The sequence below is a fragment of the Solibacillus sp. FSL W7-1324 genome (assembly GCF_038008025.1).
Taxonomy (GTDB): Bacteria; Bacillota; Bacilli; order Bacillales_A; family Planococcaceae; genus Solibacillus.
The window spans coordinates 172,672-217,500 of record NZ_JBBOYH010000001.1 but is presented as its reverse complement, the minus strand read 5'-3'; the positions used below and the strand labels follow the sequence as shown (position 1 = coordinate 217,500).

At 38.1% G+C, this 44,829-nt stretch carries 44 protein-coding genes and 1 riboswitch (2 of these 45 cut by a window edge); of the genes, 14 read left to right on the top strand and 30 right to left on the bottom strand.

All coding sequences use genetic code 11. The features are described from left to right. On the top strand, positions 1-1,226 hold the 3' portion of the coding sequence (locus tag MKY71_RS01060) for a carboxypeptidase M32 (protein ID WP_340731288.1). It extends 262 nt beyond the left edge of the window; the window shows 1,226 of its 1,488 coding nt (coding positions 263-1,488); its start codon lies beyond the left edge, outside the window; the stop codon is at positions 1,224-1,226. Between the two features lie 418 nt (positions 1,227-1,644). On the opposite strand, the gene MKY71_RS01055 is transcribed toward MKY71_RS01060, so the two are convergent. After that, positions 1,645-2,259 carry an NUDIX hydrolase gene (locus tag MKY71_RS01055; RefSeq protein ID WP_340731287.1) on the bottom strand — a complete coding sequence of 205 codons (615 nt, stop codon included), beginning with the start codon at positions 2,257-2,259 and terminating at the stop codon, positions 1,645-1,647. Positions 2,260-2,398: 139 nt separating this feature from the next. Between MKY71_RS01055 and MKY71_RS01050 the strand changes: the two genes are divergently transcribed. From MKY71_RS01050 to MKY71_RS01040, 3 genes are read left to right on the top strand one after another with little or no spacing between them, the layout of a single operon-like run. Continuing rightward, positions 2,399-3,376, top strand: coding sequence for an ABC transporter substrate-binding protein (locus MKY71_RS01050; RefSeq protein ID WP_340731285.1), 978 nt, complete (start codon positions 2,399-2,401; stop codon positions 3,374-3,376). Then, complete coding sequence (locus tag MKY71_RS01045; protein ID WP_340731284.1) at positions 3,377-4,120, top strand: ABC transporter ATP-binding protein; 744 nt, start codon at positions 3,377-3,379, stop codon at positions 4,118-4,120. It abuts the gene before it with no gap. After that, positions 4,110-4,904: an ABC transporter permease gene (locus tag MKY71_RS01040; protein ID WP_008407537.1), complete on the top strand. Its 795-nt coding sequence runs from the start codon at positions 4,110-4,112 to the stop codon at positions 4,902-4,904. Before MKY71_RS01045 ends, MKY71_RS01040 begins: the two co-directional genes overlap by 11 nt. A gap of 149 nt (positions 4,905-5,053) precedes the next feature. Here MKY71_RS01040 and MKY71_RS01035 read toward each other — a convergent pair whose 3' ends face one another. Continuing rightward, positions 5,054-6,184, bottom strand: coding sequence for a DUF418 domain-containing protein (locus MKY71_RS01035; RefSeq protein ID WP_340731283.1), 1,131 nt, complete (start codon positions 6,182-6,184; stop codon positions 5,054-5,056). A gap of 312 nt (positions 6,185-6,496) precedes the next feature. On the opposite strand from MKY71_RS01035, the gene MKY71_RS01030 reads away from it, so the two are divergent. After that, entirely contained in the window at positions 6,497-7,081 is a 585-nt protein-coding gene (locus MKY71_RS01030; RefSeq protein WP_340731282.1) for a helix-turn-helix domain-containing protein, read from the top strand. A gap of 70 nt (positions 7,082-7,151) precedes the next feature. Here MKY71_RS01030 and dacB read toward each other — a convergent pair whose 3' ends face one another. Both dacB and MKY71_RS01020 read right to left on the bottom strand, forming a co-directional pair. Beyond that, positions 7,152-8,546, bottom strand: a complete 1,395-nt coding sequence (dacB, locus tag MKY71_RS01025) for a D-alanyl-D-alanine carboxypeptidase/D-alanyl-D-alanine endopeptidase (RefSeq protein WP_340731281.1) — start codon at positions 8,544-8,546, stop codon at positions 7,152-7,154. Positions 8,547-8,866: 320 nt separating this feature from the next. Continuing rightward, entirely contained in the window at positions 8,867-9,604 is a 738-nt protein-coding gene (locus tag MKY71_RS01020) for an SDR family NAD(P)-dependent oxidoreductase (RefSeq protein WP_340731280.1), read from the bottom strand. Positions 9,605-9,803: 199 nt separating this feature from the next. Between MKY71_RS01020 and MKY71_RS01015 the strand changes: the two genes are divergently transcribed. Beyond that, positions 9,804-10,406, top strand: a complete 603-nt coding sequence (locus MKY71_RS01015; RefSeq protein ID WP_340731279.1) for a TetR/AcrR family transcriptional regulator — start codon at positions 9,804-9,806, stop codon at positions 10,404-10,406. Between the two features lie 192 nt (positions 10,407-10,598). Here MKY71_RS01015 and MKY71_RS01010 read toward each other — a convergent pair whose 3' ends face one another. The 8 genes from MKY71_RS01010 to MKY71_RS00975 form a co-directional block, all read right to left on the bottom strand. Next, a complete protein-coding gene (locus tag MKY71_RS01010) occupies positions 10,599-11,360 on the bottom strand; it encodes an amino acid ABC transporter ATP-binding protein (protein ID WP_340731278.1) in 762 nt (253 codons plus the stop codon). After that, positions 11,357-12,040: an amino acid ABC transporter permease gene (locus MKY71_RS01005; RefSeq protein WP_079523279.1), complete on the bottom strand. Its 684-nt coding sequence runs from the start codon at positions 12,038-12,040 to the stop codon at positions 11,357-11,359. Before MKY71_RS01005 ends, MKY71_RS01010 begins: the two co-directional genes overlap by 4 nt. A 76-nt stretch (positions 12,041-12,116) precedes the next feature. Further along, positions 12,117-12,953: a transporter substrate-binding domain-containing protein gene (locus MKY71_RS01000; RefSeq protein WP_340731277.1), complete on the bottom strand. Its 837-nt coding sequence runs from the start codon at positions 12,951-12,953 to the stop codon at positions 12,117-12,119. Then, a complete protein-coding gene (locus MKY71_RS00995) occupies positions 12,954-13,478 on the bottom strand; it encodes a thioredoxin domain-containing protein (protein ID WP_340731276.1) in 525 nt (174 codons plus the stop codon). Between the two features lie 234 nt (positions 13,479-13,712). Continuing rightward, on the bottom strand, positions 13,713-14,663 hold the full coding sequence (locus MKY71_RS00990; RefSeq protein ID WP_340731275.1) for a sensor domain-containing diguanylate cyclase: 951 nt from the start codon (positions 14,661-14,663) through the stop codon (positions 13,713-13,715). 211 nt (positions 14,664-14,874) lie between these two features. Next, a complete protein-coding gene (locus tag MKY71_RS00985; RefSeq protein WP_340731274.1) occupies positions 14,875-16,290 on the bottom strand; it encodes a purine-cytosine permease family protein in 1,416 nt (471 codons plus the stop codon). 351 nt (positions 16,291-16,641) lie between these two features. Beyond that, positions 16,642-17,244, bottom strand: coding sequence for a hypothetical protein (locus MKY71_RS00980; RefSeq protein WP_340731273.1), 603 nt, complete (start codon positions 17,242-17,244; stop codon positions 16,642-16,644). A gap of 189 nt (positions 17,245-17,433) precedes the next feature. Beyond that, positions 17,434-18,057: a LysE/ArgO family amino acid transporter gene (locus MKY71_RS00975; RefSeq protein WP_339174773.1), complete on the bottom strand. Its 624-nt coding sequence runs from the start codon at positions 18,055-18,057 to the stop codon at positions 17,434-17,436. A 266-nt stretch (positions 18,058-18,323) separates the two neighbouring features. Between MKY71_RS00975 and crcB (MKY71_RS00970) the strand changes: the two genes are divergently transcribed. From crcB (MKY71_RS00970) to MKY71_RS00945, 6 genes are all read left to right on the top strand, one after another. After that, positions 18,324-18,716, top strand: a complete 393-nt coding sequence (gene crcB / locus MKY71_RS00970) for a fluoride efflux transporter CrcB (RefSeq protein WP_340731272.1) — start codon at positions 18,324-18,326, stop codon at positions 18,714-18,716. Further along, positions 18,713-19,075 (top strand): fluoride efflux transporter CrcB, encoded by a 363-nt coding sequence (gene crcB / locus MKY71_RS00965; RefSeq protein ID WP_340731271.1) that lies wholly within the window; start codon positions 18,713-18,715, stop codon positions 19,073-19,075. Before crcB (MKY71_RS00970) ends, crcB (MKY71_RS00965) begins: the two co-directional genes overlap by 4 nt. Positions 19,076-19,184: 109 nt before the next feature. After that, positions 19,185-19,649: a general stress protein gene (locus tag MKY71_RS00960; protein ID WP_339174769.1), complete on the top strand. Its 465-nt coding sequence runs from the start codon at positions 19,185-19,187 to the stop codon at positions 19,647-19,649. 156 nt (positions 19,650-19,805) lie between these two features. After that, the gene (locus MKY71_RS00955; protein WP_339174767.1) at positions 19,806-20,261 is read left to right on the top strand and encodes a general stress protein; all 456 of its coding nucleotides are present in this window, start codon (positions 19,806-19,808) and stop codon (positions 20,259-20,261) included. Between the two features lie 164 nt (positions 20,262-20,425). Then, positions 20,426-21,268: an aldo/keto reductase gene (locus MKY71_RS00950; RefSeq protein ID WP_340731270.1), complete on the top strand. Its 843-nt coding sequence runs from the start codon at positions 20,426-20,428 to the stop codon at positions 21,266-21,268. 110 nt (positions 21,269-21,378) lie between these two features. Beyond that, positions 21,379-21,478: riboswitch (purine riboswitch) on the top strand. 53 nt (positions 21,479-21,531) lie between these two features. Beyond that, positions 21,532-22,725 (top strand): MFS transporter, encoded by a 1,194-nt coding sequence (locus tag MKY71_RS00945; RefSeq protein ID WP_340731269.1) that lies wholly within the window; start codon positions 21,532-21,534, stop codon positions 22,723-22,725. Positions 22,726-22,780: 55 nt separating this feature from the next. On the opposite strand, the gene MKY71_RS00940 is transcribed toward MKY71_RS00945, so the two are convergent. The 7 genes from MKY71_RS00940 to xylF form a co-directional block, all read right to left on the bottom strand. Then, complete coding sequence (locus MKY71_RS00940; protein WP_340731268.1) at positions 22,781-23,809, bottom strand: aldose epimerase family protein; 1,029 nt, start codon at positions 23,807-23,809, stop codon at positions 22,781-22,783. Continuing rightward, complete coding sequence (locus tag MKY71_RS00935; protein WP_340731267.1) at positions 23,802-24,812, bottom strand: Gfo/Idh/MocA family protein; 1,011 nt, start codon at positions 24,810-24,812, stop codon at positions 23,802-23,804. The genes MKY71_RS00940 and MKY71_RS00935 overlap by 8 nt, the downstream gene beginning before the upstream one ends. Before the next feature lie 13 nt (positions 24,813-24,825). Continuing rightward, positions 24,826-26,322 carry a xylulokinase gene (xylB, locus tag MKY71_RS00930; protein ID WP_340731266.1) on the bottom strand — a complete coding sequence of 499 codons (1,497 nt, stop codon included), beginning with the start codon at positions 26,320-26,322 and terminating at the stop codon, positions 24,826-24,828. Positions 26,323-26,411: 89 nt separating this feature from the next. Beyond that, the gene (gene xylA / locus MKY71_RS00925) at positions 26,412-27,734 is read right to left on the bottom strand and encodes a xylose isomerase (RefSeq protein WP_340731265.1); all 1,323 of its coding nucleotides are present in this window, start codon (positions 27,732-27,734) and stop codon (positions 26,412-26,414) included. Positions 27,735-27,750: 16 nt separating this feature from the next. Further along, positions 27,751-28,905 carry a sugar ABC transporter permease gene (locus MKY71_RS00920; protein ID WP_340731264.1) on the bottom strand — a complete coding sequence of 385 codons (1,155 nt, stop codon included), beginning with the start codon at positions 28,903-28,905 and terminating at the stop codon, positions 27,751-27,753. Then, positions 28,898-30,421: a xylose ABC transporter ATP-binding protein gene (locus MKY71_RS00915; protein WP_340731263.1), complete on the bottom strand. Its 1,524-nt coding sequence runs from the start codon at positions 30,419-30,421 to the stop codon at positions 28,898-28,900. Before MKY71_RS00915 ends, MKY71_RS00920 begins: the two co-directional genes overlap by 8 nt. Positions 30,422-30,491: 70 nt before the next feature. Beyond that, a complete protein-coding gene (gene xylF / locus MKY71_RS00910; RefSeq protein WP_340731262.1) occupies positions 30,492-31,568 on the bottom strand; it encodes a D-xylose ABC transporter substrate-binding protein in 1,077 nt (358 codons plus the stop codon). 143 nt (positions 31,569-31,711) lie between these two features. Between xylF and MKY71_RS00905 the strand changes: the two genes are divergently transcribed. Next, entirely contained in the window at positions 31,712-32,869 is a 1,158-nt protein-coding gene (locus tag MKY71_RS00905) for an ROK family protein (protein WP_340731261.1), read from the top strand. A gap of 113 nt (positions 32,870-32,982) precedes the next feature. Next, a complete protein-coding gene (locus MKY71_RS00900; protein ID WP_339174764.1) occupies positions 32,983-33,537 on the top strand; it encodes a GNAT family N-acetyltransferase in 555 nt (184 codons plus the stop codon). Positions 33,538-33,624: 87 nt separating this feature from the next. On the opposite strand, the gene MKY71_RS00895 is transcribed toward MKY71_RS00900, so the two are convergent. From MKY71_RS00895 to MKY71_RS00845, 11 genes are all read right to left on the bottom strand, one after another. After that, on the bottom strand, positions 33,625-34,350 hold the full coding sequence (locus MKY71_RS00895; protein ID WP_340731260.1) for a 3-ketoacyl-ACP reductase: 726 nt from the start codon (positions 34,348-34,350) through the stop codon (positions 33,625-33,627). Between the two features lie 98 nt (positions 34,351-34,448). Further along, on the bottom strand, positions 34,449-34,934 hold the full coding sequence (locus MKY71_RS00890; protein WP_340731259.1) for a glycosyl-4,4'-diaponeurosporenoate acyltransferase CrtO family protein: 486 nt from the start codon (positions 34,932-34,934) through the stop codon (positions 34,449-34,451). Positions 34,935-34,946: 12 nt separating this feature from the next. Then, entirely contained in the window at positions 34,947-36,065 is a 1,119-nt protein-coding gene (locus tag MKY71_RS00885; protein WP_340731258.1) for a glycosyltransferase, read from the bottom strand. Positions 36,066-36,110: 45 nt separating this feature from the next. After that, positions 36,111-37,604 (bottom strand): phytoene desaturase family protein, encoded by a 1,494-nt coding sequence (locus MKY71_RS00880; protein WP_339174759.1) that lies wholly within the window; start codon positions 37,602-37,604, stop codon positions 36,111-36,113. Positions 37,605-37,632: 28 nt separating this feature from the next. After that, entirely contained in the window at positions 37,633-38,475 is an 843-nt protein-coding gene (locus MKY71_RS00875) for a phytoene/squalene synthase family protein (protein WP_340731257.1), read from the bottom strand. Between the two features lie 26 nt (positions 38,476-38,501). Then, on the bottom strand, positions 38,502-40,019 hold the full coding sequence (locus MKY71_RS00870; protein ID WP_340731256.1) for a phytoene desaturase family protein: 1,518 nt from the start codon (positions 40,017-40,019) through the stop codon (positions 38,502-38,504). Positions 40,020-40,440: 421 nt separating this feature from the next. Next, positions 40,441-41,115: a hypothetical protein gene (locus tag MKY71_RS00865; protein ID WP_340731255.1), complete on the bottom strand. Its 675-nt coding sequence runs from the start codon at positions 41,113-41,115 to the stop codon at positions 40,441-40,443. 15 nt (positions 41,116-41,130) lie between these two features. Next, positions 41,131-42,486, bottom strand: coding sequence for an arsenic transporter (locus tag MKY71_RS00860; protein WP_340731254.1), 1,356 nt, complete (start codon positions 42,484-42,486; stop codon positions 41,131-41,133). Further along, positions 42,476-42,676: a hypothetical protein gene (locus MKY71_RS00855; RefSeq protein ID WP_340731253.1), complete on the bottom strand. Its 201-nt coding sequence runs from the start codon at positions 42,674-42,676 to the stop codon at positions 42,476-42,478. The genes MKY71_RS00860 and MKY71_RS00855 overlap by 11 nt, the downstream gene beginning before the upstream one ends. Before the next feature lie 73 nt (positions 42,677-42,749). Then, positions 42,750-43,259, bottom strand: coding sequence for a hypothetical protein (locus tag MKY71_RS00850; RefSeq protein WP_339196907.1), 510 nt, complete (start codon positions 43,257-43,259; stop codon positions 42,750-42,752). A 569-nt stretch (positions 43,260-43,828) separates the two neighbouring features. Beyond that, positions 43,829-44,829: the final stretch of an S-layer homology domain-containing protein gene (locus MKY71_RS00845; RefSeq protein WP_340731252.1), read on the bottom strand. The gene runs 3,406 nt beyond the window's last position; the window shows 1,001 of its 4,407 coding nt (coding positions 3,407-4,407); its start codon lies beyond the right edge, outside the window; the stop codon is at positions 43,829-43,831.

Sequence of the window (44,829 nt, the reverse complement as noted above, 5' to 3'; positions counted from 1 at the left end):
CTAAAAAGATACCAGCTGAAGAATTTAAAGCTTATACGATTTTAAAAGCAAAATCGGAAGCAGCTTGGGAAGAGGCAAAAGAAAAGTCGGATTTTCAGATTTTCCTGCCGTACTTAAAAGAAGTAATCGATTATCAGAAGCGGTTTGTTCAGTACTGGGGTATTAAAAATGGTTCTGCCTATAATACATTATTGGATAAATATGAACCGAATATGACGACGGATACGCTTGACGAGTTATTCGGTGAGCTGAAGGCAACAATCGTTCCTTTAGTAAAGGCTATTGGTGAATCAAAAAACAAACCGGATACTTCTCTATTATTTAAACACTTCCCGAAAAGCGGACAACATGCTGCCTCACTGGAATTATTGAAACAGCTTGGCTACGACTTTGAAGCTGGCCGTTTAGATGAAACGGTCCATCCGTTCATGATCGGTTTAAACAGCGGAGATATTCGGATTACGACAAAGTATGATGAAAATGATTTCCGTTCTGCTGTTTTTGGCACAATTCATGAATGCGGACATGCTTTATATGAACAAAATATTGATGCTTCATTAAACGGCCTGCCATTATCTACAGGTGCTTCAATGGGAATTCATGAATCTCAATCACTGTTTTATGAAAATATTATCGGACGGAACGAAAGCTTCTGGAAACATCATTACGCTATTTTACAAAAGCATTCTCCGGAACAATTTGGGGACGTACCGGCTGATGAATTTTTAAAAGCGATCAATTTCTCAGAGCCTTCGTTAATACGGATTGAGGCAGACGAGCTTACTTACCCGCTTCATATTATGATTCGCTATGAAATTGAGCGAGAGATTTTCAATGGGGACTTACAGGCGGAAGACTTACCGCGCGTTTGGAATGAAAAATACGAAGAATATTTAGGGATACGTCCACAAAATGATGCAGAAGGTGTACTGCAAGATATGCACTGGAGTGACGGCAGCTTTGGCTACTTCCCAAGCTACGCGCTAGGCTTCATGTATGCGGCGCAATGGAAACATGCAATGGATCAGGACATTCCAAACTTCGATGAGCTTTGCGAACGCGGAGAATTAGCTCCTATTAAAGATTGGCTAACGAATAAAGTCCATCAGTTCGGTGCATTGAAAAAGCCGAATGAGTTAATTATGGAAGGTACCGGTGAACCGCTTTCCGCAAAATACTTGGCCGACTACTTACAGAATAAATATACAAAGCTTTATAATCTGTAGTTTTATAAGCGAACCTTTTCTTATAAAGGTTTGCTTTTTTCATTAAAAAAACCCGCTACATTTAATATGCGGCGGGTGATTACGGACTTATGAAAATATTTTTTGCAGCAGTTGATATCCTAAACCTTTAAATGCGATATCTAAAGCTGAAGCTATCACAATCACTACAACTACTCCTATATAAAGCATCTTTTTCCCTTTCATAAATGCCTCCTGATTCTCTGATTGATAAGATTCCCTGTTCTCTGTACTGCTTTGTTTAAGCTATATACAATTCTTTGTTTCTTCGCGTCTCTCTTAGGACAATACACTGATTTTACCATAGCATTTGCATATTTTCCCTCTTCATTAAATTTATTCGTCATTAATAGAAAGCATAGTAAAAGGCGTCTCCCCGGTAATGAGAAGGCGCCTAATCTTATTTTAACTTTTCAATAAAGTGCTTTAATAATCGTGCAGTTAAACCCCAGATTGTGTACTTTCCATATTCATAAAACCATTCTTCCATTCGGCTTGCACGCCACTCGTAATTTTCGCCATTTGCAATTTTATCATACGGAAAATCAATCGGTGGCTTCGGTTCAACCGGGACATAATGTACATACGGTTCATGTGTAAGCAACCAGTTTAACGGAACAGTAAACAGTTCCTCGACTTCATCCTTATTAAATGTGTTCAGTTCCGACTGCTCGATGATCCCGATAAATGGATAAACAACAAAAGCCGGTGATATAACAAACGGACTGAGATGGCCTATTAATTCAATTGACTGTTGATCGATTCCGAGCTCTTCATGTGTTTCCCGAAGTGCTGCAGCGAGCGGCGATTCATCTGTCTCATCAATCTTCCCGCCCGGAAAACTAATATCGCCAGGCTGTTTGCGCATTGTTAACGCACGCACCTCAAACAAAATATGCCACTCACCCTGTTTTTTTACAAGCGGAATAAGCACGGCCGACCGAAAAGCAGTGTCTTCCCCTAAAAACAGAGGCTGCGGTTTTGCAAGCTGTCCTTTCAGATGATTTAAATCCATATCCTTCTCCACCTTACTAAATAATTATCTTTATCGTACCATGACCGCCTCACATGGTGAAACGGAAATGTCGAAGTAACACCTCTCACCGCTTAACTGCATACGATACAACAACACTATTAGAGAAAAGGATGACCAAATGAAATGGCTTAGAACTGCCCTTTTCGTTGGGCTTTTACTGTTGTTGGTCGGCTGTGGACAGAAGGATTTACAGGAAGTAAAAGTAGGAGAAGTAACGCGTTCTATTTTCTATGCTCCTCTTTATGCAGCGATTGAAGAAGGTTTTTTTGAAGAAGAAGGATTATCGATTGAACTGTCAACGATTCCCGGCGGTGACAAAACAATGACCGCGCTTTTATCGGACGGCATTGATATTGCCTTAATTGGAGCTGAAACTTCGGTTTATGTATCAGGGCAAAATCCGAATGATAAAGTCATTAACTTTGCACAGCTAACGCAAACAGACGGAACATTTTTAGTGGCGCGTGATCAGAATGTCGACTTCAGCTGGGACGGTTTAAAAGGCAGCACGTTTTTAGGTCAGCGTGTTGGTGGGATGCCGCAAATGGCCGGTGAATTTGTACTGAAAAAACAAGGGATTGACCCGCACAACGATTTAACATTGATTCAAAATATCGATTTTGCCAATATTGCAAACGCCTTTGCTTCAGGTACAGGTGACTATGTACAACTTTTCGAACCGACTGCAAGCATTTTTGAACAGCAAGGCATCGGAAAAATCGTCGCTTCATTCGGCGAAGAGCTTGGCGCCATTCCATATACGGTATTTATGGCGAAAGAAAGTACATTCTCGGAAAAAGAAATGATGGATAGCTTTACGAAAGCCCTTTATAAAGCACAAAAGTGGGTGTACGAAGCATCGAGTGCTGACGTGGCAAAAGCGATTGCCCCTTACTTTGAAGATACAGACCAAAAAATTATTGAGCAGGTTGTGACGCGTTACCGTGATCAGGAATCTTATGCAAAAGATCCGATTATCGATGAAGACGAATTCCAAAATCTACTTGATGTAATGACCGAAGCAGGCGTACTGGAGTTTGAGCCAGCTTACAAAGATTTAGTAAACCGGTCATTTGCCGATGCGGTTGTGAAGTAAATGACTTATTTGGAAGTAAAACATGTTACCCATCATTTCTTCAAAGAACAGCAAGTGGCAACAGCTCTTGAAGATGTGAATTTCACAGTTGCTTCAGGAGAATTCGTTTCCTTTTTAGGCCCGAGCGGCTGCGGGAAATCCACATTGCTTTCTTTGCTGGCAGGCTTATTGAAACCGACGACCGGTTCGATTAATTTTGCTGAGCCCGATGTTGAAATCGGCTATATGCTTCAACAGGATTTCTTGTTCCCATGGAAAACAATTGAGGATAATGTCGCACTCGGTCTGACACTGCAAAAAAGGAAAAACCGTGAAATCATTGACGAACTGCTCGAACAATTTGAATTGGCCCATACGAAAAAACTTTACCCAACGCAGCTTTCCGGGGGGATGCGCCAACGTATCGCCCTTGCCCGAACACTTGCCGTAAAACCAACATTACTTTTACTTGATGAACCGTTTTCTGCGCTCGATTTTCGTTCCAAATTGTCACTTGAAAACTTTGTATCGAATACATTGAAGCAATTTTCAACGACGACCATTTTGGTGACGCATGATATTAGCGAAGCCATTGCGATGAGTGATAAGGTATTTATCTTTAGCCCTCGTCCGGGATCGATTGTAAAAAGCTTTATCATCCCACAGGAAATTCGCGAACTGACACCATTCGAAGCAAGAAATGCCCCTGCTTTCCAAGTACTATTCCAGGAAATATGGAAGGAGCTTGATTCGGATGAATATTGAACAGTTGCAGCAGCAATATAACGAAAAGCGGCGACGTGAAAAACGAAAAATTTTCTCTTTCCAACTAATGCTCCTTGTCGGTCTTCTTCTATTTTGGGAAATTACGACCCATTTCCGTATATTGGACCCGCTGATTTTCAGCAGCCCACGCGCAGTGGGAAGCCTGTTTATTACAAAAATAACGGATGGCAGTTTATTTCCTCATATTGCGATTACGATGTTTGAAACCGTTGTCGGCTTTATATTAGGAACCCTTTTTGGAACATTGCTTGCAATCTCGCTATGGTCCTCCAAAACATTTGCCAATGTGATGGACCCCTATCTTGTCGTATTGAATGCAATGCCTAAAGTCGCAATTGGACCGATGATTCTCGTGGTTTTCGGACCGAATATGCTCGCAGTTCTCGTAATGGGTGTGCTCATTTCGGTTATTATTTCGACCATCGTTATTTTTTCCGCATTTCAGCAAGTAAACGAAAACTATATTAAAGTCATGCAGCTTTTCAGGGCATCCAAATATGAAACATTTCGGCATGTTATTCTTCCTGCCTCTACCCCGACGATTATTTCTACTTTAAAGGTAAACGTCGGCTTATCATGGGTTGGGGTTATTGTCGGGGAATTTTTAGTATCATCAAGCGGCCTCGGTTATCTGATTATTTCCGGGTTCCAAGTATTTAACTTTACGTTAGTATTCTTGGCGCTTCTCATCATTATTGTATTGGCAACGATTATGTATAAAGGCGTTGAACTGATTGAACGAAAGGTATTGGAAAAGCAGTGATTAGTGAGTTGAAAAAGTCGCCAGGGCAAATTGAAAAACATCCATTTTCCTCTGGGGGGAGAAAAGTGGATGTTTTTGTACTTTTTAGAGAGGTTGCGGGCTAAAAGAAAAAAAGTTCTTCTTGTGGGCCTGGCGTGCTCCTGCTTCTATTAACTACGACCATACCTCAAATAAACAAATTTACGCAGTAACCATTCGACCGGTCCAATTGAAAAGCGTTTTGTATAAATTCCTGAAATATAAAGCTGCAAGATGTACACTACGATTGCCAACAGTAATCCAACCGCTACACCTAGCTTTCCAAAGAGGCCAAATCCATATCCGTAGAAAATTGATGTAAATATAATAGATTGCATTAAATAATTGGTTAGTGATAAACGTCCCATACTGACAAATGCTTGTGCAAGCTTCGTTTCATGCTTCGCTAAATAAATTAGTGTAAATAAAGCAATATAGCCAATCGCCAGTAAATATGTTCCCGTACCATAAATCAATTTTCCTGCAAAATGATTCCAATATAAGAATGACTTACACACCAAGCCTAGTGGAACAAGCAACGCTAAACGTTTTAAAAGCTTTGTTCTTAACCTAATATGTGTAAAGAAATCCTTCTTCGCTGCTGCCATCCCCAACAACACAAAAGGACCAATTGTGAAAAAGGCCAACAACACAATAAAACCAAGTGCAATTGGTAATCCGATTAAGAAGAAGATTAATGGAACCTCTTCTGTTAAACCGATCCGTTGTTGCACAACTTCCCAATAGGTTCCATTCGCTAAAACGGCCGTTGATTCTTCTAATCCAGCAAGCAACAACACATCCGTTTTCAATATTAAAAGCGGGATCATCAGCACTGCTAATACAGACGCCCAAATAAGCAAAGTTTTCACCTTACGCTTAATGAACGATATGATAATGATAAGACCTGCACCATATGTCAATAGAATATCGCCGTCCCATACAAATGTAATATGTAAGCTTCCTAAAATTATTAACCCTATCACCCTGCGCCATAAAGGACCGAGCGTCTTCAAGTCTCGATTTTCCAACGCACGCACAAATAAAATAATTCCGTATCCAAATAAAAATCCAAAAATCGGATAAAACGATGCCTCTATAAATATTTTTGTGAAATAAAATGCCGCATTATCCCACCATGTTGTAGGCTCAATTGTATTTATCGTTATATCTCCATATTGGAAATACAGCATATTAGCAATCAAGATACCCAGTAAAGAAAATCCTCTTAATGCATCCAATGCTTCAATTCTGTTCTTCATCTTACACCTCCTAATAATTTCTACGGATTGAGGTCAAGGAAGTTTCAAAATTACTTGCTTAGTATAGTAATAAATTTGTATTGCCCTTTAGCTCCGCTTATTTCCAATTAATTTTCTGCTGTAAAAGCTATTTGGCACTCCATCATGAATAAGAGATTTTTAATAATCACTACGAAAATAAGGTTCCTTTATTATTTATTTTACATTCGGTATTAAGAATTCAGCTGTTGGTCGTTCACATCCCAACTCTACGCTCCGTTTGTTGCGAATCAGCTTCATTCCTTTTATGCTAAAACAGTAGGAGGGAAACGAATGGATAATGAAAAAATTGGCCAATTAATTTATACATTGCGCAAGGGAAAAGGGATGACGCAAAAGCAAGTAGCAGATGCACTGTTTTTATCGGACCGCACCATTTCAAAATGGGAAAGAGGGATCGGCTGTCCTGATATAACACTTCTCCCTCAGCTTGCTGCCCTCTTCGATATTCCAATAGAAAATTTACTGACAGGTGAAATAAATCAAAATGATTTGGTAGGAGGCAATATGAAAAATTCAAGCTATTATGTATGCCCAAGCTGCTCGAATATCGGGTTAGCAACTGGGAATTTTACCGTTTCGTGCTGCGGACGGAAATTGGAGCCGTTAGCAGCTGTAAAAGCAACGGACGAACAAAAATTAAAAGTAGAGGAAATCGATATGCAATGGTCCATTTCAGCAGACCACCCCATGACGAAAGACCATTACGTATCATTTATCGCACTGGCAACAGGGGATCAGATTCAATTGTACAAGCAGTTCCCTGAATGGGCTTTGCAGGCAACAGTCCCGCGTAAAAAACACGGGAAACTAATTTGGTTCGATACACGTGACGGATTATTTTACCAGTATATTTAATTCTTAATAAACAGTCTCCAACTATTAGTCAGCAGCTAATAGTTGGAGACTGTTTCTTTGCGCTCAATGGTTACACTATTTCAATAATTACCTTCAACCCTTCATCCAAAAACGGAATTCCCTCTTCCCTACCTTCAAGCATAATCGAGAAAATATAATCTCTCCCGCTTTTTCCCGTCACATAGCCTGACAATGTATTCACTTCATGGATATAGCCTGTTTTGGCGAAAATTTGCTGTTGCAGTTGCGGCTCTAAAAAGCGGTCTTTTAACGTCCCGCCAACCAGTCTGTTTGTATTTCCTCCAACAGGCAAGGATTCGAAAAAGTTCTCGAAATACGGTTCTTTTTGCAGCTTATACAATAGCTCGGATATACCATTTGAGTGCAGACGGTTATGATGTGACAGGCCAGAACCATCAGCGAATTGCCATGTCGCAAAATCGATATGCAGCTTTTCCAAATAAGCTCGCACTACTTTTAGGCCATGCACGTAATCGCCTATTCCATGCTTTTGTTTCCCCATCGTTTTCAGGAAAATATCGGCGATGCTGTTATTGCTTAGTTTCATAAATATAGAAAACATCTCTGCAATTGGACGAGACTCGTGCGTGTGGATTAGCTTGGCATGCTTTGGCGTCGTGCCGCTTGCAATGGCATCTTCCTGTTCAAAGCGGATGCCTGCATCTTTGCATAGTTCTTTGAAAAACAGCAATGTGTTTTTTGTAGGATCCTGGTGGGACACCCATACTTTCGCCGTTTCTCCTTCTGGTAGTTCACCGGTAATCACGATATGATTTGTATTATTAATTCGGCGGATTTCTAATGTATTTTCAGCATTTTTATCTACTGTTTTCCCTTCATTAGAAATTTGCAGACCACTTAAATGCGGGATGACATTAAACATCGGCTTTTCCCCGATATTTCCCGAAGCTGCCTCGACGATAATTGTGCTCGCATCAAAATCATCATTCGGTGACATCGTAATAGGCGAAATACGTGCACCGTAATAATGCGTTTCCCCTTCATCATCAACACCAGGAGGCAATGTTTCACCCGAAAAATATGTATCATCCCCGATTAACTTACCTTTCACATGTCGGATGCCGTATTCCCGCAAAACTTTTACAAAATGCTTAAGTGTCGCTTCATTTATTGTCGGATCACCGTAACCCTTCACGTAAATATCCCCGTTTAACGTGTGGTCCTCAACATTTCCGTCGATAAAAATTTCTGTTTTAAATCGGTAGTCCAGTCCAAGCTCCGAAATTGCAGCTGCCCCTGTAAGAATTTTCATGTTGGATGCAGGACGCATTAAATGCTCCCCTCGATATGTATACAGAATCTCTCCAGAAGTTTTGTCCCGTAGCGTAAAAGTTGCCTTGTCCTTCCCTAAAATTGTCTCCACTACCTGTTCCAATTTCGTGATTGTATCGCTATTTAAGTTCTTCTCTTGAATCTCCTCCATACTTTGCCCCCTAAATTGTTAGAATTTACTGTAAATTTATTCTAACAGAAATATTTATTTACGGTTAGCACGAATTAAAGTAGGCGAGATTTTCTAATATAAATGAAAATGTTCTAATATATTTTTATTTGTTCTAATAAAACTGTGATGTTCTAAAAAATCATTCCAATGTTCTAAAAAGTGTTCGCTTTGTTCTAATATTCCTTTAGCATTTGCTAATATCGACAACACTTTTTCTAATATCCCGCTTAACTTTTCTAATAAAAACAGCCCACACAAAAAGCGCACTTCCAAATTGAAAGTGCGCTTTGAATCAAAAATTATTGGGCTGTATATCCACCATCAACTGTTAAGCTGTTGCCAGTCATGAATGAAGAATCGTCACTTGCCATAAATAATACAGCTTTTGCCATTTCTTCTGCTTGTCCAAGACGTTTCATTGGTGTCATTGAAGCTAATGCCTGTTTGCTTTCTTCCGGAATAATCGGTGTGTCAATGAAGCCTGGGCATAGTGAGTTCACACGAATATTCTGCTCTGCATATTCAAGTGCAAGTGAGCGTGTTAAGTTAATAACCCCACCTTTCGCTGCATTGTATGCTGCCGACCCCGGTGAACCAACCCAGCCATACATAGAAGCGGTATTGATGATTGACCCCCCGCCAAATTTCAGCATTTCACGGATCGCTTCACGCGCTACCAAGAATACACCATCCAAGTCTACATTAACTGTGTTGCGCCATTCAGCATATTCCAGTTCATGTGAGGGGAAAACACGGCCGATGCCGGCATTGTTAAATACGACATCCACTTTTCCAAATGCTTCAATTGTTTGTTTGAATATATTTGCTACTTCTTCTTCACTTGTAATATTTGCTTTAACAAATAATGCGTCCGCGTTAAGCTCTTTTAATTCTGCTTCGAAAGCTGTACCTTTTTCTTCATTTAAATCAACTAATACGACTTTAGCACCTTCAGAGACAAATAATTTTGCTGTAGCTGCACCAATACCTGACGCACCACCAGTGATGACTGCTACTTTACCTTGTAATTTTCCCATCTTTTATTCCTCCTATATAATGAGTCATCGAAAACATACACATTTAAGTTAAATTGAACAGAAATAGCAGAAATATGTGCATTTTCTTTATATTTCAATTTTAACAATTTCAATAAATACATCAATCATTAGAATAATGTAAAATGTATAATAAGTAGACACTTACTATTATTTTGTCTTTTTACATGGAGGGAATATCGTGGAAAATGGTACATCCAAAAGAAAAAACCGAACAAAAGAACATTTAAAGTTGGCGTTAATTGACCTTATCAAAAAGAAAGGCTACCATGCGATTACCGTAAAGGATATTGTCGATCATGCTTCTTACAATCGCAGTACATTTTATGTACATTATCAGGATAAAATTCAATTGGCAGAGGATCTACTTGAAACAATGTTTGCGGGATTGGAAGAATCTGTTGGGAAACCGTATTCTCCTGGCCAAAAAGTATATACGACAAAACTAAGTGAACCCTCTTTTAATATTATTTCTTACATTTATGATAATCGAAATTTCTTTGAACTGATTAAATACGATGATACATTAACAGGCTTACATACAAAATTTCCTCAAACGATATTAAAAATATACGAGGAGCAGTTTATATTTCAAACAATCAATAATATCCCGGTAAATATGGATTACTTTAAACGTTATACTGCATACGGATTTTACGGACTTATTCAAAATTGGATTAACAGCAATTTTAAAGAATCCAAAGTAGAGTTTATAGAAGAAGTCATTGCTTTATCCCAAACACATATTTATTCACTGGAGTTTGTGGGAAAACAAAAACGTTAACCGGTTTGAGGTAAAACAGGTAATAGGATAATTAGCGAAACGGGATCATTACCGTGGATAACATTCAGTTGCTTTAGAAAAATTATTGTTCAATTAAAGCCATTAACCTCTCAAAAAACCGATATGTAAATCCGTTTTTCAATTTATCATATCGGTTTTCATTTTATTACGTCATTACATAGGATACTGAATTTAAATGCCATCTCCATCAAAATTATGAAGCGTTAAGTAATTTTTTAAAAAGCGTTTTGTTCGTTCGTTTTGCGGGTTCTCGAAAATCTCTTCCGGAGTTCCCTCCTCAATAATATGTCCATCTGCCATGAAAATCACGCGATCTGCTACCTCTTTTGCAAACTCCATTTCGTGAGTTACAACAATCATAGTTCGACCTTGTTTAATAACTGCCTTCATTACGTTTAATACTTCTTCTACAAGCTCTGGATCTAGTGATGAAGTCGGCTCATCAAATAAGATTACATATGGATCAAGTGCAAGTGCTCTGGCTATGCCAACTCGCTGCTGTTGCCCCCCTGAAAGTGCTACAGGATAATTAAGTTCTTTCCCTTTCAGTCCAACCTCTGCTAGTATTTCATATGCTATTTGTTCAGCCTGGTTTTTGGGGATTTTCTTAGTTAGACGCAATGGCTCAGATACATTATGTAAAGCCGTTTTATTTTTGAATAAATTATAGTTTTGAAATACCATTCCCGTTTTTCCACGTAACTTCACTACTTGGGATTTTTGATATTTCTCTAAATTCACTTCTTCGCTATCAATCTGAATAATACCCCTTTCTGGCTTTTCCAAAAAATTTAAGCACCGTAAAAACGTAGATTTTCCTGACCCCGAAGGACCGATAATAGCTAGTACCTCACCATCTTTTAACTCTACGTCAATTCCTTTTAATATCTCAGTGCTTCCATAGCTTTTATGCAAATTTTGAATTTTAATCATTTCGTTGCCTCCTTTCTATAGGGACGCTCTACATAATTTTCAAGTTTTGATTGTAAGTATGCTAATATTACGGTGATAGCCCAATAAATTAAACCAACTGTTAAATAGGCTTCTAGAAATTTATAAGTAACAGCTGATTCTAATTTTGCCCGAGCAAGCATATCTATAACACCAATCGTAAAAGCTAATGAAGTTTCTTTAATCATCATAATGTAATAATTTCCGGATGACGGAATTGCTACACGTAATACTTGTGGCAAAATAACCGTACGTAATCCTTGCCACTTTGTCATGTTTACAGCATCACATGCTTCAAATTGGCCTTTATCGACTGCTAAAAATGCCGAACGAAATACTTCAGATAAATATGCTGCATTTTTAACACTTAACGCAAAAATAACAGCTGTAATAGCATCTAATGAGTTAAAGCTAGGGAATAATTGTGGCATTCCAAAATAGAAAATAAAAATTTGAATAAGCGTTGGAACCCCTCGGAAGTATGAAATAATAACAACTAAAATCTGATAAATAACCGGAACTTTAAAATTAATAATTACTGCAAATATTAGACCAATAATAACCGCTAATATAAATGAAAGAGTTCCCATGTACAAAACAATTGGTAAATACTCAATGATCCTAGGAAAAATATCAATCATATAGCCAAAATCAAAATTCACAAAACCCCTCTTTTCTATTAAAATAAAAATCACAGAAGGCTGTTCAGAGATTACTCTGGACAGCCTACATTAAAAATTATTTATGTGGAATTGTAACGTCAATTGCACTCCACTTATCTGATAACTCTTTTAATGTGCCATTCTCTTGAAGCTTTTGAATTTCTGCACTAAACGCCTCTAAAAACTCTTTGTTTTCTTCAGAGCGTACAAATGGGAAGCCATAATCAAAGTTAACTAAATATTCTTCACCATAAATTTTTAATGGTAAACCTTCATCACGAATACGAGATGCTGCAGTAATTTTCACATCAATAAATGCATCTAATCGACCTAAAGCCACTTCATTATATGTTCCGCTAACATCTTGATATGGTGTAATAATAATCTCACCACCATTTTCTTCATTCCATTTCTCTAAAAATTGATGCAAGTTATTTCCTAATAAAACACCAACTTTTTTACCCTTTAAGTCTTCAATACTGTTAATACTATTATTATCTTCATGAACTACTAGAGTAGCACCTGAATAAGCGTAAGGAGTTGAAAAATCATATTTTGCACGCCGTTCTTCTGTCATTGCAATTAAATTGGATACCGTATCAATTTTTCCAGCATCAAGCATACCAAAGATACCCGAAAACTCAGCAAACTCCCATTTTATTTCATACCCTAAAGCTTCGCCAACTTTTTCTAATACTTCCACGTCATAACCTTGCGCTTTGCCGTCTTCATCCACAGAAATAAAAGGAGGATAGATTCCTGATGAACCAACAACTAAGACGTCTTTTTTCCCGCTATCAGTATTTGTTTCTTTTGCCGTTGAATCCGTTCCATCCTCATCACTACAAGCAGCTAAAAGTAATATGAAAGTACTTAATAAAAATAGAAATGATAATTTCTTTATACTCTGCATTTAAACTTCCGCCTTTTCTAGTTCTTTATCTATAATTTCCACTAACTCTTCTGCAAAAATCTCACGTGGATATTGGAATTCCAATTCATTGATGAATACAGTTGGCACCATTTTCACATTACGTTCAATTGCCTCAGCAGTAATTAGTAAGCTACGGTCAATATTTGAAAATTCTTCTTTTAAGTTATATTTTTCTTCAATGTATTTCTTTATTTCAAAACTTGAATACTTATCCCATGTTGCCTGATTCTTAAATAGCTCACTAATAATTTCTAATGTTCTTTCTGGATTAGAATAATCTAAATTTGCATTGATTAGCGTTCCAGGCAATAGCATTTCACGTGGCTTATCATAATGCTTTACTACTAATGCTACCTTCTTTTCTGTGAAATACTTTGGTAGCGTATTATCAACTAAATCATAAAACGTAGCACAGTACGGACAAGCGTAATTTAAAAACACTTCAATTTTTACAGGTGCGTCCACATCACCAAGTACTAAATAATCATTTTTAATTTTTGTCATTTTACCCACCCTTATACTTTCTATGAATATTCTAAAAATTCAACATCCTTATTGTATACTATCTTTATTGGAATTGTAAATGATGTTGTGGAAAAGTTAGGAAAGTTTATAAGCTATAAAGATGATAAATAATAATTACTAGTACAGGTTATTTTTTTCGGATAGCCCTTCCAATAAAAAAACTAACCCCATCACAAGGTTAGTTTTAAAATATATTATATATATGCAGAAAGTTTATCTGCTTCCAATTACCGTCTTTTTCATCTTTTTGTTTTTATACATCTTCTGATCGGCTGTATTCATCAGTTGTCTCATTACGCCATATGATGAAGGTGAATATTCGTAGCCGACCGAAATATGAATAGGCGAAAATGGCAGGGTGTTTGAAAATTCTTTCATTTCAGCGCAGACGTTCTTTATATATTGTTCAACTTCTACATTATCTTTATGGGGCATCATAATTATGAATTCATCTCCGCCAATTCTTGCAACAATCATTTCATCGTCTGCAAATTTCTTTAGACAATCTGCGGCTGCAGTAATTAACCGGTCCCCCATTTGATGGCCATATTCATCATTAATTTCTTTCAGGTCATCTAAGTCTGCGACAATTACAGATATAGGGATTGCCATTTCATTAAACTCTTGCTTTTTCAATTGGAAGTACTCTCTATTATACAAACCTGTTAATCCATCATGAGTCGATTTATACTCCAGCTGTTCCTGTAAAATATAATGACTATGCACGTTTCTGTAAACACCTTGCACTGCAATGAGTTTCCCGTCTTTGTAAACAGGTGTGGCATATTCTTCAAACCAGATGTATTCTCCCAAATGGTTTTGAAACCTTACTGTAATCGGTTTTTCAAAATTAAGTGTTCCCGATTGCTTCTCCCTTAAAATATCGAGGTCATCAGGATGAACAATGTCAAAGATTATATTCGGATTTTTCAAATGTTTTTCCAGCGAATTAGGCCCTAAATTACTATCTAAGCTTGGGCTTAAATAAAGGTATTTTAGCTTCGGGTAAACTTCACAATAATATAAAATATCCCGGATGCCTGCAGTCGTTTCAATCATCGGTTTAAATAATTCTAATTTTTGTTGTAACTTCATCTTTTCAGTGTACAGACGTAGACATAATACGATGAGGCAAATTAATATACCTCCTACAACAATCCCCATAAAAATGACCCGCTTTCAATTTAACTCTGCTATAGCTGATATAGTATTATTTTACTATAATTATAAATTGATTGTATCTATTAAACTCCCTAATAACAAGTTCTTTTTAGTATTTATCTATAGAGAAAATTTATTATAATTCAACGTTAAATATAGCCTTCAAAAATTAAAGCCACACTTCCCTTATAACGGTAAGTGCGGCTCTAATTATTTAAGCAATCCAATCCTCTTTCGGAATATCATTTGCTTCTTTCTTGCTATAGTATCGCCCTTTCGTCGCCAACCCTAAAATGACAGTCAGAATTGCTGCCATAAGCGCTGCAAAAAAGGCGGCAGTATTTTGCAGGAAAGTGCCCATATATCCGAGCGCCGCGATTGTACCGATTACAGTTGGGACAATCAAAGCAATGACACCAACCGGATTCCATTTAAACAGATTTTCCTGTCTGGATTCATAATAGCGCGGGCCGATTTTCAGCAATTTTTTGAGAACGAGTGCTTCCGTGACGAGAACGGCTGCCCAGCTCATCAGTGCTACACCTTGGAATGTCATCGCAATTTGAAGATGATCGACAATACCCCCAAGCATTAAGATCATCGCAACAACACCGCCCACTACGACCCAAAAACGGCGGCCGGGTGTAAAGCCAAACATGTTTTCAAAAAAGTTTGAGAGCGAAAGTGAGCTACTGTAAATATTCGTTATGTTAATACGGACCTGCGTCAGTACTGTGAACACGACCCCACCGAGCCCTAATAATGTCACGATATAAACGCCGGGATTAGCTTCAGCAAATTTTACACCGAACCAAATGCCAAGCCCGCCCATTACGCCAAAACAGAAGATTTGCGGAATAAAACCGATGGCAATAGAACCGATTTTCAAGTCTTTCGGTTTCAGGAAACGTGCATAATCCGAAGCAATCAAAGCCGTAAGCCCCATGATGCCGTGTTGCATTCCGATACATAACAATAATGCCGTACCGCCTATTTGAACACCTTCAGGTAGATAGGTCCAGAAATTTCCGGGGTTTAGTGATGGGGTATTAAAGGCAATAACAATGGCCGTAATGAGGAATATCCCAAAAATAGGCAATGACCATTTTTGAAGTTTGTCCAATTGTTTAATGCCAAACCAGTTTAACGGAATTACTAAGGAACCAAAGATGACAATTAAAAGCCAGACCGGAATCGCCGGAAAATATGCATGTACCGCAGCGACTAAAATCATGCCTTCAAATGCACAATACATAATAAAATTTGATGCGTATATTAATGAGGTTAATGAGGCTCCGATATAACCGAATCCTCCGCGGGATAATAAGTTGACGTTCATGCCGGACTTAGCCGATAAATAAACAATGATGCTTCCGAGAATACCTGCGACAATAATCGCATAACCGGCCGATATAAGAGCATTGACCGCTCCGAACTGTAGGGCCATGACGCTTCCCATCTGGAAATAGAAAATGGCAGTTGCAATGCCAAACGTAATATTAGTGATACTTAACCAGCCCATTTTGCGTTCTTCACGCGGAACTCGGTCAAACGTGTAGTCACTCGTTGCTTCTTCTTGATATAAGTCTTGTTCTCTTAAATTCTGATCTGCAATAATCTCAGATCTCATTCAATCAAATCCTTTCTGTACTTATACTTCTTTTGTTTCAAAGGAATGTTTATTAGAGGTGGATGGATCTTTTAAGGGAAGGGCGGTACGGGTAATCATCTGCAATTGATCCCTTTAATTCAGAAACAAAAAAAGAAATGATTTTTTACCGCGCAGATAGTTGTCGAGAGCGTAAGTTAAATAGCTCCATTAAATATTCTAACATAATTTGACGCAATCTTTTGCGACATTCATCCAAGTCGTTCTTTAGATCTACAGGAAACCCACTCTTTCCCATGCAATAAAAAAGCTCGAAAAACATAAAATCCCATTGTTTTCCGAGTTAATTAACAGGTGGCTACGGCCGGCTGCCTATTCTACATATTCTTTTACACTTACCGCAAAATGACTGTTTGGCAGATAGATAATTTCGAGCGGTTTCCCTTTCCAATTTGTTTCGTAATCCCTCCGGAAAATTTCCAAATTATACACATCGATTGTTAGCTCCTCAAATTCAAGCTTCATCAGTTTCGGAAGGCCATAATCGGGCGGTTCGTATTCCACACCGATCGGTACGGCTACCATCTCTTCAAATTCATTATTTTCATAAGCCACTTTATCTTTATAGAGTAGTGACGATGTTTCTGCAAAGGAGTAACCGATTCCGAGCATGATGACTGAAATGACTACGCAAATCATTTTTCCGAACCAGTTCTTTATTCCAAAAACCATCCCAGTGAACCCTATTCCAAAACAGATACTTACCCCCGCCGCCGCAAGGGCATTCATCATCTCATGAACAATAAAATGCTCTTCAATAAAAAAGGATACTCCCCACATAATGAAAGATGGCAATAAAATAATTAGGGCAATCAGCATAAAGACTGCCATTACGCCATCTCCTTTTTGATAACCAGGCCAAAGTGAGCGGCGTTTCTTTTTCTTATTCGTTTTATACGCTTGTTTAAAAACCAAATTCACTTCCTCCAAATTCTAAAGGTGAAACTATCATAAGATCAATTAGTTTCGTTAAGCTTTCTACGTTTTTAAGGATTCCTTAGTTTCTAAGTTTATAGATATATTTATAACATCATGAAAGAGTATAATTTTCCTAGCAAAACATTCTTCAGTATTGTTCAACCGGTAATGGTTCGGCCGTCTTTCCTACTCACCTAGCAATGCATAAAACTGATAGCCCATATACAGCGCCATAATCCAAATGATGACTGCCGATATTTTATTAAGGAAATTGAGGAATTTCCCGTTCCCGTCAATTTGTCCAATCTTTCTCCCGACAATGGCAAGCGACAGAAACCAAATCCATGATACAGCTATACAGGCCAAAGTAAACATCCATTTCTCATACCCTGTATAAGCTAATGAACTTGTTCCGATTACCCCAATTGTATCCAAAATAGCATGAGGGTTAAGTAGCGACACGGATGCAGCGAATGTTATTTGGCGTCTAGCAGAAAATCCTTTTTCTTCCCGCTTTGCATTTATCGCAGTATCGTCTTTCCAGATTACCCACCCCATATAGGCCAAGAAAAAGAACCCTACTAAAAACAGAGATATTTTTAACCATCCAAAACTAAAAACAATTACCGATACTCCCGCTACCGCTAAATAAATTAAAATCGTATCACAGATGCCTGCTGTTACAATGGCAGGCAGTGCTTTTGTAAATTTCCGTTGTGTAGCGCCTTGATTAAAAATAAACACATTTTGAACACCTAATGGCAAAATTAAGCCAAATGCCAATAGGATGCCATGAATTAATGGTTGCACGTTCATTCCTCCTATTTCCATTATTTAAGAATAACGTTGAAGGAATGATTTGTCTCCATCTATTGAAAAGGTTCGGGGGGATACTCCGTGAAGAAATTGCCTGGCGTTTTTATGAGTATCTTGACTTACCATTAATCGATAAATTAATGTAGTAAATAGAACATGATAGGCGATAAAGTTCGCCCTTAACCGCCTATAGACGAATGACTCCTGTCAGTTTAGTAAACTGGCGGGAGTCTGTTTTTATTTAAAGGAGGTTACTGAAATTGCAATTTTTTTTAATAGGAATCGGCGGTGCAGTTGGAGCTGCATTACGATATAGCGTATCCCTGCTTTTTTTAACAAATGAGACAACTGCCTTCCCTTTTGCAACAGTTGCAGTGAATTTGGCAGGCTGCTTTCTTCTAGGGGCGCTCTCTTCCGGTCTTGAACTAAAAATATTTATAAACCCTGACTATTTATCAGTACTTAAAACCGGGTTAATTGGTTCATTTACAACTTTCTCTACATTCAGTGTCGAAGTTATCCAGCTGCTGCAACATCACTTTTATTTTTCAGCTATTCTTTATATTTTCATTAGCGCCATCTTCGGTTTGATTTTCGCTGCGCTTGGCATGAAGATCGGAAAAAGCATTTCGGAAAGGGTGGAACCGGTATGATAAATTTCTTATTAGTGGCCGTTGGTGGATTTTTCGGAGCCATTTTCCGCGCTGTTATTTCTAAGCGGCTCAATCATACAAGCCAATTTGTTCATTTAGGAACTTTTACGGTAAATATGCTCGGCTCGTTTGCGTTGGGATTTTTGGTTAATATTCATCTTTATACAAATGCAAATCTAATTTTGGGAATCGGATTTTTAGGTGCGTTTACTACTTTCTCAACTTTTAAATTGGAAAGTGTGACACTCATCGGTTCAAAACAATGGAAGCAGTTTGTACTCTATTCTATCCTCACCTATACGGTCGGACTGTCCATTGCTTTTGCCGGCTTTTGGATGGCAAAAATGTATGTATCATAGTGTTTTATCCCACCTCTAATCATGATCGATTGTCAACCCGTTATGTTTATAAACAAATGACACGGGTAAATTTACATTGTGCAACATTCAGATGAGGAGGATGATAGAAATGGTAAAACATATTGTGGGGTATTATGATACAGAAGCAGAAGCGATTGATGCAATTGAGGATTTAAAACGACAAGGTTACCGTACTGAAGATATTTCAGTTATCAGTAAAAGCCAATCGGATGTTGATACAATTTCCGATGAAACAGGTGCAAACGTTGCAGAAGGTGCAGCTACAGGCGCTGCTGCGGGCGGGGCATTAGGCGGAATTGGTGGCGTGCTTGCAGGTCTTGGCGCATTGGTGATTCCAGGAATTGGCCCTATTGTCGGTGCGGGTCCAATCGTTGCAGGTATTACAGGCGCGGCTGCTGGTGCAGGTGTCGGCGGTTTGACTGGCGCTCTTATCGGAATGGGGATTCCAGAAGATGAGGCGACACGCTACAACGAACAATTTGAGTCTGGTAAAATTTTAATTATGGTAGATGAAGACACACGAGGTCCACTACGTGATTCAACACTTTTATAATACAACTACAGAAAGTCATTCCTGACGCGTCAGGATGGCTTTCTTTTTTTGTTCCTGCAGGAAGTAGATTTGCCCCTCCCCTGTTTCCTCATGTTTACAAATATCCCTCCAGGGTAAATTTCAATATACGAAAAGAGTTTTGAGAGGATGAGGGAAATGGCAAAACATGTTGTAGGATATTATGATACAGAAGCAGAGGCAATTGAAGCAATCGAGGATTTACAGCGACAAGGATACAGTTCTCAGGATATTTCAATCATCAGTAAAAACGTATCGGATGTAGATGCAATCTCCAATGAAACCGGTGCAAATGCTATGGAAGGTGCCGTTACCGGTGTTGCTGCCGGAGGAACATTAGGCGGTCTTGGCGGTGTTATTGTCGGACTTGGTGCACTTGCGATTCCAGGTATCGGCCCTATCGTTGCTGCCGGACCAATCGCTGCAGGGTTAACTGGAGTAGCAACCGGAGTAATGGTCGGTGGAATCGTCGGGGCATTAATCGGAATGGGGATTCCGGAAGACGAGGCAGAGCGCTACAACGAACAATTCGAAGCCGGCAAGATTCTAATCATGGTGGCAGAAGATAAACGCGGTTCAGGCACCATTTCATAAATATAATAAATTTGGCCATCCTATAAATCGGGATGGCTTTCCTGCTTTTATACAGTATTAAGGAAGAATTTTCACTGTACCCTATCAGTAGGTGAGCGCAAAAATTCATGGTATATTATTGAAGTTGCACTATTAAGTGTTATTTTACAAATGGAGGTTTTACGATGCTCAAAAATTTGCAAGATACAACAACATTAAATAACGGTGTTAAAATGCCTTGGTTAGGACTCGGTACATATTTAGTCGAGGAAGGACCTGAACTGCTTAATGCAGTGAAATTTGCCATTAAACACGGTTACCGCAGTATCGATACAGCTGCCGTTTATCAAAATGAAGAGGGCGTCGGCGAAGCGATTCGTGAGGCAATGAAAGAAACAGGTATTTCAAGAGAAGAACTATTCATCACTTCTAAAGTATGGAATACAGATTTAGGTTATGAAGAAACACTTGCTGCCTATGAAACAAGCTTAAAGAAATTAGGTCTTGAATACTTGGACTTATACCTTATTCACTGGGCAGTTGTAGATAAATATAAAGACGCATGGCGCGCGATGGAAACACTTTATAAAGAAGGTAAAGTGAAAGCGATCGGCGTTTGTAATTTCCAGGTTCATCATTTAGAAGACTTGATGAAAGATGCGGAAATCAAGCCGATGATCAATCAGGTGGAATACCACCCTCGCTTAGCTCAATCAGAAGTAAAAGCTTTCTGTGAAAACAATGATATTCAGTTTGAGGCATGGTCTCCGTTAATGCAGGCAAAATTATTGGACAATCCTCTATTAAACGAGTTGGCTACTAAATATAATAAAACCGTTTCCCAAGTCATTTTAAGATGGGATCTGCAAAATGGGGTTGTAACGATTCCAAAATCTACGAAAGAACATCGCATTGTAGAAAATGCCGATATTTTTGATTTTGAACTGACTCCTGAAGATATGGAACAGATTAATGGTCTTAATCAAGATTTACGTATTGGGCCGGATCCTGATCACTTCAGTTTTTAATTTAACTTCATTCAAAAAGCTGCCCTCGTCTTATTCCGAGGACAGCTTTTTTACTGAATAACATATACTTGATATTTTTTTCGAAAACAAGTAAACTATCAAAGTGCTCATTTATCCAAGTTAATAGTAACTGTATAACCTCAAGGATATGGCTTGAGGGTCTCTACCAGGAACCATAAAATCCTGATTACAGAAAATGATTTTTTTCATTTTTTGTAATCAGGATTTTTTTATTTTTCTCAAGAAAGGAAGTTAGACATACTATGAATTTCAAAGTTTTAATACTCGCATTATCCACGGTTGCGGTTGGATTGGTGGAATTAATCGTTGGAGGTATTCTCCCGATTATCGCAACTGATATGGATATTTCAATAAGCACTGCCGGACAGCTAATTACCGTATTTGCTCTTATTTATGCAATCGCTGGTCCAGTGTTACTCGTTTTAACGAGCAAAGTTGAACGGAAAAAGTTATATCTTATTTCGTTGTTTATTTTCTTCATCAGTAACATCATGATGTATTTCAGTGTGTCATTCACATTTATGATGGCAGCACGTATTTTAAGTGCGATGAGTACATCACTGATTACCGTGCTTTCTTTAATCATCGCTGCAAAAGTTGTTTCACCCGCGCATCGTGCGAAGGCACTTGGTTTCATTTATATGGGGATTAGTTCTTCGCTCGTACTAGGTGTACCGCTTGGCATTTTAATTTCCGATTATTTCGGATGGCGTGTAATTTTCCTAGGCATTGCGATTTTATCGGTAGGCTCATTTATCCTTATTTCAATCTTCTTAGAGAAGGTTCCAGGGGAAATGTCAATTCCACTTTCACAACAATTAAAGGCGGTTGCAAGCTCTAAAATCGGAAGTGCCCATCTTGCAACAATGTTTATGCTGGCAGGACACTATACGATGTATGCGTACTTCACACCGTTTCTGGAAACTGAATTAAGTCTGAATTCCAGCTGGATCAGTCTTTGCTACCTATTATTCGGGATTGCTGCAGTAAGTGGCGGGGCATTTGGCGGAACGCTTTCGGATAAAATCGGCGCACCGAAAAGTATTATTTTCGTTATTGTTTCATTTGCAGTCGTGCTATTCATCCTGCCATTCACGACTTTCTCGCTTATCATCTTCATACCAATTATGATGATTTGGGCAGCGCTAAGCTGGAGTTTATCACCACCACAGCAAAGCTACTTGATTCAGACAGATCCTGCTACATCCGATATTCAGCAAAGCTTTAATAACTCAGCTTTACAGATCGGAATTTCAATGGGGTCAGCCTTTGGTGGTATTGTCATCAATCAAACTTCTACAATCTCACACGCAGCTTGGTACGGGGGCGCACTTGTACTCATTGCGTTGGCATGCGCAGTCTTTTCTTTAACGAGAAAAACAACTGGAAGAGAAGAAAAAATTTCTACTTCGACTGTCCATCATTCGAATATTTAAAGTTAAAAGCACCAATCGTTTTATGAGCGAATGGTGCTTTTTCTTGTACTATTTATCATACATTTGTAAACCTGTAGATTGTTTCGTGCTTATAGGGAATTCCTTTTTTTAGAATAGAACTTGGCAAATGTTTATATTTTATGCTATTTGGTACGTTTTGTACTTCTAAACAAATACCTAAATAATTTTGTGCGGGCGCTTCCTTAAAAGAGTAGCCATTGCCGATTTTGCTGCCCGTATATACAACTAACGCTTGTTCATCCGTAATGATTGTAAGTTTGCGGCCACTTTCTTCCTCCGATAATTCGATTTCATTTTTCTGTAATAAAAATGGATGATCTATACCGCCGCTCGCCAGTTTAACTTGAGAAAAGTTACTATTAATGACTTCCTTCAAATATTTCTTTTCATTAAAATCAAATACTGTTCCAACTATATTTTCTATATTGCCCAGCGGTAACCCCTGCTTATCAAGATAAAGCATTTCTCTACTTCCAAATTTTAATGCATGCCCTTCGATCGTACGCTTTAAATTTCCGCTTAAATTAAAGTAACTATGATTTGTACAATTTAAAATGGTATCTGCATCGCTTATTCCTTCATATGAAATAATTAGCTCGTTACTGTTTGTTAACATATAGGTAATAGACATATTTAACTTTCCAGGAAAATCAATGGAATCGAAATTAAGATAGTATTTTACAAATTGTCCACGCGAGGAATCGCCTGTTTCAAATTGCCATAGCTGATTGTGAAAGCCGTCATTTCCACCGTGCAGTAAATGGTGTCCTTCATTTGGCCTCACTTGTAAGGAAACTCCATTGATTTCTATAAAAGCATCTTCAAGACGTCCTGCAAAAGGTCCAATCGCCGCACCAAAAAACTGTGGATACTGTTTATATTTTTCAGCCGTATCAAATGAACAAACGACATTCTCAATTATTCCGTTAGCATCGGGGGTAGCGATGGCTGTAATCGTACATCCTAATGTACAACTGCTTACATACATCCCATTCTGGTTTGTTAATATAACTTCATAAACAGGATGCTTGTTTACTTGTCCAAAAGGTCTAATTTCAATCATGGCAAATATAATCGGCTAATACAATTTGTTGATTTGTGATGACCGATTGCTGAATCGCATGCAAAATCCCCACATTTTTACGTGAATAATTATGCTGTATCGTCAGGGCTCTATTTGTACGTACAGCATCTGAGAAGTATTCCACCTCTTGCTTATATATGTCTCCGCCCGTTTGTTCGATACGTTCTGTCGTTAAAGTATTGATAGTAATTTGTCCATTCCCGCTCAGCCGGTCCGGTCTAAATGAATTCTTAACTTTGATAGTTCCCCTTGTCCCAACTATTTCATATTCATCTCGTTCTGTCATTTCAAAACTACAATCGATTATGCCATGGATTCCATTATCGAGTTCGACTATTCCAAATGCCGAAACATCAACAGTTGTTTTCGAATCTGGAATCCTTTTAAATGAAAGTGACTTAACTTCGTTTCCTAAAATGAGTTGCATTGCATGAACTGAATAACAGCCCAAGTCCCAGATGGCACCCCCACCCTTTTCAGCTTTCATACGAATATCACCTTTACGATCTGTTAAATAAAATGAGTGACTTGATTTATAAAGTTTTACCTCCCCAATTTCTCCAGAATCAATAATTTCTTTTACTCGTATATGCTGTGGATGGAATTGGTACATAAACGCTTCCATAAACTGTACATTCTCTTCATTACAAGCTGTCAGCATTTCTTCTAAATCCTTTTCGTTTAATGCAGCAGGTTTCTCACATAAAATATGCTTACCTGCCTTTGCTGCTTTAATGACCCACTCTTTATGTAAGTCATTTGGGAGCGGAATATAAATTACTTCTACCTCTTGATCATTTAATAATTCATCATAACTCTCATAAGCTCTTTCGATTCCTAAGTTTTCAGCAATCGCATGTACCTTTGGGCCACGGCTGGCAATCGCAATGACTTCTGCATTTTCAGCACGTCTTATAGCCGGAATTAATTGTGTTTGCGCTATATTTGCTGTACTTAAAATCCCCCATTTTACTGTGTTCATCGAGATTTCCTCCTTAGCGAAATAGTTTTAATTGTTCATTTAACGATTTTGTCTGAGTGTAAATTTGTTGATATATTGCATATAACTGATTGTATATTTCAACATTTTCAGGATTCGGTTCAAACTTCCCTTCTACTTGAACACATGCCTTAACAGCTTCTTCAAAATCTGTGTATAAATTCGCTCCTACCGCTGCAATCATGCACGCTCCGATACTCGGCCCTTGCTCATTTTTCAGTTTATACACCGTCACATTAAAAATATCTGCCTGCATCTGTAGCCAGACTGAACTTTTTGCACCACCGCCAATGGAAACCATTTCGGTAATATTTTTGCCCGAGGCACGGAAATTTTCTAATGAATCGCGCAGTGAAAAAATAATTCCCTCCATCACAGCCCGAGCAAAATGCAGCTTCGTATGTGCCGCATCAATGCCGATATAGCTTCCACGAATTGTAGAATCTGCATACGGTGTGCGTTCACCTACGAGATATGGTGTAAATAATAATCCGTTACTTCCGGGAGCTATTGTATCAATCCCTGCAAATATTTCCTCATAAGACTGCTCTTCCGCAAATCTTTCTTTAAACCAGCTAAGGGAATGCCCCGCCGACAACGTAACTCCCATTGTATAGTAGGCATCCTCTACAACATGGTTAAAATAGTGGACCTTTCCTTCAAAATCCTTTGTATTGGATTCCTCATATGATAATAAAACTCCCGATGTACCAATACTAACCATAGTCTTACCATCGGCCGCAACCCCTGAACCAATTGCACCGCACGCATTATCTGCACCACCCGCATAGATCTTAGTGGCAGTCGTCAATCCTGTGCTTTTCGCAAATTCCTCTGTCAATTGCCCAACTTCTGTTGCCGATGACACAAGAGGTGGGCATATTGCTAAATCAATTTCCAGCACTCCAGCAATTTCCTGACTCCATTCACTCTTTTCTATATCCAGTAATAATGTGCCTGCTGCATCGGAATAATCCATATGCAAATTTCCAGTCATCGCAAAACGCACATAATCCTTAGGTAATAGAAAAGTTTTGACCGCTTTAAAAATTTCCGGTTCATATTTCTTCACCCATAAAATTTTTGGTAGCGTAAAGCCTTCAAGAGCATTATTTTTAGTGATTCTAAGCAGATTATCCTGCCCAACCTGTTCAATAATTTGCTTACATTGCTCTGTTGTCCGCGTATCATTCCACAAGATGGCAGGTCGTAAAACATCATTATTTTCATCAAGTAGCACCAAGCCATGCATTTGACCAGAATAACTGATCCCTATAATAGTAGAGACATCTCCCGTAAACCGTTTAACGATTTCCTGAATCGCCTCTCTAGTTCCAGTTACCCAATCTTTTGGATTTTGCTCTGAGTAGCTTGGCTTTTCGTGAACAAGCGGATAGCTCCTTGATGCTTCATCGACAATGATTCCTTGCTCATTCATTAACAGGGCCTTTACTGCACTTGTTCCTAAGTCAATCCCGATTACATACTTCATTTTTCTACCTCCGCCCTTATACTGCATAAAAGGCTAGACCAAAAGTAAAAATCTTTTGCTCTAGCCCCAAAAAAGCCCATTTTCAACATTTATTCAGCTATAGCATTTAAAATGTACTGATTTATAATCATTTTCAATTTTTCTGTGCGACCAGAGCTGTTTTTAACTTCCCCAAGCCCTAAAGCATATTCTTCCAACTCCTTGAAGCCGACAGTCCCATCAACAATTTGTTTGCCGATTCCTTCGTTATAACTGCTATAGCGATTGTCTACGAAGTTTTCTAACACACCATCTTCCAATAGCTTATGGGCAACCTTCAGTCCGACTGCAAATGAGTCCATTCCAGCAATATGGGCATAAAACAAATCATCCTGCTCAAATGATCCACGGCGTACTTTTGCATCAAAGTTCAAACCGCCTTTTCCAAGACCCCCATTTTTCAAAATTTCGTACATTGCTAACGTATTTGTATAAAGGTCTGTAGGGAATTCATCTGTATCCCAGCCAAGTAGTGTATCACCTTGGTTGGCATCAACTGAGCCCAGCATGCCGTTAATACGTGCTGTATGTAATTCATGCTCGAATGTATGCCCCGCTAATGTTGCATGGTTTGCCTCAATATTAAATTTGAATTTTTCCTCTAATCCGTACGTACGCAAGAAGCCAATACCTGTAGCTACATCGAAGTCATATTGGTGCTTTGTCGGCTCTTTCGGCTTTGGTTCAATCAGGAATTGGCCTTCATAACCGATTTCTTTCGCATAATCTACTGCCATATTCAGGAATTTACCAAGGTTATCCTGCTCTAGCTTCATATTTGTATTAAGCAGTGTTTCATAGCCTTCACGACCACCCCAGAACACATAGTTTTCAGCGCCTAAACGCTTTGCTACTTCCAAGCCTTTTTTTACTTTTGCAGCGGAGTAGGCAAAAACATCTGCATTTGGTGAAGTCGCAGCACCGTGAACAAAGCGCGGATTTGAAAACATATTGGCTGTATTCCATAGGAGCTTTGTTTTAGATGTAGCCATGTATTTTTCCATCATGTCGATAATTTCATCCAGATTTTTATGTGATTCCGCCAATGATTGGCCTTCTGGTGCAACATCTACGTCATGGAAGCAGAAGAATGGCACATTCAACTTTTCATAGAATTCAAATGAAGCTTCTAAACGTGCCTTTGCTAGGTCCATGCCGGAAAATTTATCCCATGTACGCTCCATATTGCCCGCACCAAACGGATCTCCGCCATCATACGTAAAGGTATGCCAATAGGCTACGCCAAAACGTAAAATTTCTTCCATTGTTTTCCCGCCTACAACTTCCTCTGGATTGTAGTATTTAAAAGCTAAATCATTTGTTGATTTTGGTCCTTCATATTTGATTGCTGAAATTTTGCTGAAATATGACATATAAAATTCCCCCGATTTATTTATTTTTAGAAATAATGTCAACCCATACTGCCAAAATCAAGATCAAACCTTTTACGATATACTGCCAGTATGCGCCGATATTCATCATCGACATTCCGTTATCAATACTTGCCATAATTAGTGCACCTATAATTGCTCCAAAAATCTTACCTTTACCACCCATTAGTGAGGTGCCGCCAATTACACAGGCTGCGATGGCATCAAGTTCATAACTGTTCCCGGCAGATACTGTTGCCGCATTTAAACGTGCGGTTAATAACACACCCGCTACTCCCGCTAAAGCCCCCATGCTGACAAATACATAGAGCGTATTTCGTTTAATATTGATTCCCGATAACGCGGCAGCTTCCGGGTTGCCACCAATTGCATAAATCCGACGTCCAAATGCCGTTTTCGTTGTAATGAACATGAAAACAAGCGCAATTACCGCTACAATTAAAAACGGGATAGGAATACCTAAATAACGATTCAACATATACGTAATGACTACTAAAACAACAGAATAAACTGCCACTTTTCCATAATCGATTACAGAAGGCAATAATAATAAGCCCATTTCCTTACGCTTTCTACGACCATTTACCGTGAATGCTATCATTAAAATAACAGCTATAGCAGCTACAATATAACCTGGTATAAATGGTAAGTAACTGTTCCCGATTTGTTTAAAACTTGGATTTAATGATGAAATTGTTTGACCATCCGATAAACCAATTAAAACCCCTCGGAATATTAACATCCCGCCAAGCGTAACAATGAATGCTGGTACTGCTCGGTATGCAACCCACCATCCTTGCCATAATCCAATTAAACCGCCAATTATAATGGCTGCGAGGACAACAACTGGTGTACTCCACCCTTGCCAAACTTGCAGCATTGCGGCAATCCCACCTGTAACCCCTACTATTGAACCTACCGATAAATCGATGTGTCCTGCCACAATAACCAACGTCATCCCTACCGCAAGTACAGCTATGATAGACATCTGAGTAAATAAATTGGAAATATTACGAGAAGATAAAAATTCTCCTCCAGTAAAAAATGTGAAAATAATAGCAATACAAATTAAAGCAATAATTAAGGTATAGGATTGTAAATCGAATTTGAAGGATAATTTACTTTCTTTTTTAATCGTCTGTTCATTAATCACGTTTTTCCCCTCCAGTTGCACACATCATTACTTTTTCCTGAGTTGCTTCTTCTCTCGTAAATTCACCCGTAATTTCTCCTTCACACATAACAAGAATGCGATCTGACATTCCTAAAACTTCGGGCAGCTCAGATGAAATCAGAACAATCCCTACACCTTGTTGAACAAGCTCATTCATAATTTTATAAATTTCATATTTGGCACCAACATCAATTCCTCTAGTAGGCTCATCCAAGATTAATAGTTTTGGATTATTCATAATCCACTTACTCAAAACAACCTTTTGCTGGTTTCCACCACTTAGCTTACCTACCTCTATGTCGAGATTAGGTGCTTTTAATTTCATCTTAGTTGTAATCTCTTCTGCCGCTCTTACTTCAAGTGCCTGGCTAATCACATTTAGTTTCATTACCTTGTTTAATGCAATTAGTGTCGTATTTTTTGCGATATCCATTCCTAGCACTAGACCGTATCGCTTACGATCTTCCGATACATAAGCAAATCCCTCTTTAATGGCATCTGCTGGTGATTTAATTGTTACGGTTTTATTATTTAGTTTGACCGTACCTTCTTTTTTTCCGGGCATCCCGCCAAACAAACTAATAAATAGCTCTGAGCGACCTGCTCCCATCAAGCCGGAAAAGCCTACAATTTCACCCTTTTTTACATTGAAATTGATATTAGATACCACTTTTTTTCCTGATTTATTGTATGAAGTGTAATTTTCTACATGTAATACATTTTCATCGCTAATTTCGTGTACCTCATAAGGGAATAACTCCGTCAGTTCACGTCCAACCATCATTGTAATGATTTTTTCCTCAGTTAGATATTCGATGGAGTTCGTTGAAATTGTCTGACCATCACGTAAAATTGTTACAGAATCAGCAAGCTCCATAACTTCTCCTAATTTGTGCGAAATGTATATGCATGTTACACCTTGTTTTCGAAGTTCATTTAACAGCTTAATTAAAACAGCTACATCACTTTCTGTAAGAGCAGCTGTTGGCTCATCTAAAATTAAAATATCCGTTTCTTTCGTCAAAGCTTTTGCAATTTCAAGAAGTTGCTGCTTTCCTACAGTTAATTCGGATACCTTCATTTGCGGGTCCAGATCTAACCCAACCTTTTCAAGTGCTACCATCGACTTTTTATAAATCTCATTCCAATTAATAACGGGCGAGCGCATTAAATCATGTCCTAAAAATAAATTTTCAGCAATTGTCATTTCACCAACCAATGCCAGCTCCTGGTAAATAATTGCCACTCCTGCATCTTGGGACTCTTTAATGTTTTTGAAACTTGCTTCTTTACCTTTGATTAAAATTTTCCCACTATATGTGCCAGCCGGATAAACGCCGCTCAATACTTTCATCAAAGTCGACTTTCCTGCACCATTTTCACCACACAGGGCATGAATCTCACCTTTTCGGACTGAAAAAGTAACATTGTCCAGAGCCTTTACGCTTGGAAACTCTTTTGTTATTCCTTTCATTTCTAAAACATATTCAGTCATGTTTCCACCACCATTCTCGATATCCTCATTTAAAGAAAGGAGGGAATTTCTCCCCTCCTTTTGCTGTTAATTACGGACGGTCACTTTCCGGTACATTTTTAAATACATCATCATAGCTATGGAATTCATCTTCAATAACTGTTGTCATAAGTTCATCTTTACCTACTGAAATCGGGTCCAGCTTAATGAATGGAACATCCATCTGGCCATTGTTTACAGAATCGGTAGCAGAAATTTCCTCACCTTTTGCTAATTGAACCGCTACTTCTGCGCTCTTTTCAGCAATTGCTTTAATTGGCTTGTAAACAGTCATTGTCTGTAAGCCCTCTGCAATACGTTGAACACCCGCCAAGTCAGCATCCTGCCCGGAAATTAATACTTTTCCAGCTAACCCCTGAGCTTCTAACGCCTGAATTGCGCCACCAGCCGTATTATCATTTGAAGCTACGACAACATCAATATCGTTTTTGTTTGCAGTAAGTGCATTTTCCATAATTTTCAATGCTTCATTTGCATCCCAGTCTTTCGCCCACTGATCGCCGACAATCGTAATATCACCTTTATCGACTAATGGCTGAATAATATTCATTTGCCCTTCACGGAACATTTTTGCGTTGTTATCTGTTGGAGATCCACCCATTAAGAAATAATTTCCATCAGGTTTTAAATTTACTAAATACTCCGCTTGCATTTCTCCCACACGTACGTTATCAAATGAAACATATGCACTGATATCTGCCCCATTAATCAATCGGTCATACGCTAATACTGGAACGTCTTCTGCATTTGCCTGCTCTACAACCGTAGATAAGGAATCTGAATTAATCGCAATAATTACTAATGCATCTAAATCCTGAGACAACATATTTTGAATTTGTGATAATTGCTTCGCTTCATCACCATTTGCAGACTGTACAACGACTTCAGCTCCCATTTCTTCCGCTTTAGCTACGAAGAAATCGCGGTCATGCTGCCAACGCTCCAATGTCAAGTCGGATACTGATAAGCCAATTTTCAATTTATCTCCTGTCGAATCACTTGAGCTAGCCTTACCTGTGTTTGAATCCCCCGCATCCTGCCCACAAGCTACCAATACCATTGACATTACTAACAGAATTCCAAAAAGAAAGCCCTTACATTTACGCATGAACTACACCCCTTTTAATATTTGTAATATTCTTAATTTAAAATTAGGATAACATGCCAATATTTGTTTGTCTATTGGATGAACAAAGTTTTTTTGTTATACTTTAATTAAATTTTCATGTTTGTATTGGAGGGATTGTTACTTTGTCTTGGAATCAACAAATAGGGAAAAAATTTAATAAGCAACAAATTTTAAATTATATTTTCTCTAAAAGGATCGTTTCGAGAGGAGAAATCATTGAAGAAATCGGATTAAAAAAAGCAACGGTTGCAAATTTAGTAACTGAACTAATAGAGGATCAACTAATCGTAGAAGACGGGAAAGATTTTTCAACTGGAGGAAGAAGATCTCAATTATTAAGGTTCAATGAAACAGCCGGTTTTGCACTCGGCATAGATATTGGCGTTAACTATTTATACGGAGCAGTCTTTAATTTAAAAGGGGAAATTGTTTTCGACAGTCTCCAACTCGTACCAACTATCCAGCTTGAACCGTATTTAAATAATATTTTGGATTTGATAGGACTACTCCTGGAAAATGTACCCCCTAGCCCATTCTCAATCGTCGGATTAGGCGTTGCTGTTCCAGGTTCTGTGAATAAAGATGGAATCATTATTATCGCGCCCAATTTACGATGGGAAAATTTTGATATCAGCAGCTATTTACGTGATCGATTTGACTTCCCTATCTATATTTCGAATGAAGCGAATGCCGGAGCTTATGCAGAATATATTTTTGAAAATAATAAAGAAACCTCAAACCTATTATATTTAAGTATAGGCATCGGGCTAGGTGTCGGGATTATAATTGATCATAATATTTATCTTGGTGTTAACGGCTATTCAGGTGAAAGCGGACATGCGATTATACATATGAATGGGCGTAAATGCACATGCGGCCGCAACGGATGTTGGGAAGCATACGCCTCAGAATATGCCCTTATTCATGATGCAACTTATATGTTAAAAGAACGCGAACTCTCATTGGAGCAGTTAATAACTTTAGCCGAGGAAGGTCATGAAGATGTTATACAATTATTTACGGAAACCGGTTACTATATCGGCCTTGGTATCACCAATTTAATTCAAACATTTAATCCTGAAAAAATTATTATCGGTAACCGTATTACAAAAGCGCAAAAGTTTATTGAGCAATCTATATTAGATACAATTCAATCGAATACGATGCATTTCCAGCGAGATAACTATTCTGTACAATTTTCAACATTAAAGGACCGTGCAATTGCTCTCGGTGCCGCCTCGTTCATTATTGATCAGTTCATTCAACTTCCGTTTGAATAATCTCCATTTTCTTATTATTGAATATATTAGTATAGTTAAAAAATGTATATTGTGTTATGATAAGCAAGCCTATCACACTCTCGAATAAATCTAAATTATTGGAGAAAAAACTAATGGAAAATCTTAATTTAATGCTTGAAAAACACAGTCATCTGGAAAGCGAACGTCTTTTTTTACGTCCGATTTCAATTGAAGATACTGAAGATATGTACGAATATACAGCGGATGAAGAAACAACGAAATTTCTTTATCATGCACACAAAGATCTAGAACAAACAAAGAAAATGATTGAGAATTATTTTCTGAAAGAACCTGCCGGGAAGTACGCGATCGTATTAAAAGAAAGCAATAAAATGATCGGTGCGATTGAATTCCGTGTCCATGAATGGAATAAAAGCGGCGAACTTGGTTTTACATTGAACCGCAGTTTCTGGGGAAAAGGCTATATATCAGAAGCAAGCAAAGTTGTATTGGATCTAGCCTTCAACATCCTTGGCCTAGAACGAGTATTTGCGGAGTCTCACGTTCAAAATGCTGCTTCCGCTAAAGTAATGGAGCGTTTAGGGATGACCCACGAAGGAACAATGCGAAAAAATCACATGATTAAAGGTACTCTTGTAGATAGTGTTTATTATTCTATTTTAAAAGAGGAGTTCCAGCAGGCTTAATTAATAATCTAGATCAATAAAATAAAGCCCTTCATTCTGATTCAGAGTGAAGGGCTTTTCCTATTCAATCGTTTCTCGCATTATTAATTAGAAAGGATTAGTATTCATTAATGTAGCGTTTTTGATATACATGCGGTTATTCAGCTTCAATTGCGCAATAATGTACTCTGCAATATCTTCCGGGTGCATATATTGATCTCTTTTTTCATCCGGCACTAAGTTCAGTGCATCCGCCAAATCTGTTGCAATTGTACTTGGTGCTAATGCAGTTACGCGAATATTGTTGCGGCGTACTTCCGCTGCTAACGACTCTGTTAAGCCGATGACACCGAATTTAGAAGCGCTGTATGCACTTGATGTTGCTGCACCATTTAAACCGTTTGTAGATGAGATATTGATAACATCACCTGCATTTTTTTCGATTAATTGCGGTACAATTGTGTGCGATACATAAAAAGTACCCATTACATTGATATCGACAATTTTCTTAAATTCTGCAGGGTCCATATCAACGAGCTTATCAAACTTTCCTACGCCCGCATTGTTAACTAAAATATCCGTTAACCCCAACTCTTCTTTTAGATGGGCAGCAGCTTTTTGCACTTGTTCCAAGTTCGAAACATCCGCCACTGCATAGGCAGCTTTAACACCATGGCTTTCGATTTCTTTTGCCACTTGCTGCAATGCATCTTCTGAACGTGCAATGATCCCTACGTTCACACCCTCTTTTGCTAATGCTACCGCTACCGCTTTACCGATTCCGCGTGCAGCACCTGTTACAACTGCTACCTTACCTTGTAATGTTTGACCCAATTTCATCGTCTCCTTTATACGTTATTCCAATATAATTTTAACATAGCAGGCTTCTTTACGTCTTATATTGCGTTCGGATCCTGTATGGATTTACTGCGCTAATTACCACGATTAGATAAACCTAAAATATTTTCAATTCGTCCTCTGTTATAACGTTGCGTTAATATAAATGGCAGATTCGCGAAAAGTGCGTAGAAAATATTAATCCAGCCTGCCCAAACAGGATTCCACAGGAAAAATAGAGGCGCAGGCAAGATAAGCAGCCAATGTGTCATCTCCGCTCTTTTGGTTTCTGCAGCAAAGACGATTAGATCTTCCCGCTTCGTACCATGTAAGTGGCTTTTATTGTAACTTTTCTTTGCAATCGATGACCCATCGATTAAGTGCTTTTTCCATTTCTTCACTAAAAACAGACGATTCCAGATTTCCCCGTGCTGCTCCCACTTTGCAATACGGAAAAATACACTATCCTTTAGAAAAAAGCGTAAAGGAATTTTGAAGCAAAGCACAGATATCGAAAAATGAAGAACGAGCCATGCTGCTATGTTAACAACGAGAAGCCAAACTGCATTAATAACTGTCATACCTCTCTCCTATTACACTTTGATTTTTCTGCCTCTCCACATTACCGAATGCAATACATGCGTACGGTATAATGAGTACAAAAATACTGCTGTAAAAAATAAAACAAAAATCGGATAGATCAAGAAAACCATTAGGTGGAAATTCCCTGCTCTTCTCGCAAGAAAATACAAATGCCCACCATATAATAAATAGACAACAATACTGCTGAAGAGCGCTACAAATGAATCCGTTAAAATGGCGAGTAATGGCGCCAATGCAGCCAGAATCACACCAAAAATCCAAAGCTGAATGAGCAGCATGACAGATTTATGAGTGGATTGCGATGCTGTTGCCAGATTTTTCGTCCAGCCTTCCATCAACTGCTTCGGCCCCTCTTCATACATCCGCATATTAATAATCCCTTTCCCGGCATAATTGGTCACCGGTAAGTCTTTCGCTATAAAAACATCACTTAGCGCAAAGTCATCCATAATTGATTCCTCCGCAGCTTCATGCCCTCCAGTTGTAATATAGCTCTCCTTATCACAAAGAATACATGGTCCAAAAGATCCTGCCGTTGCAAACTTGTCTTTCCAGAAAGTAAATACATTCATTCCTGTCAGCACAATAATATTAAAGATTACCGATAAATTTTCATATCGTTTTACAATACGATGATATGGTTGAATGGATAATATTCCTTTACTGTCTTGTTTGCTAAAGCTGTCTACAATCCGCTCAAGACTGTCCTCAGCGGCAAGCTGTACATCTGCATCCAAAAACAGCAGCAACTCTCCATTTGCAGATTGCGCCCCATATGCACAAGCATTGGATTTACCCGGACTCATCCCGCCTACTTGTTTACTTTTTAAAACCTTTGCTCCGTATGATAATGCAACTTCAGCCGTATGATCCGTGGAACCATCATCAACTACAATTATTTCGAAATGCTTCCAATTTTGCATTTGAAGCGACTTAAGTAATGGCGGCAAGCGAAGCGCTTCATTTCTTGCTGGTATGATAATCGATAATGAAGGCAATGGTTGATTACCCTCTATTGCCGGCGGTTTTCTTGTAGACCAAAACATCAGCACACCACATAATAAGCCGAGTAAGGATAGTATTTGCACAACCAAATACAAAGTTTCCATTCATCATGTTCCTTCCTTTTGTATTTGCCTTCTAGCTCGTACTACTTACTTCTTCCTATCTTGTTCGATCAGTTTCTTCGCCACCTGCTGTCCGCTAAGTGTAACCATTGGCATACCACCACCAGGATTTACAGTTCCTCCGACGAAATATAAATTGTCATAGCGTTCACTTTGCTTCGGGTGTTTAAATCCTTTATTCATTTTCTTATCGGATACAGTCCCGTAAATCGCTCCTCGGTCTGAAGAATACGTTCGTTCAATATCATGAGGTGTCCACATATCTTTTGTGACAATACTTTCTCTAAGATTGTCCAATCCCATGTTTTCCAGCTTGATTAATACCTTCTCCGCAAACTCGGTGTACTGCTGCCTAGTTAAAGGCTTTTCTTGAAGATGTGGAATATGCGGGAGAATTTTAAGATTTTCGTGACCCGGCAATGCTTGTTTTGGATCTGTTTTATTCACATTCACTAAATAAATGACCGGATCATCAGGAAGTTGGTGCTTATCAAAGATCAGATTCATTTGCTTTTTCGTATTTTTAGAGAAAAAGAAATTATGGTGGGCCAGTTGAGGGTAACTGTTTTTAACCCCTAAATGTAAAACAAGACCTGAGCTTGCAGGTTCGAATTTTTCATCTAATTTATCGGTATAACTTTCTTTTTCCTCGGTTAACTGTTTATATGTCGGGATGACTTCCATATTGGAAACAAAATAATCAGCAGTCAGTTTCGTACCATCATCTGTGTAAGCTGCCGTAATCATTCGTTTGTTTTTATCCAACTTTACGATCTTTTTCCCGAGATGGAATGTCACACCGATTTCTTCAGCTAGCTTCACTAAAGCATTTGCCAAATTGTGCATTCCGCCAGGCACATACCAGACCCCCTGGGCGTGCTGCATATAAATCATCATATTAAGGACAGCCGGCGCATGATAGGCCGAAGATCCGACATATTTTACAATATAACTTAGCATATCCCGGAATTGCGGGTTCTTAATTCTTTTATCGATCGCCTCAAACATTGTCGACGATAAATCAAATCTCCTTAATGATTGAAACGCACCGTGAAATTGAAGCACTTCCTTCAGATTATCTAATCCTTGATTAAAATAACCTTCCTCCGTGATCTCATATAGATCCTTAGAATATTCAAGTAATTTCTTGTATTGTTTAATATCTTTTTTCGTCAGCGACGGATTCAAATTTTCCATATCGTACAGATCTTCATGTAAATCAAGTGTATTACCATCAGGGAAAAATGAACGCCACTGATGGCTCAATCGCTGAATCTTCACATAATCACTCATTTTTTTTCCGCTTTGCTGAAATAACGTTTCGAATATGTGAGGCATCGTTAGTATGGATGGTCCTAAATCAAAACCGAAACCATCCTGTTCCAAACGGTTCAGCTTTCCGCCGAGATGTTTGTTCTGTTCATATATATCAACATCGTACCCTTTTTGCTGGAGCGAAATGGCTGCAGATAAACCGCCAAGCCCTCCGCCTATTACAACCACTTTTTTCTTACCGGACATATTGTCTCCCCCTCTAATTGCTTTTTATTTAAACTCTCATCTGTTCTAGCCGTTCCTTAGCCACAAAGTTTCTTTTCGTTAAGCAGTCATACTGATTTTCCCGAACCACATTTAAAATTTCCCGGTAAACAGTTGCTGCCGTCATAAGCGGTGCTTTACTATCGTCATCATAATTCATAAGGTGATTTGAAAATGCATCATATAAAGTTTCGGCCCGTACCGCCAAATGTTCCCAAAGATTGATAAACGATTCATCAATTAACTGTTGATTCAGCTTTTCTTCGCCATAACCGAAGCGTAATCGTTCCATCTCGGGAAGATAAATACGGTTCTTTTCATGAAAATCTTCACCTATATCCCGTAATATATTTGTAATCTGCATCGCAATACCGAGATCAACAGCAGTCTTTTTGAGATATTGGTGATTTTCCGTTGCAATAATCGGTAGAAGCATCAACCCGACAGAGCCGGCCACATAATAGCTGTACTCTTCTAATTGTTGGAGTGTTTTCGGTGAAGAAAAATCAATATCCATCTCTTGTCCAGTCAACTGATCATAAAAAGGCTGAATATCCATTTCAAATGTATTAAATACATGTCGCAGCGCTCTCCATAATGGATGATCTCGTTCTTCATGATGGCTGAAAAGATCGAGCTCATGGCGTAATTGATTGATAGCCGCGCTCTTAACTGCAGCAATTGGATTTTCGTCCACACTATCATCAGCTAATCTGCAAAAAGCATAAATGGCATAGACTGCATATCTCTTTTCGGCAGGAAGGCCTGAAAATGCAAAATAAAAGCTTTTGGAATGCTTTTTAATAATATTTTCACAGTATAGTAAATCCTCGTTCAATTGTTGCTGTATCATATCAATCTCCCCTTTTGTAAAATAGTTTAGTAGTCGAACTGAATCCCTTGATCATCTGACATGAGTTCCTGAGCAGCTATTTTAGCGGAGAGAAGAACGATCGGCACACCTGCACCGGGATGCGTACTGCTTCCTGTAAAGTATAGGTTTTCACAATGAGTTGCTTTACTTTGCGGGCGCATATGATTACTCTGTCTCAATGTCGGCTGCAAACCGAATGTTGCGCCGTTGTAGGCATTGAACCGCTGTTTGAAATCCAATGGTGTTGTGTACGATTCCGAGACAATTTCTTCTTCCAGATTTTCTAATCCTTTTATTTTTTTCATTTCACGAATTAAGTAATCCCGGTAGTATTGAATGGTTTCATCATTCCACTCATACTTCGCTGTTGAAAGTTCGGATACCGGCAGCAATACATAAATGGCTTCCTTTCCTTCCGGTGCCATCGACGGGTCGGCTTTAGACGGAATATGAATGTAAAATGCGCCATCCTGAAGCTTTTCCCCTGAAAAAATATCGTTTATATTTTTCTTCATCTCACTTTTGAATACAAAGTTATGCACGCCTTCTATTTGGTCGTATTTGCGGTTCGTTCCTAAATAAAGAAGGAAGCATGAGCAGGAATACTTCATCGCATCAATTTTTTCATCGGTGTATTTCCCCTTCGCCTTTTTATCTTGAACAAGCTCCTTCATTGCATATGGGAAGTCGGCATTACACATAACGTAATCTGCCTCTTCTTTTCTGCCATTTACATAAATTCCATCGGCACGACCGGACTCGATGGAAATTTTCTCGACGTTGGCATTGTAGTGGATTTTACCACCGAGTTCATAAAACAGTTTTTCCATCGATGTCGCCATTGTGTGCATCCCGCCTTTGATAAACCAAACCCCGTACAGAAATTCAATCATAGGAATAATGGAATACAGTGATGGTCCGTTGTATGGGGAGATACCTATGTACAATGTTTGAAAACTAAGCATATTTTTAATTCGTTCATCTTTTATATATTTACCAATAAAATGATCGGCACTATCGAAGGTTTTTAATTTTAAAGTTTGCTTAATCATAAATGGATTGTAAAAGTCTTTAAATTTGCGGAAAGGCCGTTGGATAAAATAATTCTTTGCGATGATAAAGCGTTTATATATTTCCTGTAAGTAATCCAGAAAACCTTGTGCATCATCAGGGTTTATACTTTCCAGTGTTTTCATCATTTCGGTTAAGTCAGACGAACCTTTATAAGGGCGATCCATCTCGTCTTTAAAATACACTTGAAACATTGGATTGAGTTTTTCCATTGGTATGTAGTCATCAGGGTCCCGGCCGCATAATTCGAAAACCTCCCTGTATAGTTCAGGCATCATCACAATGGTCGGTCCTAAATCAAATTTAAAACCATCCTTTTCAATACGATGCATTTTCCCGCCCGGCATTCCTTCCTTTTCAAACAATTCCACTTCATAACCCGCTTGCTGTAGACGAATTGCACTTGCCATGCCAGCTACACCAGCACCAATAACAATGACTTTTTTTTTCATATTTGCGCTCCCCTATAAATTATTTAAATGATGATATTCGCTCTTTTTCATATGTAGATTTCTTCTCATCGTTCAACGTTGTACAAAATAGATATTTGTATAACCTTTTATTTTCAATTTTTTACTTTTCCTCTAAAACGTTTACCCTTTATGCTTTGCTTTCAATCCTAATATTTAAGTTACTTTTTCAGTTTTATTGTTCAATTTTTAAATTTCTATTCATTTATAATCTCCGTTGAATTTTACTAGGTTTGTATAATGTTTTTAGTGAAAATCCAGCAACACAATAAAAAAGACACTAATTCAAATTGAATTGTGTCTTACAGATTGTTATTTTAATTTTACTTCGACAAATTTCTATATAAGTTTGCTTACATGTAAAAACTATAGGCATTACATAACACTGCTTTTACAGCGTTGCCTATACGCAATGTATTGTTTGGATATGTTCAATATTTACATACGTCCGTTTCTCTTTTGCTGTTATCAGCTCGAGCATCTTGCCGTTAATACTTTTTACTTTCCCGATATGATGTGTTTTCTCCCCCATATTTAACACGATCAGCTTATTCAATAGTACCGCCAGCTGTTGTTGGAAATTCGCTTCAAACTCCTTTTTCGCTTGTTTCCAGCTAAACTCTGTCTCAGTTAAACCATACGGTCGCTCGTTAGACGTATAAGGAATAAGCCATTTTATATGTTTTATGGGAATATAGATTTCTTTATAAATAGGTGAATCGAACACAAGATAATCCTCCATAACCTCAAGAATCGTGCCATATAAGTACTTTTTACCGATAATACATATTTCCTGGTTAATTCCCTTTGCCTCTTTCAGGATACTCTCAAATGTTAAATTCTTTTTATTATCTATCAAAGGAATAATCGGAGAATCGGAAGGCTCTGCAAATTCAGTATCTGGTGTATCCGCTACAATATACTCAATATGGCTCACGGGGATATAAATAAAATTTTCTCCGTTAAATAATACAATAATGTCGCTGCCGCTATCGAAAATAGTCCCTTTAAAAAGCTGATCTCCTATTAAACTGACTGTGACATATTCTTTTTGATCTCCTAGCCATATGTCATACAAATTACTTCCTCCTATCTACTGAACAACCAGCATAATCCATAAATACAAACTAAATAAACTGACAAACAATCCAATTGGAATAACAAGGAATGTAACTTTCAAATATTTCCGCCATGTCATTTTCACACCAAACTTTTTAAGTTCAAACATCCAAATTAATGTGGCGAGTGTACCGATTGGTGTTAACAGCGCTCCTATATCACTCCCGATTACACTGGCGAGATATGCAATCTGTACAATAAGAGGTTCCAGTCCCATATCAACAATTGCCATTGTGCTAAACATGACAGCCGGCAAATTATTTACTAAATTTGAAAGCACAGTAGTCAGCATTCCCATAATGATTGTTGCCTGTAACGCATCCTGGGCTATGAACTCCCTTAATGAAGATACAATGAAGTCATTTAAACCGACATTTTTGAGCCCATAAACAAGGACATACATATTAAAGGCAAATAAAAATATTTGCCATGGTGTATTTCTTATCACATCTTTAATTCCAATGCGTATACGAATCCACCGATAAATAATGAGAATAGCCGCACCGAATAATCCGATAAATTCCAGCGAGATACCAAAAGGAGTGAGGGCAAAAAACGCAATTCGAGTTATTATAATAATGAGGATACATATTTTGAACATCTTCCAGTCGATATCTTCCGGATTGCCTGCCGGATCAAGAGGATGAGTATATAATTGAGTAGAATGGAGGTGTGCACGTTTTAAGGGAAACATTATAGAAACTTTCGGTATATCCTTTTTGAAATATAAAAAAAGCAGCCAGGCGATAACAAAAATACCAATCATCGATGGGATAAACATCATAAGTACATAATCATTTAAAGTGAGTCCGATAATTTTCAGTGCAATTAAGTTCGCAATATTACTAACTGCAATGGGGGCACTGGCAGCTGTAGCAATAAGAGCACCTGAAATTAAGTATGGATACATTTGATGCGGTTTAAATTTGAGTAGTTGGACTATACGAATGATGATTGGTGTAGTAATCAAAATACTGCCATCATTATTAAACAGCATTGTCATTAAAAAGCAGAGCAAATTTGTATAAACATAAAGCCTAATGCCAGATCCTTTAGACCTGTTGACAATGTTGAACGCAATCCACTTGAAAAAGCCGATACTTTCCAAAACAATCGTCATCATAATGGTCGAAAGGATGGTAAGTGAAGGTCCACTGACGATGCCCAGAATATCAAGAATGTCAGTCCACGATACAATACCCAGGATTAACACAATTGCCGCCCCGATAGTTGTTGGAACCGTTTCGTTCACATTCTTAGGTCTCCATAACATAAAGACAATCGTGAATGTAAAGATAATAAGCATCATGATGAGCGAGCTATCCCACATTAATATCCGCCGCCTCATTACTAATAAATTTCGATCTTACTGGTTCATGTGCTACTTCTTTCTCTAGTTCCATTACTGGTTCGATTCCTGGCCCGTTGACTAGTCTTTGTTCAATTGGAGCTGAAATATATAATTTATAAAATAAACCTCCCACTATTGAGAAGTAGAGGATTATAAATAAAATGAGCACCATTTCACCTCCTTCTTTTAGGATTTTGGCACGAATATTAGTTTAATGACTTTTTAAGTGGCTAAATAAGCTATTACTTTCTTCTGTTTCCTGAAGACTTTGAATTCGAACTACTTTTTGCTTCTTGACTTTGAGCTTCCTGACCTTCTTCTTGGCTCTCTTCTTTTACACCGAAGCTGATATTGCGAATATGGAACATTGAAAGCTGGATAACTTCTTCCTTAGAGAAAATCGTTACGTAATCATCTTCAACCTCATTTAAAATCCCCTCAAGTGATTCCGGGCCACCGCGGTTTACCTTTACCCAGCTATGTCTAAAATTCGTAATGACGGACTTGAAATCTTCGCCTTGGTAGTAACCTACATTTTCATTTCCTTCGAATCCTTTGTCTAGACCGCCCTTAGCATGAAGTGTAATACTCTTTACGTGTTGCATTTTGTAGTAAACAACACCATCATCTTTCGTGAATAGCACAAAATAATCCCCTTCTACTGCCAGCAACATTCCAACGCGTGACTCTGGACCACCTCTGTCGATTTTTACAACTTTCCCGACAAGCGAAAGCATTAAGTCTCTGTTCATGATGTTATACTCCTCCTATTTTTAGCTTACTGAAATAATATGAATTCAATTTTTTAATAAAGAGATAAAGCGCCCACGGTTTCAAAACTTTACATTAACGGCATTTAACCCGAGCGTACTAAATTGCCTTTTAGTAAAGAGGTAACTATAGATTTAAACCAAGAAAGGCTTTGTACTACACGGCTGTTTAATAAGCAGGTCTTTTCGGAATTAGCTTTCACAATTGGAAATAAATAAAGGTAGTTATTGCTGTTATTTTCAAATCTTAAATAACAACAATCATCTAACTGTGATTACTCAAATACAATTCACTCCTGTATCCTTTTCATAATTTAATTGCTATATATTTTATGAAAACGATGCGAAGAAGGTTAAAAAGAGGCATTATTTTATAATAAAGAAGGAAAAATTTTATAAGTTGAGGGGTTCTGGAAATATGAATAATTACAAAATAAAAAACCAACCCCACATGGCTTTCGCTTTGTGGAGTTGGTTTTTACTTTTCAAGCACTTGTTGTACTACATTCCCATTTAAAGTTTAATTTTGCATATATCCAGCACAGGAAATTTTACTTAATTTTTATATAGTTATTAGAATTTTCATACAACCAAACTATATTCCCGAAATCATCTATAGTAAATGCCGCTATATGATCATCTTCTCTAAATACTGCTGTATCGTTTTCGTTTTCGTTTTCGGGAAGCGTTAACTCAATCACTCCAGCAATATCTTTTGCTGTTAGGGTTTTTGTTTGCACTGTTTGTATCCCCGACACTGTATATCCTCTATAAGCTGCAAAAATCTCTTCAGAAGTTACCTTTGTTTTATTTACGAGAGTTGCGTAATATAGCGTTTGGTTTATAGTTAAATCAAGGTCATTATCTCTACCTATAACAACACCAAATCCTACACCGACTTCTAGTTTTTTAGAATATTTCCTACCATTTAATATCGACGGATTAACAAGTTCTGCGCCCCAATATTCATTTTTAATCTTACCTGGCCAGTAGTACTTACCGATGACATCTAGATTAAATGCATTTTTGTCTACATAATCATATGCGTCTTCGTTATTTTCAAGCATTGTAACTCTTATCGTGTCACTAGCTGTAGAAGATACAGCAGTTGATGTTGTTATTACTAAAGTCGACTGACTACCTGTCGACGTTCCAGGGGTATAGCTCTTCACTGAAAACTGATCAGTGATATTATCTGAGCTGTTATCTGTTATTTTCATTATTTTTGATAAATCAAAACCTGGTATAATACTAGACTTGTTAAACTTACTTACATCATTTTGTCGCATAATTGACTCATTAAAAGTAATGGTAAATTCCGCTGTATTAGTTTCTAACGGATCTCCTTTACGATAAATAACTGAATTTGTAAGATATGGCTTCACACCATCCGTATAAAAATCCTTAACAATTAGTTTACCATTCGGCTCATCTGTCGATATTGGTGGAGTATCATTATCTACCTCTCTTATCGTAAAATTACCATATACATCTTCTACACCTATTAAAAATGAATATTCCATATGTGGATTTAAGTTTGTAATTTCAACTG

Coding starts and splice junctions, on each gene's coding strand:
- crcB (WP_340731271.1), top strand. CDS start 18,713: ATGATAAATTTCTTATTAGTGGCCGTTGGTGGATTTTTCGGAGCCATT.
- MKY71_RS00890 (WP_340731259.1), bottom strand. CDS start 34,934: ATGACAGTTATTAATGCAGTTTGGCTTCTCGTTGTTAACATAGCAGCA.
- MKY71_RS00870 (WP_340731256.1), bottom strand. CDS start 40,019: ATGAAAAAAAAAGTCATTGTTATTGGTGCTGGTGTAGCTGGCATGGCA.
- MKY71_RS00900 (WP_339174764.1), top strand. CDS start 32,983: ATGGAAAATCTTAATTTAATGCTTGAAAAACACAGTCATCTGGAAAGC.
- MKY71_RS00955 (WP_339174767.1), top strand. CDS start 19,806: ATGGCAAAACATGTTGTAGGATATTATGATACAGAAGCAGAGGCAATT.
- dacB (WP_340731281.1), bottom strand. CDS start 8,546: ATGGAGGAGATTCAAGAGAAGAACTTAAATAGCGATACAATCACGAAA.
- MKY71_RS01000 (WP_340731277.1), bottom strand. CDS start 12,953: ATGCAGAGTATAAAGAAATTATCATTTCTATTTTTATTAAGTACTTTC.
- MKY71_RS00990 (WP_340731275.1), bottom strand. CDS start 14,663: ATGGGGATTGTTGTAGGAGGTATATTAATTTGCCTCATCGTATTATGT.
- MKY71_RS00940 (WP_340731268.1), bottom strand. CDS start 23,809: ATGATTGAAATTAGACCTTTTGGACAAGTAAACAAGCATCCTGTTTAT.
- MKY71_RS00860 (WP_340731254.1), bottom strand. CDS start 42,486: ATGTGGGATAGCTCGCTCATCATGATGCTTATTATCTTTACATTCACG.
- MKY71_RS01010 (WP_340731278.1), bottom strand. CDS start 11,360: ATGATTAAAATTCAAAATTTGCATAAAAGCTATGGAAGCACTGAGATA.
- xylF (WP_340731262.1), bottom strand. CDS start 31,568: ATGCGTAAATGTAAGGGCTTTCTTTTTGGAATTCTGTTAGTAATGTCA.
- MKY71_RS00945 (WP_340731269.1), top strand. CDS start 21,532: ATGAATTTCAAAGTTTTAATACTCGCATTATCCACGGTTGCGGTTGGA.
- MKY71_RS00850 (WP_339196907.1), bottom strand. CDS start 43,259: ATGAACAGAGACTTAATGCTTTCGCTTGTCGGGAAAGTTGTAAAAATC.
- MKY71_RS00885 (WP_340731258.1), bottom strand. CDS start 36,065: ATGGAAACTTTGTATTTGGTTGTGCAAATACTATCCTTACTCGGCTTA.
- MKY71_RS00985 (WP_340731274.1), bottom strand. CDS start 16,290: ATGAGATCTGAGATTATTGCAGATCAGAATTTAAGAGAACAAGACTTA.
- MKY71_RS00950 (WP_340731270.1), top strand. CDS start 20,426: ATGCTCAAAAATTTGCAAGATACAACAACATTAAATAACGGTGTTAAA.
- MKY71_RS01045 (WP_340731284.1), top strand. CDS start 3,377: ATGACTTATTTGGAAGTAAAACATGTTACCCATCATTTCTTCAAAGAA.
- MKY71_RS01055 (WP_340731287.1), bottom strand. CDS start 2,259: ATGGATTTAAATCATCTGAAAGGACAGCTTGCAAAACCGCAGCCTCTG.
- xylA (WP_340731265.1), bottom strand. CDS start 27,734: ATGTCATATTTCAGCAAAATTTCAGCAATCAAATATGAAGGACCAAAA.
- MKY71_RS01050 (WP_340731285.1), top strand. CDS start 2,399: ATGAAATGGCTTAGAACTGCCCTTTTCGTTGGGCTTTTACTGTTGTTG.
- MKY71_RS00880 (WP_339174759.1), bottom strand. CDS start 37,604: ATGTCCGGTAAGAAAAAAGTGGTTGTAATAGGCGGAGGGCTTGGCGGT.
- MKY71_RS00960 (WP_339174769.1), top strand. CDS start 19,185: ATGGTAAAACATATTGTGGGGTATTATGATACAGAAGCAGAAGCGATT.
- MKY71_RS01035 (WP_340731283.1), bottom strand. CDS start 6,184: ATGAAGAACAGAATTGAAGCATTGGATGCATTAAGAGGATTTTCTTTA.
- MKY71_RS01030 (WP_340731282.1), top strand. CDS start 6,497: ATGGATAATGAAAAAATTGGCCAATTAATTTATACATTGCGCAAGGGA.
- MKY71_RS01020 (WP_340731280.1), bottom strand. CDS start 9,604: ATGGGAAAATTACAAGGTAAAGTAGCAGTCATCACTGGTGGTGCGTCA.
- MKY71_RS01040 (WP_008407537.1), top strand. CDS start 4,110: ATGAATATTGAACAGTTGCAGCAGCAATATAACGAAAAGCGGCGACGT.
- xylB (WP_340731266.1), bottom strand. CDS start 26,322: ATGAAGTATGTAATCGGGATTGACTTAGGAACAAGTGCAGTAAAGGCC.
- MKY71_RS00875 (WP_340731257.1), bottom strand. CDS start 38,475: ATGATACAGCAACAATTGAACGAGGATTTACTATACTGTGAAAATATT.
- MKY71_RS00995 (WP_340731276.1), bottom strand. CDS start 13,478: ATGACAAAAATTAAAAATGATTATTTAGTACTTGGTGATGTGGACGCA.
- MKY71_RS00915 (WP_340731263.1), bottom strand. CDS start 30,421: ATGACTGAATATGTTTTAGAAATGAAAGGAATAACAAAAGAGTTTCCA.
- MKY71_RS00935 (WP_340731267.1), bottom strand. CDS start 24,812: ATGAACACAGTAAAATGGGGGATTTTAAGTACAGCAAATATAGCGCAA.